Genomic DNA, 55,839 nt, shown 5'->3' with positions numbered 1-55,839 from the left:
GGACAATGTTCGCCCCGTCCGATAGTTCCGCGATCTCGGGGAAAAATCGATGCCGCCGAGGCGCTGGTCTCGGGCTGGGGGCGGGTTGGGCCGGCGGGGCAAGGCGAGCCGGTCGTCGCCGCGCTATACGATCGATCCGGGGAACTGGTTCATGACGAACCGGCTGCGGTCGAAGCCGTGTTGCGCAGCGCCAGCTTCGTCATCACCGACCCGCTGGAGCGGCGTTATCTCTTCAAGGCGCGGTCAACGGCACGACGCGACCGAACGGCCGCTGTCTTGGCCGCCCTGACGGCAGTCGACACCGCCGTAACCTCGTCAACCCTGGTCCTTCTCGCGCCGCTGCCTCGTCAGAGCCTCCTGGAGCTCGAGGGCAAGCACGAGCAGTCGCTCGGGCACCGGTTCGCGCTCGATTTCGTCGAGCAGCAACCGGATGTCTCTCGCGTACGTCGCCGAGGCAGTCGGTTCCTTCATGTGCTTGCCGATATTCTCGCCCATGACGGCCCTAACAATTGTTAATCACATGAGCCTCGCCCCTTGCCGTCGCGATTGCAAGCGAAACATCACCATTTGACAGAGATTTCAAGGTGTTCCGATCTGTCGGCTGGTATCAGGAGAAGGCGCGCCGCGGGTTCTGGATCGGCGGATCGCCCGGTGCCAGAGGGCCGGACCGTCCGTTTCGTCGGAATTGCGACCAAGCCCGCCGCCCAGCAGGCTATGGGGCTTCGGCTCCTCCACAGGCGGATGGGCAGTGGGCGGGGAATCGGAGTGGGCGACTGGGGTGCGGAGGCCGAGCCCGGGCGGGGATGGGCCCATCTCGCGGGGGCGGATCTCCGGGACAGGCAGACGAAGGTATGATGCATTGGCATGCTTCGCTTCCTTCACGATCGTGGCGGCGGCGCGTGTCGGCGCGGAGAAGCTCGCGGCCCTAACCGTCGACGCGGCGGCCTGTTCCAGCCTCGGTTGCGGGACGGGCGCAGGCTATGAGGCAGTCGCCTGTATCCGTCCCGAGCGAGCCGTGGCTGCGCCGGTCATCCGTGTCGACTGGCCGCCGGCCGGCGATCGCTGCGCCCGTAGCGTCTCGCCCGTCTCGTAGCCGGCGCCGAAGGGGCGGGAGAAGGAACATCCGCGCCGCGAAGCCGTTGAGGGAAAGGACCATTTAGCAGGGATCAGCCGAGGAGCAGGCCATGGCCGAGCGCCCGGTCTGGAAGGGCCAGCTGCGTTTGTCGCTCGTCTCCATTCCGGTGGAGATGTATTCGGCGACGAACACGTCGGCGCGCATCTCCTTCCGCCAGATACACAAGCCCTCGGGCAAGCGCGTGCAGTACCAGAAAGTCGTGCCCGGCGTCGGACCGGTGAAGAACGACGATGTCTGGAAGGGCTACGAGGTCGAGGACGACGAATATGTGCTGATCGATCCGGATGAGATCGACGCCATCAGGCTCGAGACGAAGAAGACGCTCGAGCTCGTGCATTTCGTTGATGTCTGCGAGATCCCTCCGCTCTACTTCGACCGTCCGTATTTCCTCGCCCCCACCGACGAACTGGCGGAAGACGCCTTCCGGGTGGTGCGTGACGCGCTCGCGGAGACGCGCAAGGCGGGGCTCGGCCAGCTCGCCATGCGCGGCCGGGAATATCTCGTCGCCGTGCGGCCGTGCGGCAGCGGCCTTTTGGCGGAGACGCTCCACTACGAGGAAGAGATTCGCAAGACCGACGCCTTCTTCTCCTCGATCTCGCGCAAGGCCGCCGAGAAGGACCTGCTCGAGGTCGCCAAGCAGTTGATTGACCGCAAGAGCGGCCCCTTCGACGCGAGCGCCTTCGAGGACCGCTATGCCGAGGCCATCCGGACCCTGATCGACGAGAAGGTCAAGGGGCGCAAGCCGAAGCGCGTGAGGGCCGAGGAGGAGGCCCGGCCGCGCGGCGGCAATGTCGTCGACCTGATGTCGGCCCTCAAGGAGAGCCTCGAGAAATCCGGCACGAAGCCGTCGTCGCCGAAGAAGCGGCCGGCGCAGAAGAAGCCGGCCGGGAAGGCGGCCCCGGCCTCGCGGCGCAAGAAGTCGGCGTGAGGGGCCCATGGCCGAGGTGCGGCATCTGCTCAGGGAATACCGGGAGCGGCGGGATTTCACCAGGACAGCCGAACCCGACGTCACGGCCGAGGCCCGCATCGGCGAGGGGCTGCTCTTCGTCGTGCAGAAACATGCCGCGACGCGCCTCCACTACGATTTCCGCCTCGAATGGCAGGGTGTTCTGAAGAGCTGGGCGGTGACGCGCGGCCCGAGCCTCGACCCTGCCGACAAGCGGCTCGCGGTGCGGACCGAGGACCATCCGCTCGCCTATGGCGACTTCGAGGGCATCATTCCCAAGGGCCAGTACGGCGGCGGCACGGTCATGCTGTGGGACCGCGGCACCTGGGAGCCTGTCGGCGACCCTGACGAGGGCCTGCGCCGCGGCAAGCTGACCTTTCGCCTTCACGGCGAGCGGCTGTCGGGCGAATGGGCCCTCGTGCGCATGGCGCCGAAGCCGGGCGACAAGCGCGAGAACTGGCTGCTGATCAAGCATCAGGAGGAAACCTCCGGCCGGCGCCGCCCGCCGGACATCCTGGCGCGCCATACCCGCAGCGTCGCCTCCGGGCGCACGATGGAGGAAATCGCCGCTGGGGGGCGCACGATCGCCCCCGAGGATGTGGCGCCGGAGCGACGCGCCCGGCGGCCGGCGGCGAAGGCTGCGGAGAAAAAGGCCGGCAAGGGCGGCCGGGGCGGGCATGCGCTGCCGCGCTGGGTGGAGCCGCAGCTCGCCACGCTGGTCGACGCCGCGCCCGAGGGCGGGCAATGGCTGTCGGAGATGAAATACGACGGCTACCGCGCCCTGGTCGCCATCGGCGGCGGCACCTGCCGCGTCTATACCCGCAACGGCAAGGACTGGACCGATCGCTTCCCCGAGGTCGCGCAGGCGGCCGGCCGTCTCGACACGTCAGGCACCCTGATCGATGGCGAGATCGTCGCCTTCGACGAGAAGGGCAAGACCGACTTTTCCACCCTGCAGGCGGCGCTGCAGGAGGGTGGGAGAGGACTGACGTTCTTCGCCTTCGACCTTCTGTGGCTCGACGGCGAGGACGTTCGCGGGCGTCCCCTCACCGAGCGCAAGGACCTGCTGCAGCAGCTCCTCGGCGAGGCCGGGCCGCCGCTCATCTATTCGACGCATGTCGTCGGCAATGCGCCCGAGGTGAACCGGCGGCTGTGCGCGGCCGGGCACGAGGGGATCGTCGCCAAGCGGGCGGAGGACGCCTACCGCTCCGGCCGCGGGCGCAGCTGGCTGAAGGTGAAATGCGGAGCGCGCCAGGAGTTCGTCATCGGCGGCTACAGGCCGAGCGACAAGAAGGGCCGCACCGTCGCCTCGCTGCTGATCGGCGTCAACGAGGGAGGCAAGCTCGTCTACAAAGGACGGGTGGGGGCCTTCGAGGGCGACCATCTGGCGCGGCTGGAGCAGCTCCTCGCCAGCCGCGGCCGCAAGACCTCGCCCTTCGCCGAGCTGCCGCGCGATATCGCTCGACGGGCTCGCTTCGTGCGGCCGGACATCGTCGTCGAAGTCGGCTTTACTGAATTCACGCGCGAAGGCGCCGTCCGCCACGGCGTTCTGAAGGGCATCCGGGAGGACAAGCCGGCGCGCGAGGTGGTGTTGGAGACACCCAGGGGGACGGCCATGCAGGAGCACGAAGCGCGGGATGTCATCGCCGGCATCAGGCTGTCCAACCCGGACAAGGTGCTCTTCGCCGAGCAGGGCGTGACGAAGGCCGATCTGGCGGCCCATTACGAGCGCGTGGCCGGGCGGATCCTGCCCTTCGTCTCGGAACGTCTTCTCAGCCTCGTGCGCTGCCCCGAGGGGGCCGGCACACAGTGCTTCTTCCAGAAGCACGGCAACAAGACCGTGGCCCGCGAGCTCAAGCGCCGCGAGATCACCGAGAGCGACGGCGAGCGCGGCGTCTATCTCTATGTCGACGACCTCGCGGGTCTCGTCGCCGGCGTGCAGATGGGGACGCTCGAATATCACATCTGGGGCTCGCGCATCGATCGCCTCGACCAGCCGGACCGGCTGGTCTTCGATCTCGATCCCGACGAGGGGCTCGACTTCGCCGCCGTGCGCGCCGCCGCCTTCGACCTGCGCGAGCGGCTCGCGACGCTCGGGCTTCAGACCGTGCCGCTGCTGACCGGCGGCAAGGGCATCCATGTCATCGCCCCCCTCGTGCGCCGGGCGGATTGGCCGATGGTCAAGGCCTTCGCCCGCGGCTTCGCCCGACTCATCGCCGGGGAAAATCCGGACCGTTATGTCGCCCAGGCCGCGAAGGCCAAGCGGGCCGGCCGCATCTTCGTCGACTGGCTGCGCAACGAGCGCGGCTCCACCGCCATCGCGCCCTATTCGACGCGGGCGAAGAAGAACGCGCCGGTCGCGACCCCTGTGGGCTGGGACGAGTTGCGGACCATCGACACCGCCCAGGCCTTCACCATTGCCGACATGGAGAAACGCCTGTCGATGCCGGATCCCTGGGCGGGTGAAGCCGAGGGGCGCCAGGCGATCACGAAGACCATGCTCGGGAAGGTGGGTGCCGAGGAGGGCTGAGAAGGTCCGGGCCGCGTCATCGGGCCGGGGACAGTCCGCTTGGGGAGTGGTTGGGGGGCACACGCGCGTCTCCGGGCGCCCTTTCGCAACGGCCCGCAAGCAAGGTGAGTCCCATGAAACGGGCACGACCGACGCAGGTGCTGCCGCCCGAAGCGCCGGGACCGTGGAGCGTCTGCGGCGCTACATCGACCTCGGAAAGACGGGGGACAAGGTGCCCTTTCCCGACCCCGCAGCCGCGCCGCTCGGCACCGACGACGAAGCGGCTCGAACGCCCACCACGGCTGCGGAAGTGCACTCGGAGAGTCGCACGTTGACGCCGCAGCCGCACAGCCGCCGCGCCATCATCGTCGCGGCCGGGATCGCGGGCGCGGCGGTCGTCTTCATCATGCTGTCGCGGCCCTCGGGTGAGGAGCCGCGACAGGCCGTGGGCGGGGCGTGATTGGGTGTCGCTTCAGGCCGGCACCGCCGTACTTCGAGACAGCAGGCGCCGGAAAAAGGGGCCCAGCCGGCGTCCGCTACATCGCAGACCAGGGGAAGGGGATGGGGGCGACGCACCACCGCCGGCTGGACGTCAACCAACGATCGATGACGGGCATTGTTCCGCTCCGCGACTAAAAATCGCATAAAAATTTCTGCGGGTCGCCCGGCGGCAGGCTCTCTGGGCTTCGGAACCTTTCCGGCCCCGTCAAGGTTCGGGGGCATTCACGGTGGCGGCCCGCGACAGCGTGCAGAGCGGGCTGTGCCGGACCTCAAGGAGACCAAGAAGGGTACGGACAATGCCGAGAGAACGATCCCCCTGGTACGGCGACGACCGGGAGTATTTCGAAACCGACGACCTGCGCTATCGCGACCGTGACTACGGGCCGATGAGCGAGGATGAATGGGCGCGGCAGGTGCGCCGCAACAACCCCTACGAGGACTATTACGAGCGCCGCTACGGCCGTGGCTACAACGAATGGCCGCGCCGCGACCCGCGCTATGACCTCGCCCCGACCGGGGCCGGGCGCTATTCGGCCCTTTATGAGAGCACCTACGGCACCGGCGGGCGCCGCCAGCGCCAGCCCTATGGCGGGCGGGAACACTACGCGCGTGACTATCATGCCCGCCGGCCCGAGGAGCGCGACTTCTGGGACAAGGCGAGCGACGAGATCTCGTCCTGGTTCGGCGACGAGGAGGCCGAGAGGCGGCGGCGGCAGGACCAGTACCGCGGTCACGGCCCGAAGGGCTACACCCGCTCGGACGAACGCATCAAGGAGGATGTGAGCGACCGCTTGAGCGACGACCCCTCGCTCGATGCATCGGGCATCGAGGTGAGTGTCGAATCGCATGAGGTGACCCTCTCCGGCGAGGTCTACAGCCGTTACGACAAGCGGCGGGCCGAAGATATCGCCGAGGACGTGTCGGGCGTCACCCATGTCCAGAACAATCTGAGGGTGAACGCCAGAGCGACGGGCCCGGACACGGGCGTGAACACGACCTTCTGACACTTTCCGGATCGGCAGCCCGCCGTCCTGCGCCGGCCGGCTCGCGGCCGGCGCTTTCGTGAGACGCCATGCTCGCCCATGCGCAAACGGCTTCCGTCCTCCCGCCCGATCCGCCTGCGAGCGCGGAGGCCGCCGATCTTCTCTACATCAACGACGGGGAGCCGGGCATCCGGCGCAGGCGCGCCGGGCGCGGCTTCTTTTATGTCGATGCCGCCGGCCGGCGTGTCGAGGACGAGGCGACGATGGCGCGCATCCGTAGCCTCGCCATTCCGCCCGCATGGACCGACGTGTGGATCGCCCCGACGGGCCGCGGCCATATCCAGGCGACGGGGCGGGACCAGCGCGGCCGCAAGCAATATCGCTATCATCCGCTCTGGACAGCCTGCCGCGACGAGGTGAAATACGCGACGCTCGCCGCCTTCGCCCGTGCCCTGCCGCGGATGCGCCGGCGCGTGCGGCGCGACCTCGCGCTGAAGGGGGTGCCGCGCGAGCGGGTGCTGGCCGCGGTGGTGTGGCTGCTCGACCGCGCCATGATCAGGATCGGCAACGAGACCTACCGGCGCCAGAACAAGAGCTTCGGCCTGACCACGCTGCGGGCGCGCCATGTCGCGGTGCGCGGCGCATCGCTGCGCTTCGCCTTCCGCGGCAAGTCCGGCAAGGAATGGAATCTCGGGATCGAGGACCGGCGCATCGCCAAGGTGATCCGCAGCGTCCAGGACCTGCCGGGGCAGCATCTCTTCCAGTATCGCGACGAGGACGGCAGCCGTCGCCCGGTCTCTTCTCAGGATGTGAACGACTACATCCGCGCCGCGAGCGGCGGCGAGCCCTTCAGCTCCAAGCAGTTCCGCACATGGGGCGGTACGGTGCTGGCTGCCCGCCTCCTCTCGGGGACGCCGCTTCCGGTAACGAAACGTGAAAGGGCGCGGAGCCTCAATGGGGTGATCGACGCCGTGGCCGCCCAGCTCGGCAACACGCGGGCGATCTGCCGGCGCTGCTACATCCATCCCGGGCTGATCAGCGCGTGGGAGGACGGCCGGCTCGCCGAGGAACTCGCGAATGCGCGCGCCGGGCTCGGCCGCACACCCGCGGGGTTGGCACGCGACGAGGCGGCGGTCCTCGCCTGGCTCGATCGGCAAGAGGGATAGACGGCCTCAAGCGAGCTACATGAGGAGGGGCCCGCCAACGGCACGACGGGCACGGCAATGCGGTACGCGCGATCACATCCTGCGCGCTGGCTGCCGGCGTTGCCGCTTTCGCGATCACGTGCCACGGCGCCAATGACGTCGGCGTGAAACGAACCTTGCCCCGCCGCAGACGCCGGCTCCATGGGTCGCAGGTGCCGGTACGCCGCTTGCGGCGGAAGCGTCGGCCTCACGACTGGCGGCTTTGAGGGCCAGTCTGCCGGCTGATGGCAATGGCCTCGCCGATGACCTCGGGATCGCCGATATGGTTGATGAGCGCCAGGACCAGGCGGGACCAGGTCTTCAGGCTTTCAGCCTCGCTCAAGCCATCGTGCAGACGCACGAGCCGTTCGTAGATGTCGTCCGGGTTGGACAGGTTGGGGGCGGTGATCAGTTGCGCCATGTCTCTCGTCCCATGTCTGCCGCGCGACCCATGGCGCGGGCGAGTGCTGCTGCGATCTTCGTCGCATCCGGCCGTTTCCAGCGGGCCGCGACATACTGGTCGGGACGCACCAGGCAGGCGGCTCCCTCCTCAAGCGACAGGCGGTCGGCGGCCATCCCGGTGACGGGCACGACCCGCAGCCCGGCTGGTACGTCGCCCCGCCAGCCGCGGGTCAGGAGTACAAAGTCGTCGCCCAGCTGATCTAGCAGCCAGCCGTCGCCGTGGGGGGCGTCCAGCATCGGGCTGCCGGGGGGCACACCGCCTCGCCAGTCGTCCTCGTCCTGGGTCGAGAGCCGGCTTGCGGGATAGCTCACCGGCGTCGACAGCCGGCCGGAGTTCACGAAGGGGCGGGCGAAGGCATGGTCATGCGCCAGTTCCAGCACCGCATCGCGCAGCGCCCGGCTCGCCGTCGATTTCGGCGTCAGGAAATCGGTCGATCGGGTCGAGTTCAGGATGTTCTCGTCCGCCGTGACGGTCGCCTCCTCGTTATAGGTCTCGATCAGTTCCTCGCCGGCCTTGCCGCGCAGGACGAGATCGAGCTTCCAGCCGAGGTTGTCGATATCGGCGAAGCCGCCGTTGCAGCCCCGGGCCCCGAAGGGCGAGACGAGATGGGCTGCGTCGCCGGCGAAGATGGTCCGGCCGTGGACGAAGCGTGCCATGCGGCGGCACTGGAAGGTGTAGACGCTGTACCATTCTCGCTCGAAGGCGACGTCCTCACCGAGCATGGCGCGGATATAGGGCTCCACGTTCTCGGGGCGGATGGCCGCCTCGCGGTCGATGTTCCAGCCGAGCTGGAAGTCGAGCCGCCAGACGTCGTCGGGCTGGCGGTGCATCAGCGCCGACTTGCCGGGGTTGAAGGGCGGATCGAACCAGAACCAGCGCTCGCAAGGCATCTCGCGGTTCTTCATGCGGATGTCGGCGATCAGGAAGTTGTCCTCGAAGGCGCGCCCCTCGAAATCGAGCCCCAGCCGATCGCGCACGGTCGAGCGCGAGCCGTCGCAGGCGATCAGCCATTCCGTCCGGAGCCTGTAGCGACCGTCGGCGGTCGCGATCTCCAGCGCGACACCGTCGTTCGCGGGCTTAACGCCCTCGACCGTGTGGCCCCAGCGGATCTCGACATTGGGCAAGGCGCTGAGCCCGTCGAGCAGATATTCCTCGAGATAGTACTGCTGGAGATTGATGAAGCCGGGACGCTTCTGGTCCTTCACCGGCAGCATGTCGAACTGGTAGACGGGGGTATCGTCCGCGCCCCAGAAGACCTTGCCGACATTCCAGGTCACGCCCTTTTCCACGACCGGGTCGCCCACGCCGAGGCGGTCTAGAATGTCCAGCGAGCGCTTTGAGAAGCAGATCGCTTTCGAGCAATGCGCGATGTAGTCCAGCTTGGTCACGACCGTCACCGGATGGCCGCGGCGGCCGAGGTCGAGCGCCATGGCAAGGCCCACCGGCCCGGCCCCAACGATCACGACGCGGGCGCGATCCTCTGGTGCGGCGGGGGCAGGGGTGGCGCCGATCTTCTTGTACACGGGGATGCCCTGAGCATTCACCATGATGTCCTCCCGACCACCGGTCAGCCCTGCAGCTTGGCCCAGACCTCGCGATCGCGCTCGGCCGTCCAGATGCGCGGATGCTCGATGCCGTCGTATTCGTCCCACAGGCGCTGCACGTCGAAGGGCAGGCAATGTTCGAAGATCGGCCACGAGCCGAATTCGGGCGCGAGGGCGTCGCGGGTGGCCTCGAAGGCTTCCTTCAAACTGCCGCCCGCCTTGTGGACGCGCCCGACGTTCTCGATCATGCCGTTCAGGAACTTGCGGGTCTGTTCGACCGCCGCATCGGTCTCCGCGACGCCGCGCGCCACGGCGCCGCGCCCGCCGATCAGGTTCTCGGCGCGGTAGGCCTTGACGTTGTCGAGCGTCTTGCCGACCCAGTCGAAATGATAGGCATCGCCCGTGTAGAGCGCGGCCTTTGCTTCGACGAGGTCGCCCGCATAGAGCGTGCGCGTCTTATCGTGCCATACGGTGATGTCGCCGCCGGTATGACCGCGGCCCAGGAAGCGCAGCGCGAGCCGGCCGCGCCCGCCGCCGAGCTCGATGTCGTATTCGCTCTCGAAGGTGATCGTCGGCCAGGTCAGGCCAGGCACCTCTTCGGCATTCTTGGCGAGGCGCGGCATGCGGCCGAACTCGCTCTTCCAGTCCTCCTCGCCGCGCTCCGCCACCAGATCGCGGGAGGCGCGGGACATGATGATGTCCTGTGCTTCGAAGGCGCTGGCGCCCAGCACACGCACGGCATGATAGTGGGTGAGGATGAGGTAGCGGACCGGCTTGTCGGTATGCTCGCGCAGGATCTTCAGCCAGTCGCGCGAGGCCGCCGGCGTGGCGCGCGACTCGATGGCGACGACGAAATCCTCCCCCTCGACGGCGCCGACATTGGGATCGCCCTCGGCAGTCAGCGCATAGACGCCGTCGGCGAGAATCTCGAGCGTGTCGGTCTTGCGGGCGGTGTCGGCTGAGGATGCGAACGGCTTGCCCATGGTTGTCTCCTCTTCCATGCTTCCGGCTGGAATGTCTTCGAAATAATTTCTAATGAAACGATCGCGGGCTGTATGTCATTAGGTCTGACGACAGCGACCGGCGCCTTGCGACGGCGAGGGAAGAGAAGGGACCCATGTCTTCGGCCGGCTTGATCGACCCGGACCGCGCCGCGGCCTTGCTCGATACGCGCGATCCGGCGGTGTTTTCGGACCGCCTGCTCGAGGCCGCGCACACGGTCGCCGGGATCGAGGAGCTCTTCGCCTTTCGCGTCGGCGAGGGTGCGCCCGAGACGCTGGCCTTGTCCAGCGAGCTGGCCGAAGCACCCGAGCGGGCGGGGGCCTATGCGCGACGCTTTCATCGCAGCGACCCCGCCGTTTCCGCGCGCCTCGCGGCACGCCAGGGAACCGGCTTCGTCTGCCGCATTCCCGCCGCTGCGATCGCGCTCGGCACCTACCGCAGGCTCTGTTTCGAGCGCCCGCGCTTCTCGGAGAAGATCTGCTTCGGCTGGCGCGCGCCCGCGCACAGCCTCGTGGTGAACTTCTACCTGCGCCGGACAGGGGCCGAGGTGGACATGGCGCAGCTCGGCGCGCTGGCGCAGGTCGCCATCACCGGACTGACGCGCCTGATGCGACAGCGTGCCGAGGGCGCTCCGCTCGTGCAGCAGGTGGAGCGCCGCCTGGCCGAAGCCCATCGCAGGCTGACCCCGCGCGAGCGCGAGGTCTGCGCCCGCACGCTCGCCGGCCGGACGGCGCGTGAGATCGGCGAGGAACTGGGGCTGGGGGTCGGGACGGTGCTGACCTATCGCCAGCGCGCCTATCAGAAGCTCGGCGTATCGAAGGCGAACGATCTGCTCGCCGCCGTCATCGAGTGACGGCGGGCGCGGATCGCCCGGTTTTTCAAGTGGTTGTGCATTTTCGCCCGCTCCATCATTGCCGCTTGTCACCGCGCCTCGGCAAGAGTGTTGTTGCAAATGAAACGAAAAGTGAAGTAGGAGAGTCGCACCACGACGATCTGCCGCCGCGCCGCCGAGGCGTGCCTGCGAGCGCAGACACACCAGGGAGATACGACGCCGATGGCCGGGAAGCCGTTGCGCAGCTGGGTGCCGGCAGCGAATGCGGACGATTGCGATTTTCCCATCCAGAACCTGCCCTATGGCGTGTTTTCCACGCGGGGCGGGGCGCCGCGCTGCGGTGTCGCCATCGGCGACATGATCGTCGATATGGCGGCGTGCGAGGCGCGGGGTCTTGTTGATGCCGGCGGCACCTTTGCGCAGCCGCAGTTGAACGAGTTCATCGCTCTGGGGCGCGGCAAGTGGGACGAGGTGCGCGCCAGGCTGACGGCGCTCCTCGCTGAAGGCGGCGACGAGAGCCTGCCGCTCGTGCCGATGGCGGCAGCGCGGATGCATCTGCCGATCCGGGTGACCGAGTTCACCGATTTCTATGCCTCGAAGAACCACGCCTTCAACGTGGGCGTGCTGTTCCGCGGGCCCGAGAATGCGCTGCCGCCGCAATGGACGCACATGCCGATCGGCTACAACGGGCGGGCGTCCTCGGTCGTGGTCTCGGGCACGCCGATCCGGCGGCCGATGGGACAGGTCAGGGGAGAGGACGGGCCGGTCTGGAGCCGCTGCCGGCGGCTGGACCTCGAGCTGGAGCTCGGCGCCATCGTCGGCGCCGACAGCCGCATGGGCGAGCGTGTCAGCGTCGAGGAGGCCGAGGCGATGATCTTCGGCTATGTGCTGCTGAACGACTGGTCGGCCCGCGACATCCAGGCCTGGGAATACCAGCCCCTCGGCCCGTTCCAGTCGAAGGCGCTCGGGACCACCATCGGCGCATGGGTGGTGACGCGGGCCGCGCTCGAGCCGTTCCGCTGCCAGGGGGCCGAGCGGGTTGCACCGCTGTTGCCCTATCTGCGTGAGGAGCGCCCCGGCTTCTATGACCTCATCGTCGGCTGGACCATGAATGGCCAGGCGATGGGAAGGACGAACTACAACGTCATGTACTATTCGAGCGCCCAGCAACTGGCGCATCACACGGTATCGGGCTGTCCGATGCGGGTGGGCGACCTCATCGGCTCCGGCACGATCTCGGGGCCGACCCTCGGCGAGACAGGGGCGCTGCTGGAGATGACGCAGGGCGGCAAGAACCCTGTCGTTGTCAACGGCGAGGAGCGCACCTTCATTGAGGATGGCGACGAGATCGGGCTCTATGCCTATGCTCGGGGCGATGGCTACCGCATCGGTTTTGGCCCCTGCACGGGGCGCATCCTGCCGGCGCAGGAGTGAGTGCGATGGCGGCCGCACGGGTGCTACTGCACGACTACTGGCGCTCTTCCGCCTCCTTCCGGGTGCGAATCGCCCTCGCGCTCAAGGGCATCGCCTATGAACGCGCACCGGTGGATCTGGTCGCGGGGGTGCAGCATGGTGCAGCGCATCGGGCGCTGAACCCGCAGGGGCTGGTGCCCGTGCTGGAGATCGACGGCCTCCGGCTGACACAGTCGCTGGCGATCCTCGAATATCTCGAGGAGACCCGGCCCGAGCCGCCGCTGCTGCCGCGGGACGCAGGCGCACGCGCGCATGTGCGGGCACTGGCCCTGGCGATCGCTTGCGAGATCCACCCGGTTTCGAACCTTGCCGTGCTGGCGCGGGTGGAGCGGCTGGCAGGGAGCGAGGCCCGGGCAGCCTGGAACCGCGACAACATCGCCGAGGGTCTCGCCGCCTTCGAGCAGATGCTTGACCATCCGGGCTTCGCGGGCCGCTTCTGTCACGGCGAGCAGCCGGGCCTCGCCGACTGCGTGCTCATCCCGCAACTCTACAACGCTGCGCGCTGGGGCGTCGCTTTCGGCCATTTGCCGCGCATCTCGGTCGTGGCGCGCGCCTGCGAGACCGTGCCCGCCTTCGCCGAAGCCCATCCGGACAAATTCGACCCTTCGCGGGAGACGAAGGGCATTCAGGGAGAGAAACCATGAAATCGCTGAAGCTGGCTCTCACCGGGCTTGTCCTGTCGTCGGCACCGCTGATGGCGGAAGAGCTCATCATGTCATCGTGGCTGCCGCCCAAGCACCCCATCGTCGTGAATGCCTTCGAGCCCTGGGCCAAGGAGGTGGAGAAGGTCACCGAGGGCCGCGTGAGCGTGCGGATCATGGGTAAGCCGCTCGGCAGCCCGCCGGCGCATTTCGACATGGCGCGCGACGGCATCGCCGACATCACCTACGGGCTGCATTCCTTTACCGAGGACGACCGCTTCAAGCGCGCCCGCCTGGGGCAGTTCAGTTTCCTCGGCGACGACGCCATCGCCAATTCCAAGGCCTACTGGACGATCTACGGCGGCAAGCTGGATGCGGCGAGCGAGCACAAGGGCACACATCTCCTCGGCCTCTTCATGCACGGCCCCGGCCTGCTGCACAACAACAAGCGCAAGATCGAGAAGCCCGAGGACATGGCCGGCCTGAAGCTGCGTGTGCCGGGCGGCTATGTCGGCGATCTCGTCTCGGCGTTGAAGGCGACACCGCTCTTCATGTCCTCGCCGGAGGTCTACGAGAAGCTGTCGCGCGGCGTGATCGACGGGGTGGCTTTCACCTACGAGGCGATGACGGCGTTCAACCTCGTCGACTACATCAAATATTCCATGACCGTGCCGGGCGGCATCTACAACACCACCTGGTTCTTTGTCATCAACGAAGCCAAGTGGAACGGCCTGTCGGAGAAGGACCGCGCCGCCATCGATGCGATTTCCGGTGAAGCCTTCGCCGAGCGCGTCGGTCGGGCTTGGAACGATGCCGACGTCGTCGCCCAAAAGAAGGTCGGGGACAAGGTTCTCTTCTACAAGGCCAGCCCCGAGGTGGTCGCGGCCCTGCGCGAGGCGGCCGCCAAGCTGGAAAAGGCGTGGGCGGACAGCCTCGGCAACGACTATGACGGCGCCGCCGCCTTGGCCGAGTTCCGCGAGATGACCGGGGTCGGAAGCGAATGAGCCGTTCCGGCCCCATGGCCGACGATCCGCCCCCGGACATGATCCCGGGGCGGAGCCAGCATCGGCAGGCGGGCTGGTACCGTCTGCTCGCAGGCATCGCGGCCCTGCTGATCCTGATGCTGATCGGCGTCACCTGTATCGATGTCGTCGGCCGCTATCTGCTGAACCGGCCCTTCGGCGGTGCCTATGAACTGACGCAGATGCTGCTCGCGGCGCTCGTCTTCATGGCGCTGCCGCTGACAAGTGCCGACGGCGGCCACGTCGAAGTGGACCTTGCGCTGCATCTCGTCCCGCGCGGTTTCCAGCGTCTGCTGGGCCGGCTCGCCGGCCTCGTCTCGGCGGTGGTGCTCGCCTATTTCGCCTGGCGGCTGATTGCAATCGGCATGGATCAGCTGCGCGAGGGCACACGCAGTGCCTCGCTTGCCGTGCCGATGGCACCGCTCGCCTTCCTGGCGGCGGTGAGCTGCGCGGTCTCGGCCCTCGTCATGGTCTTGCGGCGGGAGGAGCCATGACCATTTCCCTGATCGCCTTCGCCATCCTGCTCGTCATGGTCTTCGCTCGCATCCCCATAGCCTTCGCGATGGCCATCGTGGGCGGCGTTGGCTTCGCGCTGCTGCGCGGCTGGGGCCCGGCGGGGGCCATGGTGGGCAACGCGGTCTTCGAGACCGGGCTCAACTATTCGCTGTCCGTGGTGCCGCTGTTCATCTTCATGGGCAACGTGCTGGCCGGATCAGGCATCGCCCAGGGCCTGTTCTCCGCCGCGGACCGGGTCTTCGGGCGGATGCGCGGCGGGCTCGCCATGGCCACGGTCCTGTCCTGCGGCGGCTTTTCGGCGGTGTGCGGATCGTCGCTCGCCACAGCGGCGACGATGTCCAAGGTGACGATGCCGTCGATGCGCCGCTTCGGCTATGCCGACAGCCTGGCGACCGGTGCCATCGCCGCGGGCGGCACGCTCGGCATCCTGATCCCGCCCTCGGTCGTGCTGATCATCTTCGGCCTCCTGACCGAGGCCGATATCGGCAAGCTGTTCCTCGCGGGCATCATCCCCGGTATCGTCGGCATCGTCGGCTACCTGCTCGCCGTGATGGTCGCGGTGCGGCTCAACCCGGAACAGGCGCCGCCGGTGCGCGAGGTGCATCCGATGACGCGGCGCGACGCCGTCAGCGTGGCCGCGGTGCTTGGGCTCTTCGCCTTCATCATGACAGGCATCTATGGCGGGTTCTTCACGCCCATCGAGGCGGCCGGCATGGGCGCTGCCGCCGCTCTGGCGATCGCCTTCGCAACGGGTGGCCTTGCCCGTGCCGCGCTGTGGCGCGCCTTCCTCGACAGCGCCACCGCCTCGGCGATGATCTTCGCCATCATCATCGGCGCCGAGATCTTCAGCAATTTCGTGACCTTTGCGGGCCTGCCCGACAGCCTCTCGACCATGGTCGAAAATCTCGGCCTGTCACCATGGGCGGTGCTTCTCGCAATCGTGCTGATCTACATCGTCCTCGGCTGCTTTCTCGAAAGCCTGTCGATGATCCTGCTGACGGTGCCAGTCTTCTATCCGCTCGTCTCGGAACTCGATTTCGGGCTCGCCATCCTGCAGGATCGGGAAGCGGTCCTCATCTGGTTCGCCATCATTGTCGTCGTGGTGACCGAGATCAGCCTGATCACGCCCCCGATCGGCATGAATGTATTCGTGCTGCGCTCGGTTCTGCCCGACGTGCCGCTACGCACCATCTTCCGCGGGGTCTACGTCTTCTGGATGGCCGACATCGTCCGCCTGGCGCTGATCATCGGCCTGCCGGCGCTGTCGCTCTATCTCGTCACCTGACGCGGGGCAGGGCGGTTGATTTCGGGCAAGGCGCCAAGCATCCCTACCATCCGAACTATCTGTCTCTTCCGGCGGTCCTCATGCGCATCGAGCTCTTCTTTCCCTATCGCCTTGCGGTCGTCGCCGAGGCCTTCTCGCGCCAGCTCGCCGCCGTCTACGGCCGTGAGCACGGGCTCTCCCGGGAGGAATGGCGCCTGCTCTTCCTCCTGGAGGACGCCGGGGTGCTCGATTCGCTACAGCTGTCGCAGCGCACGTCACTCGGAAAGGTGCAGGTCAGTCGCGCGGCTTCGCGGCTCGAAGAGAAGGGGTTGATCACGCGCGAAGTGCTGGGATCGGACCGGCGGTTGCGAAACTATGCCATCACCGATGTGGGGCGGGATCTGTTCCAGCGGGCCTTCGGCGGCGTCGAGGCCCGCGCGCAGGAAATCCTTAACGCCATGTCGGCTCAAGATCGCGCTGCGCTGGAGCGGGGCATCACGGCATTGGACCAGGCGATCGCCGCGGTAACGGAGCCCGAAAAGGGACGCGGTGCCAGTTTCCCGCGCCCGGGGCCATCGCCCCGCAAGGAATGAGGTCAGACGCCTCGCGCGATCAGGCGGTCGAGGGCTCTGTCCAGCCCCGCCGCGTCGGGGCCGAGTTCGGCGAGGAGTTCGGCCTGGAAGGCATCGGCGATACGGCCGAGGCGGCCCATCAGCTCCTGCCCTTTCGGCGTCAGTTCCAGCGCGATCAGCCGCCGGTCTCCTGAGTGACCGGCCTTGCGTACGAGCCCAGCCTGTTGGAGGCGCGATGCGGCCCGGCTGACGATCGACTTGTCGAGATTCACCCGCACATTGATGTCGCGCACGCTGACCGCGCCCGAGCGGTTGAGATGTGCCAGCACCCGCCACTCCGGGATGGTCAGCCCCGCTTCGGCGCCATACAGCGCGGCGAAGCGACGGCTGACCAGGGTCGCGGCGACTGACAGGCGATAGGGCAGAAATCCCTCCAGATCGAACGACATGCGCTGCTCCTCTTTCACCGAATATGAGCGGAAATTTGTTGCGGCGACAACAAAGGGCGGCCCGGTCGGGAGGGGCAGTTGACATCGTTGCAATAGTAACGATAATTCGTTGTAAATGCAACGAGTGTGGATCGCGCTGGGAGAGAAACGATGACGAAGCATGAGTTGCCGCGCGGCATGGTCCGGGCAACGATCACCACCGGCACGCACGAGGGCTACATGCCCGGCTTCGGCAACGACTTCGAGACCGAGGCGCTGCCGGGCGCGCTGCCACAGGGGCAGAACTCGCCGCAGAAATGCAATTACGGGCTTTATGCCGAGCAGCTCTCCGGCACCGCCTTCACCGCGCCGCGCGGCCAGAACGAGCGGACCTGGTGCTATCGCATCCGCCCCTCCGTCCGGCATACCGGCGCCTTCGCCGAGATTTCGGTGCCTTACTGGAAGACCGCGCCGAATATCCTGCCCGGCGTCGTCAGCCTTGGCCAGTATCGCTGGGATCCGGTGCCGCTGCCCGCGGCGGACGAGGACCTGACCTGGATCACCGGGATGCGCACCATGACGACGGCGGGCGACGTGAACACCCAGGTCGGCATGGCGAGCCACATCTATCTCGTCACCCGCTCGATGGAGGACGAATATTTCTTCTCGGCCGACGGCGAGCTCCTGGTGGTGCCCCAGGAGGGCCGGTTGCGCTTCTGTACCGAGCTTGGCGTCATCGATCTCGAGCCCAAGGAGATCGCCATCATCCCGCGCGGTCTCGTCTACCGCGTCGAGGTGCTGGAGGGGCCGGCGCGCGGCTTCATATGCGAGAACTACGGCCAGAAGTTCGACCTGCCGAACCGTGGCCCAATCGGCGCCAACTGCCTGGCGAACCCGCGTGATTTCAAGACGCCCGTGGCGGCCTTCGAGGACCGCGAGGCGCGCTCGCGGGTCATCATCAAGTGGTGCGGGCGCTTCCACGAGACCTGGATCGACCATTCACCGCTCGATGTAGTCGCCTGGCACGGCAACTACTGCCCCTGCAAATACGACCTGCGCACCTACAGCCCGGTCGGCGCCATCCTGTTCGACCATCCGGACCCGTCGATTTTCACGGTACTCACGGCGCCTTCGGGGCAGGAGGGGACGGCCAACATCGACTTCGTGCTGTTCCGCGAGCGCTGGATGGTGGCCGAGCACAGCTTCCGCCCGCCCTGGTATCACAAGAACATCATGTCCGAGCTGATGGGCAACATCTACGGCATCTACGACGCCAAGCCCCAGGGCTTCGCGCCGGGCGGCATGAGTCTGCACAACTGCATGCTGCCGCACGGGCCGGATCGCAACGCGTTCGAGGGGGCCACCAATGCCGAATTGAAGCCCGAGAAGCTGGACGAGACCATGAGCTTCATGTTCGAGACCCGCTTTCCGCAGCATCTGACGGAATTCGCCGCGAAGGAGGCCCCGATGCAGCAGGACTACATCGAGGTCTGGCAGCAGCTCGAGAAGAAGTTCGACGGCACGCCAGGCGTGAAGTGACGGCGAGCGGATCACTCTACTCTCGTCGCCGCCAATGATCTCTTGAAGCCGGGATCAACACCCGGCGCCGAGCCGAAAGACGTGCGCCGGGGCGGGGCTCAGTTCAGGTGACGGTTGAACCAGTCGATGGTGCGTTCCCACGCCAGCTTGGCCGCCGCTTCGTCGTAGCGTGGTGTCGAATCGTTGTGGAATCCGTGGTTCGTGCCCGGATAGACATGTGCCTCATAGATCTTGCCGTGCTGCTTGAGCGCCGCCTCGTAGGCCGGCCAGCCGGCGTTGACATTGTCGTCGTGCTCGGCGAAGTGCAGCAGGAGCGGCGCCTTGATCCTGGGTACATCCTCCACCGGCGCCTGCCGCCCATAGAAGGGGACCGCCGCCGCGAGTTCTGGATAGGCCACGGCGGCCGCATTCGACACGCCGCCTCCGTAGCAGAAGCCGACGATGCCGATCTTGCCGGTGGTCAGTTCATGGTCGTCCAGAAATTCGATCGCCGCGAAGAAGTCGTTCATCAGCTTCGTCGGGTCGACCTGACGTTGCAGTTCGCGCCCCTTCTCGTCGTTGCCGGGATAGCCGCCGACTGACGTCAGCCCATCGGGCGCGAGCGCCACGAACCCCGCCTTGGCCAGCCGGCGGGCAACATCCTCGATATAGGGATTGAGGCCGCGATTCTCGTGTACCACGACCACCCCCGGCACTGGGCCCGTGGCCTTTGACGGCCGCACCAGATAGCCGCGTACCTCTCCGTGCCCGTTGGGGGAGGGATAGGTGATATATTCCGCGACGATGTCGGGATCGGTGAAGGCCACCTGCTGGGCCAGGGCATAGTCCGGGCTGAGCATGGCAAGAAGCGTCGCGGCCGTCATTCCCCCGACCGCAAACTTGCCCGCCCTGTCGAGGAATTCGCGCTTGGTGATCCGCCCGTGAGCATAGAAGTCGTAGAGCTCGAGCAGTTCCTGCGGAAAGTCTTTGGCTGTCAGTCTCACCGTCGTGCCTCCCTGAAATTGCCGGCGCATGATAGAGCGTTCCGGACAAGCGGGAGGTCACGCTTGCGCTATCGTCACGGCTGCCCACCGGCATGAAGGCCTGCGATGATAGAAGGCCGGCGAAATGAGCGGCAGCAGTGTCACCGGCGTCAAGGCCGCGGAAGCTCATGGGCCGTGACCGCGGGCCCTCCGTCCTGACGGGACGCGCCCGGCGATCCCGCGGTCAGACGATGCCGCCGCCGCCCGACGCGACGGCCGGGCGCTGTTCAGCCACCTTGCGGCGATAGCCGCTCGCTCGATAGGCGGCGATCGGATCGATGGCGCCGCCGGTCCTCAACCGTGCCTGGGCCAGGATAGGCTCGACATCGGTGCGGAAGGCGGCCTTCAGCGTCTCGGACGCCATGAGCGCGTCGTTGTCCTCCTGGAATGTATCAAGCGCCGCCCGGTCGACGATCAGCGCCTGGGCATAAGCGCGCCGGATCTCATTGGCGCTGCGCATCAGACTTTCCACCGGATCGGTGACATTGTGCGACTGGTCGATCATATGCGCCGGGGCGAAGCCTTCGGCGCGCCGCTCCTCCGCATCGACCAACTCGTTGAAGACGAGGAAGAGCCGGAACGGGTCGATGGATCCGGTGTCGAGGTCGTCGTCGCCATATTTCGAATCGTTGAAGTGGAAACCACCCAGCTTCCCGAACTGGATGAGGCGGGCGACGATCATCTCGATGTTGACGTTCGGCGCATGGTGGCCGAGGTCGACGAGGCAGAAGGCCTTCTCCCCGAGCTCGGTGGCGATGAGATAGTTGGTGCCCCAGTCCTGCACGACCGTCGAATAGAAGGCCGGCTCGTACATCTTGTGTTCGGTGAACAGACGCCAGTTCGCGGGCAGATGCTGATAGATGGCTTTCATGGAATCGAGATAGCGCTCGAAGCTCCGGGTGAAATGCGACTGGCCCGGGAAGTTCGACCCGTCGCCGATCCACACCGTCAGAGCCTTGGAGCCGAGCGCACGGCCGATTTCGATGCATTCGATGTTGTGTTCGACCGCCTGCCGGCGTGTCGCCGCGTCGGTGTGGCTGAGGGAGCCGAGCTTGTAGCTCTTCTCCTGTCCCGGCGCGTCGGAGAAGGTATTGGAATTTATGGCGTCGAAGCCGAGTCCAAGGGCATCCGCATGGGCCTTGAGGCGGCGCAGATCGTCTACCTTGTCCCACGGGATGTGCAGGGAGACCGTGGGCGTGGCACGGGTCAGCTGATGAATGACGGCGCAGTCGTCGAGCTTGTCGAAGATGTCATGCGGCTCGCCCGGAGCGGGAAAACGTGCAAAGCGCGTGCCGCCCGTGCCGACGCCCCAGGAGGGCACGGCGACGTGGAAGCTGGCGACCTTCTGCGTGATGACCTCGATGTCGATGCCGTCGCGGTCGAGCTTCTCGCCGAGCGTCGCGTAATCGGCGTTCAGCGCAGCGGCGCGTCTGTCGTTGTCGGCGGCGACCACGTCGGCCGCGATGCGCTGTTCCGTCATGATGTCCTCCCGCGTGCCTTTGGTGTCTTAAAGGGTGGCAACTTGGCCAGATCGCCGCCACTCCCTGTCCGCCCAGGCAGGGAGAAGGAGTTACGGCGTCTGCGTTTTGGGGCTAACGCTCCCAACCGTTTTCTCACCGCGTGAATGAGGTCGCGTTGCCCGCATCCACGTTGATGATGTTGCCGGTCGACTTCGCCGAGGCGTCCGAGGCGAGGAAGTAGATCGCCTCGGCGATATCCTCGGGAAAGACGTTGAGCTTCAGGAGCGAGCGCTTGCGATAGTGCTCCTCCAGTTCATCCACGGCGAGGTTGGAGGAGGCGGCGCGCTGCTCGCGCCATTCGCCCGACCAGATCTTGGAGCCGCGCAGCACCGCATCCGGATTGACCGTATTGACCCGGATGCCGGCTTCGGCCCCTTCCAGCGCCAGGCAGCGGGCAAGGTGGATCTCGGCCGCCTTCGCCGTGCAATAGGCCGCAGCATTGGGCGAGGAGGCGAGGCCGTTCTTCGACGAGACGAAGACGACGGTGCCGCCGAGCCCCTGGCGGCGGAAGAGGCGGAAGGCTTCACGCGAGACGAGGAAATAGCCCGTCGCGAGGATGTCGATGTTGCGGTTCCACATGGCAAGGTCCGTCTCCTCCACCGGGGCGGAGGAGGCGATGCCGGCATTGGAAACGAGGATGTCGACGCCACCGAATTCGATGCAGGCGCTGCGGAAGGCGGCGATCACCTCGTCCTCGCGGGTGACGTCCAGCGTCACGCCGCGCACGGCATCGCGACTGAAGCGGCCGGCAAACTCCTCGACCGTCGCATTCAGAGCTGCCGCGTCGATGTCCGCGAGCACGATCGAGGCCCCTTCGCTGGCGAGGCGCGCCGCTGTGGCGCGGCCGATGCCGCCCGCGCCGCCGGTGATGAAGGCGACACGGCCGGCGAGGCTCCTGGGCTTGGGCATGCGCTGGAGCTTCGCTTCCTCCAGCAGCCAGTATTCGATGTCGAAGGCCTCCTGCTCCGGCAGGCCCCGGTATTCGGACACGGCCGAGGCGCCGCACATCACATTGATGGCGTTGACGTAGAACTCGCCGGCGATGCGGGCGGTCGCCTTGTCGCGCGCGAAGGACAGCATGCCGACGCCGGGCACGAGGAAGATCACCGGGTTGGGATCGCGCATCTTCGGGCTGTCCGGCCGCCGGCAGCCCTCGTAATAGCGCGTGTAGTCGACACGATAGGCGTCGAGTGCCTCGTCGAGCCCGGCGACGACGGCGTCGAGGTCGGGCGCCCGGGGGTCGAAATCGAGCACCAGCGGGCGAATCTTGGTGCGCAGGAAATGGTCCGGACAGCTGGTGCCGAGTGCGGCAAGCGGCTTCAGGGCGGCGGAGTTGACGAAATCGAGCACCGCCTGCTGATCGTCGAAATGGCCGAGCTTGCGCTCCACCTTGCCGATGCGCCCGCGGATCTCGGGCATCAGCCGCGCCGCGATCGCCCGTCGCTCGGCCGGCGGCAGGCTCGTCGTAACCGCGCCGCCGAAGGCGGGCCGGTCTGCCGTCCTCTCGGCGAACCAGGCGATGGCCTTGTTGATGACGCTGAGCGTCAGTTCGTAGACGTCCTTCGCCGTGTCCGCCCAGGTGAAGAGGCCGTGGCTTTCGAGCACGACACCCTTGGCGCGCGGGTTGGCGCGGGCGAAGGCTTCGAGATCGAGGCCGAGCTGGAAGCCTGGGCGCCGCCACGGCAACCAGCCAATCTCGTCGCCGAAGATTTCCCGCGTCAGGACGCGCGAGTCCTTCGATGCGGCGATGGCGATGATCGCGTCCGGGTGCATGTGGTCGACGTGCCGATAGGGCAGGAAGCCGTGCAGCGGCGTGTCGATGGAGGCGGCGCGCGGGTTGAGGTTGAAGGTGGCGTGCGGCAGGAGGCCGACCATGCGGTCCTCGTCCTCGATGCCTCTGTAGAGGCTCTTCAGCGCCGTGAGCTTGTCGAGATAAAGCGTGGCGAAGCCATCGCGCTTCATGGTGCCGACGTCGCCGCCGGACCCCTTGACCCACAGTACCTCGACCTTTTCGCCCGTCAGCGGGTCCGTCTCCATCACCTTGGCCGAGGTGTTGCCGCCGCCGTAGTTGGTGATCCGCTTGTCAGCGCCGAGCAGGTTGGAGCGGTAGAGCAGCAGCCCCGGCTCGTCGAGGCCGGCCGCCGCGCTATCGTCCCAGAGATTGTCCAGCAGCTTCGTTTTCGGTGCGATGTCCACGGGGGTCCCTCGTGCCTTCTCGGGGATGGGCGAACGGCCTCAGAATTCGGGCGGAAGCATCGACAGGCCCTCCGGCCTTGTCAACCAGATTTGATCATAAACAATCATTATCAATCATATTGCAATGCAACAAGATCGATTGTGATTGACGATGGCTCGAAAATGGTCAAGCCTTGCCTCCGGCTTGCGCGAAGCTGAATGGTCTTCGACCGTTCTCATCCCTCTTTCCGCGCAGATCCATGAGGCACCATGCACGAACGTGAGAGGCACCGGATCATTCTGAGCGCGGTTCAGGAGAAGCCGGTGGCGACCATTCAGGATCTCGTCGAGCTCACCTCCGCTTCGGAGGCAACGATCCGCCGCGACATCGCGGCGCTGCATGTGCAGGGCCGCTTGAGGCGGGTGCGCGGCGGGGCGGAGGCGCTCAATCCGGCGCATATCGGCAGCCTCGCTGCCAAGCCCTTCCGCGTGTCCGAGGGCGAGCACCTGGCGCAGAAGCGGGCGATTGCCCGCGAGGCCGTGGCCCTGTGCACGGACGGCGACCCCATCATCCTCAATGGCGGCACCACCACCTTCCAGATGGTGCATTATCTGACGAGCCGGCGCCTGCAGGTCTTCACCAATTCCTTCGCTATCGCGGAGCATCTGGTGAAGCACTCGAAGAACCAGGTGACCTTGCCGGGCGGGGCGATCTACCGCGACCAGAGCATCATCCTGTCGCCCTTCGACAATGACGTGACGCGCAACTTCTACGCCCGGCGCATGTTCATGGGCGCGCAGGGCGTCGGGCCAATCGGCGTGATGGAGCGGGACGCGCTCATCATCCAGGCGGAGCAGAAGCTGATCAACCAGGCGGACGAGCTGGTGCTGATGGTCGATTCGAGCAAGTTCTCGCGCCGCTCCAGTCTCATTCTTTGCCCGCTCGAGCGCGTCTCGACGCTGATCACAGACGACGGCATCCCGGATGCCGCCCGCGCCATGATCGAGGATGCGGGCATCAGGCTCATCGTCGCCGCAACGACGGCGGCGGAACAGGCGGTGGAACCCTCGTCGGCGGCGTGACGCCGGCGAAACAACAAGAGCCAATTGGGAGGAAAACGATGAAATTGTTCGCCAGACTCGCCCTCGGCACGGCGCTCGGGCTCGCCCTCGTCACGGGTGCGGCCAGCGCCGAGACGGTCAAGATCGGCCTCGTGGTCAAGTCCCTCGGCAACGGCTTCTTCGAGGCCGCCAACAAGGGCGCGCAGGAAGCGGCCAAGGAGCTCGGCGACGTCGAGGTGATCTACACCGGGCCGACGAGCACGACGGCCGAGGGCCAGATCGAGGTGATCAATGCCCTCATCGCCCAGAAGGTCGATGCCATCGCCGTCTCGGCCAACGACCCCGACGCGGTCGTGCCGGCGCTGAAGAAGGCGATGCAGCGCGGCATCAAGGTCATCTCCTGGGATTCGGCGGTCGGCAAGGACGGGCGCATCCTGCACCTCAATCCGTCCTCCAACGAGCTCATCGGCAACATGTGCCTGAAGCTCGCCGCCGCGCACCTGCCGGACGGCAAGGGCGACTTCGCCATTCTCTCGGCCACCACCACCTCGACGAACCAGAACACCTGGATCGCCGAGATGAAGAAGCAGCTGCCGAAATATCCGGGCCTCAACCTCGTCACCACGGTCTATGGCGACGACCTCGCCGACAAGAGCTACCGCGAGGCGCAGGGCCTCCTCTCCACCCATCCCAACGTCAAGGTCATCGTCGCCCCGACGACGGTCGGCGTGCTCGCCGCCTCGCAGGCGGTGAAGGATGCGGGCAAGATCGGCGAGGTCTTCGTCACCGGCCTCGGCCTGCCGTCGGAGATGGCGGGCGCTGTGCATTCCGGCGCGACGAAGGAATTCGCCATCTGGAACCCGATCGACCTCGGCTATTCGGCGACGCAGATCGCCTACCGCCTCGTGAAGAAGGAGAGCGACGGCAAGCCAGGCTCCGAGATCGACGCCGGCCGCATGGGCAAGATCAAGATCGGCGCCGACGGCGAGGCCGCCATGGCCGATCCCTTCGTCTACGACAAGAGCAACGTCGACGAGTTCGCCAAGATCTTCTGATCGGGCGGGGCTGAGGCTCCGGCGGCCGAAGCCGTAGCCGGCCGGAGCCCTCTCCCCGCACGCGGGGAGAGGGAGCTAGCCACCGGCGCTCCATTTGCTCCTCTGATCACGCATTACGCGGCAGGACTGTCCATGTCGGTCGTTGAAGCGGTCGCCGAGCCGGCCCATCCCCTCCTGGAGATGCGTGGCATCTCGAAGTCCTTCCCGGGCGTCAAGGCGCTCGACGGGGTCGATGTCGCTCTTTACGCCGGCACCGTCACCGCGCTCATCGGGGAGAACGGCGCCGGCAAGTCGACGCTGGTCAAGGTTCTCACCGGCATCTACCAGCCGGACGCCGGCGACATTCTCGTCGACGGGGCGCCGGTCCGTTTTGCCGATGCCCAGGCGGCGATGCGCGCGGGCATCACCGCCATCCACCAGGAGACGGTGCTGTTCGACGAACTGACGGTGGCCGAGAACATCTTTCTCGGCCATGCGCCGAAGTCACGCCTCGGCCTCGTCGACTGGGCGGCGATGCGGGCGCGCGCCGGGGCGCTGCTGCACTCCATTGATGCGCCGATCAGCCCCTATGCGCGGCTGAAGGATCTTTCCATTGCCCAGCGCCATCTCGTCGCCATCGCGCGGGCGCTCTCCGTCGAGGCGCGTGTCGTCATCATGGACGAGCCGACGGCGGCGCTCTCCCACAAGGAGGTGGAGGACCTCTTCCGCATCATCGAGCGGCTGAAGGGGCAGGGAAAGGCGATCCTCTTCATCAGCCACAAGTTCGAGGAGATCTATGAGATCGCGGAGCGCTTCGTGGTCTTCCGCGACGGCCGCTCGGTCGGGGCAGGGCGTCTCGCCGAGACGGGGCAGGACGAGATCGTGCGCATGATGGTCGGCCGTTCGGTCGAGCACGTCTTCCCGAAGGCGGAGGTCGCCATCGGCGGGCCGGTGCTCGAGGTTGCCGGCTATTCGCACCCCACCGAATTCGCCGACATCTCCTTCACGCTGAGGCGCGGCGAGATCCTCGGCCTCTACGGCCTCGTCGGCGCCGGGCGCTCCGAGTTCTGCCAGGCGCTGTTCGGCATCACCCGCCCGAGCGCCGGGCGCCTCGCGCTGGAGGGCAGGGCGCTCACCGTCCGCTCGCCGCAGGATGCGATCGCCGCCGGCATTGTCTACGTGCCGGAGGAGCGCGGGCGGCACGGGGCCGTGCTGCCGATGCCGATCTTCCAGAACGTCTCCATGGCCGTGCTCGGCCGGACGACGCGGGCGGGCTTCCTGCGCCTCGCCGAGGAATTCGCGCTCGCCCGCCGCTATGCCGAGCGGCTCGACCTGCGCGCGGCGGCGCTGTCCGTGCCGGTCGGCACGCTGTCGGGTGGCAACCAGCAGAAGGTCGTCATCGCCAAATGGCTGGCGACATTGCCGAAGGTCATCATCCTCGACGAGCCGACGAAGGGCATTGACATCGGCTCCAAGGCCGCCGTGCACGCCTTCATGAGCGAGCTCGCGGCCGAGGGCCTGTCGGTGATCATGGTCTCGTCGGAACTGCCCGAGATCCTCGGCATGTCGGACCGGGTGATAGTGATGCGCGAGGGCCGCCTGACGGGCATCTGGGAGCGCGACGGGCTCGACGCCGAGACCCTGGTGCGCGCGGCAACGGGTAATGCGTGAGGGCGAGACAGCCATGATCCCAAAGCACCGGCCGGTACCTCTCAGGCGTCATGCCCGCGCTCGTCGCGGGCATCCACGGCTCGCCGGGCCACGCGACATCAACGGCGTGGACGGCCGCGACACGCGCGGCCATGACGAGAGCCGCAGCTTGAGAAGGATAAACGAAGGCACGGCATGATGATGAGCCGCATCCTGAAATACCGGGAGCTTCTGCTGGGGGCGGTCATCCTGGCCCTTATCGCCGCCTTCAGCCTGCGCGCGCCCGGCTTCGCGTCGCCGAGAAACCTCGCCGGCATCTTCAACGACACCTCGATCCTCATCATCCTGGCGCTCGGCCAGATGGCAGTGATCCTGACGAAGTCGATCGACCTCTCGGTCGCGGCCAATCTTGCCTTCACGGGCATGGCGGTGGCGATGCTGAACGCTGCCTATCCCGGCATCCCGCTGCCGCTGCTGATCGCGGCTGCGATGGCCATCGGCGCCGTGCTCGGAGCCGTCAACGGCTTCATGGTGTGGATCATCGGCATTCCCCCGATCGTCGCCACGCTGGGAACGCTCACCATCTACCGTGGCCTTGCGTTCGTCCTCTCCGGGGGGGCGTGGGTCAACCAGACGCAGATGACGAGCGCCTTTCTCGACACGCCGCGCATTCTGCTCCTTGGCCTGCCGCTCAACGGCTGGACAGCGCTGCTCGTCATCGCCGTCATTGCCGTCGTCTTCATGCGCACGGGCTTCGGCCGCGCGCTCTACGCCTCGGGCGGCAACCCGACGGCGGCGCTCTATGCCGGCATCGACGTGGGGCGCACGCGCTTCTTCGCCTTCGTCCTGTCGGGGACGCTTGCCGGGCTCTGCGGCTACCTGTGGGTGGCGCGCTATGCCGTCGCCTATGTCGACATCGCCGCCGGCTTCGAGCTCGACACGGTGGCGGCCTGCGTCATCGGCGGCATCTCGACGCTCGGGGGCATCGGCTCCGTGGCCGGGGCGGTGCTCGGGGCGCTCTTCCTCGGCGTCATCAAGAACGCACTGCCGGTGATCGACATCTCGCCCTTCTGGCAGATGGCCATCTCCGGCCTCGTCATCATCATCGCCGTGCTCTTCAACGCCCGGCAGGAGCGGCGCAAGGGACGGCTCATCCTGCGCGATGCGGCCCGCAGTCCCGCGCCTGCCGCAGCGGAGGGAGCCGCCGCATGAGCACCATGCCTCTCGACAAGCCAACCGTGCGACGCATTCCCGACAAGCTGTCGACGCCCACCGCGCGCCTTCTCGGCAGCTGGGAGAGCCTGCTCGCGGCCGTGGCCATCGCGATCTTCTTCGCCAATTCGCTGGCGTCGCCGCATTTTCTCGATCCTTGGAACCTGTCGGACGCCACCTACAACTTCACCGAGAAGGCGATGATCGCCTTCGCGATGACGCTGCTCATCATCTCCGGCGAGATCGACCTGTCGGTTGCCGCCATCATCGCGCTCGCCTCGACCGCGATGGGGGCGGCGGCACAGATGGGCTTCGGCGCGCCGGCGCTCGTGGGCATCGGGCTCGGCGCCGGGCTCCTGTGCGGGGCTTTCAACGGCCTGCTGGTGGCACGCATCGGCCTGCCGTCGATCGTCGTCACCATCGGCACCATGAGCCTCTTCCGCGGCATTGCGCAGATCGTGCTGGGCGACAAGGCCTATGGCGGCTATCCGGCCGACTTCGCCTGGTTCGGCCAAGGCTACATGTCCGATCTCTCGTGGTGGCCGTCATGGCACGCCTTCGAGGTGGTGACCTTCGAGATGGTCGCCTTCCTCGTCTTCGCGCTCCTCTTCGGCGTCCTGCTGCACATGACCGCCTTCGGCCGGCGCATCTATGCCATAGGCAACAACGCCTTTGCTGCGGAGTTCTCCGGCATCCCGGTCAGGCGCACCAAGTTCGTCCTCTTCCTTCTGACGGGCCTCATGAGCGGGGTCGCGGCCGTGTGCCTCACCTCACGCCTCGGCTCGACGCGCCATTCGATCGCGGCAGGCTGGGAGCTCGAGATCATCACCATGACGGTGCTCGGCGGCGTCAGCATCCTCGGCGGCTCCGGCAGCATCGGCGGCGTCGTGCTCGCGGCCATCGTCATGGGGCTCGTCACCTTTGGCCTCGGGCTGCTCAACGTGCCCGGCATCGTCATGTCGATCTTCACGGGCCTTCTGCTCATCCTCGTGATCGCGCTGCCCATCGTCGTCCGCCGCCTCAGGGCTTCGTCATGACCGGAAAAGAGAAATACGCCTTCAAGATGCAGCTCAACCCGGGCATGGAGGCGGAATACCGCCGCCGGCACGACGCCATCTGGCCGGAGCTGCTGGCGCTCCTGAAGGAAGCTGGCATCGAGGACTATTCCATCCACCTCGACCCGGAGACGAACATCCTCTTCGGCGTGCTGTGGCGGCGGGAGGACCATGGCATGGACGACCTGCCGAACCACCCCGTGATGCAGCGCTGGTGGGCCCACATGGCCGACCTCATGGTGACGAACCCCGACCATTCGCCGGTGGCGAAGCCCCTCGTCACCGTCTTTCACATGGCCTGATCCATGTACGTTGCAGTGCTCGACGTCGGCAAAACGAACGTCAAGGCGGTCGTGGTCGACACGGCGACCGGCAGTGAACTTGCGGCGCGCACCCGGCCCAACCGGGTGCTGACGGAAGGGCCCTATCCCCATTTCGATGTCGAGGGCATCTTCGCCTTCTTCATCGAGGCGCTGCGGGAGCTCTACGCCACGCTCGGCTTCGCGGCGATCTCGCTCACCGCTCACGGAGCCTGCGGCGCGCTCTTGAGCGACGAAGGCTTGGCGCTGCCGGTGCTCGACTACGAACATCGCTATCCGGCCGAGATCGAGGCGGCCTATGACGCGATCCGGCCGCCCTTTGCCGAAACCTTCTCGCCGCGCCTGCCGGGCGGGCTCAACCTCGGCGCCCAGCTCCACTACCTGAAATCCGCTTTTCCCGAGGCCTTCGCCCGAGTGCGCAGCATCGTCACTTGGCCGCAATACTGGGGCTGGCGGCTGACGGGTGTCGCCGCCTGCGACGTCACCTCGCTCGGCTGCCACACGGACCTGTGGCGGCCGCATGAAGGGCGCTTGTCGTCACTCGTCGAGCGGCTCGGCATCGCCGGCCGGCTCGCGCCCGTGCGGCGGCCGTCGGACGTCCTCGGCCCGGTCGCGGCCGACATCGCGCGGCAGATCGGTCTCGATCGGCCGGTGCCGGTCCATTGCGGCATTCACGATTCCAATGCATCGCTGCTGCCGCATCTCGGCCGCGAGCCGCCGTTCGCTGTTGTCTCGACGGGGACCTGGGTCGTGACCTTCGCCGTCGGCGGCGATCTCGCCCGGCTCGATCCGGCGCGCGACACGCTGGCCAATGTCGATGCCTTCGGCCGCGCCGTGCCATCGGCCCGTTTCATGGGCGGGCGCGAATTCGAGATCCTGACCGGCGGAAGCGGGCAGGGGACGTCCGCCGCCCTGGCGCGCGTCATCGGCGAGCCCATCCTCGTCATGCCCGGAGTGGTGCCAGACTGCGGGCCGTTCCCACGGACAGACGGCCGGCCCACCGCGTCCCTGCAGGGTCTCGACGCGGACGAGGCTCATGTGGCCGCCTCGCTGTATACGGCCATGATGACGAAGACCTGCCTCGATCTGACCGGTGCCGCCGGACCGGTCATCGTGGAGGGGCCGTTTGCCCGCAACCGCCTCTTCTGCGAGGCGCTGGCCGAGGCGGCGGGCCGTCCCGTCATGCCGATGGCGGGAGCGACGGGCACGAGCGTGGGCGCAGCGCTGCTGGCGACAGGCGCGCCGACGACGCCACCGGTGCCCGAAGCCGTCGTCGCGCCCGGCTCGCTGCCGGCGGGGTTTGCATCCTATCGAGCCGAGTGGGAGCAGGCGGCGCAGGCACGATAGATGAGCCTCTCGGCTACTCCTCGAAGCGACCCGTGTTGTCCCGGTCGCGCTCATATCGTCTCTTGAGCGGAAATGGGGGCAGCCAGGACTTGCGGCGGATGATCCAGCTTTCGTAGGTCGGCGTCAGCTGGTCGGAGGCATCGAGCGATCCGAGGTTCACTTCGACTTCATCACCGGTGCGCGCGAAAACGGACGAGCCACAGCGGGGGCAGAAGAACCGCCCGGCATAGTCCCGTGTTTCGCCGTCGATCGTCACGGCATCTTGAGGGAATATGGCGGACGCGTGGAAAAGCGCCCCGTGATGCTTGCGGCAGTCAAGGCAGTGGCAAAGGCCGACGCGGTAGGGGCGCCCTGATGCCACAATTCGGACATTGCCGCACAGACAACCGCCGGTGAACCGGTCCATGCCGTGTCTCCTTCAGATCGAACGGCTCGTCTGTCTACAACGAGCGCGGTCAGCCGTCGATGAAGAGCCTTCCATCCGGGACGAGGATACGATTTGCGCGGAATGGCCGCCGTCCTTCACGTCTCGACATTGCTCAGGCTGCGCGAGGGATAGCGCAGCGACACGTCGAACGGGTTGAGGCCGGCGGCCAGCGTGGCCGCCTCCGCCTGCAGGATGTGCACCACGCTCGGCAGGCGCTGCGGCCCGAGCCGCTCGGCGAGCGTGCCGACGCTGAGCGCCGCCACGGGCCGGCCCTGGGCGTCGATGACCGGCACGCCGACGCCCGCCATGCCGGGGATGAGGCCGGTGTTGAGATTGACCCAGCCCTGGCGCCGCGCCTCGGCGAGCGCCGTCCTGAGTCCCGCCTCGTCGAGAAAGCCGCGGTCGAGAAGGCGGGGGACGTTGAAGCGGATCACCTCCTCCTGCTCCGCCTCCGGCAGATGGGCGAGAATGGCGAGGCTGCCCTGGCCGAGGCCGAGCGGCACCCGCCCGCCGATATCGCCGGTGAACGAACGGATGGGGAAGGGGCCCTCCACCCTGTCGAGGCAGACGGCATCATAGCCGTGCCGAACCAGGAGGAAGATCGTGTCGCTCAAGGTGGCGGCGAGGCGCAGCAACACCGGCCGGGCGAGGTCGCGGATGCCGCTGCCCTGCCCGGCCTTCGCCGCCAAGACGAAGAAGTCGAGCGACAGGCGATAGCGCTTGCCGCCCGCCGCCTGCTCGACGAAGCCCTCCGCCATCAGGTCCTGCAGCGCCCGGTGCGCCGTCGGCTGGCTGCAGCGGGCCGCCTCGGCGATGTCCTTCAGCCGCATCCCGTCGGCATCGCTGGTGGCGACGATGCGCAGCAGACCGAGCGCGCGGCGGAGGCTGGAGGTGGTCGGCGCGTCTTCCATCATTCGCATAATGAAAAAAGCAAAGGAAAAGAATGGCAAAAATTTCATATATCAGAATTATGTCAAGATAAATTCATATGAATGAAATTTGGCATTGACCAGGCTCTGCCGCATGCCGCCTCCTTGTGGCAGCGTGACGGTGTGAGGCAGGGCGGGGCATGGGTTTCCTGACGCTCGAAGGAGTGAGCAAGGTCTACGGCGGGCTCGCCGCCGTGCGCGACGTCGATCTGGCGGTGGCCAGGGGCGAATTCGTCTCGCTGCTCGGGCCTTCCGGCTGCGGCAAGACGACGACCCTGCAGATGATCGCCGGGCTGGTGGAGCCGACGGCCGGGCGCATCGGCCTCGACGGGCGCGACATTACCCGCGAGAAGCCGAACCGCCGCGGCCTCGGCGTCGTCTTCCAGAGTTACGCGCTCTTTCCGCACATGACGGTGGCTGAAAACGTCGCCTTCGGCCTCGAGATGCGCAAGGTGCCGCGCGCCGAGCGCGACAGGCGCGTCGCCGAGATGCTCGCGCTCGTCCACCTCGCCAATCTGGCGGAGCGCTATCCGCGCCAGCTCTCCGGCGGCCAGCGCCAGCGCGTCGCCATCGCGCGCGCCCTCGTCATCGCCCCGCCCGTGCTGCTGCTCGACGAGCCCTTGTCCAACCTTGACGCCAAGCTGCGCGAGGAAATGCAGTTCGAGCTGCGGCGCATCCAGCGCAGCGTCGGCACCACCACCATCATGGTGACGCACGACCAGGCCGAGGCCTTGTCCATCAGCGACCGGGTCGTGGTGATGGAAGCCGGGCGCATGACGCAGATCGACGCGCCCTATCGTCTCTACGAGCAGCCGGCGACGGCTTTCATCTCGACCTTCGTCGGCAAGATGAACCGGCTTGCCGGGGTCTGGGGTGACGGCGGCGTGGCGGTCGCCGGCACGGTGCTGGCCAGTGCGCCGGCCGATGTCGCCGCCGGGACGGCGGTGACGGCCTGGATCCGCCCCGAAAAGCTCCACCTGCGCCCTATGGGCGAGGGGCGCCTCGCCGGGCGGGTGGCGAGCCGTTTCTTCCTCGGCGGGCACTGGCTCCTCACGGTCGGGACCGAGGCCGGCGACATTCTGGTCTCGGTACCGAACACGGGCGAGGAGCCGGCGCGCGAGGGCGAGCCGATCGGTCTCGACTGGGAGCCGGCCAGCCTGCGCGTCGAAGCCGGCGCCGGGGCCGCCGCATGAACCGGTCGGTCGCCACGCCCCTGATGCTCGCGTCGCCTGGCGCGGTGCTGTTCGCTGGGCTCGTCATTGTCCCGCTCGTGCTGACGCTGATCCTGTCCTTCCTCGCCTATGACCACGGCACCGGCATCAAGGACAGCTGGACGCTGGCGCATTACATGCACGTGCTGTCCGACAGCTACTATCTCGGCATCTTCTGGCGCACGCTGCGGCTCGCGGCGCTGACGACGCTGATCTGCGCCCTCATCGGCGCACCGGAGGCCTATATCCTCTCGCGCATGCGGAGCCCGTGGCGCTCCGTCTTCCTGCTCGTCATCATCGGGCCATTGCTCGTGTCGGTTGTCGTGCGGGCTTTCGGCTGGAGCATGCTGCTCGGCTCCACCGGCCTCGTGAACGCGGCGCTCGCCGCCGTCGGCCTCGGCCCGGTGCGGCTGCTCTATACCGAGACGGCGATCGTCATCGCCCTCGTCCACGTCATGCTGCCGTTCATGGTCATCCCTGTGTGGACGGCGCTGCAGAAGCTCGACCCCATGGTCGAGGCGGCGGCCTGGACGCTGGGGGCCTCGCGCTTCTCCGCCCTGCGCCGCGTGGTCATGCCGCAGGTGTCCATGGGGCTTCTCTCCGGCAGCCTCATCGTCTTCGGCCTGTCGGCGAGCGCCTTCGCCATTCCGGGCCTGCTCGGCGGACGGCGGCTCAAGATGGCGGCGACGCTCGTCTATGACGAATACATGCACGAGCTCAACTGGCCGCTGGGTGCCGCCATCGCCATCCTCGTGCTCGTTGCCAACCTCGTCATCATGCTCGCCTACAACAGGGCCGTCGAAGCGCGCGCCCGCCGCATGCTCGGGTGAGGCCATGCAGAAGAACGGCCCCGTCGCGCTCCTCTTTCACGCCCTCGTCGTCGCCTTCGTCCTGGCGCCGCTCGTCGTCATCTGCCTCGTGGCGTTCACGCCCGAGAACACGCTGACGATGCCGACCACCGCGTTCTCGCTGCGCTGGTTCCGGGCCGTGTTCGAGCATCCCGATTTCGTCACCGCCTTCGGCAACTCGCTGTGGCTCGCCACGATTGCCGCCAGCATCTCCGTCGCGATCGCGGTGCCGGCGGGCCTCGCCATCGACCGCTACCGCTTTCCCGGCCGCGATGCGCTCAATGGGCTTTTTCTCTCGCCGCTCATCATCCCGCACCTCGTGCTCGGCGTCGCCTTCCTGAGGCTCTTCGCCCTCATCGGCGCCACCGGCTCCTTCGCCTGGCTCGTGCTGAGCCACGTCATCATCGTCACGCCCTATGTGCTGCGCCTCGTGCTCGCGGCGCTGTCAGGGCTCGACCGCAGCGCCGAGCAGGCGGCGATGACGCTGGGCGCCTCGCGTTTCACGGTTTTCCGGCGCGTCACCGCGCCGATGATCCTGCCCGGCATCAGCGGCGGCTGGCTCATCGCCTTCATCAACAGCTTCGACGAACTGACGATGTCGATCTTCGTGACCTCGCCCGCCACCGTGACCCTGCCGGTGCGCATGTACATGTACGCCACCGAATCCCTCGACCCGATGATGGCCGCGGTCTCGGCGCTGATGATCGCGCTCACCGCCCTCGCCATGCTGGCGCTCGACCGCGTCTTCGGTCTCGACAAGATCCTCGTCGGCGAGAAGTGAGGCGCGGCATGTCCCTCTTTCACCGCATCGCCCGCAGCGACCATGCGCCGGTCCGGTTCCTGCTCGACGGCGTGCCCTGCGAGGGCCGCGAGGGCGACACCCTGCTCACCGCCATCCTGACCCACGCCGACAAGGTGCGCGTCAGCGACTTCTCCGGCGCGCCGCGGGCCGGCTTCTGCCAGATAGGCGTCTGCCAGGATTGCTGGGTGACGCTGGCGGACGGAGAGCGCGTGCGCGCCTGCACGACGCCGCTTACGGCCGGCATGTCTGTCGTGACGGGAGCTGCCGCATGAGCCGCCCGCAGCCGCTCGTCGTCGGTGCCGGTCCCGCCGGCGTGCGCGCCGCCGAGACGCTCGTGAAGGCGGGCCTTCGCCCGCTCGTCGTCGACGAGGCGCCTGCCTGTGGCGGCCAGATCTATCGCCGTCCGCTCGTGAAGGACGAACGCGATGCACGCGCGCTCTACGGGTCGGAAGCCGGCAAGGCGCAGCGCCTGCACGGCGCCGTCGCCGCTCTGGCGGACCGGATCGATCACTGGCCTCGCGCGCTCGTCTGGAACCTGCGCGACGGCCGCGCCGATATCGCCGTCGCCGGCGAGAGCCGTGCGGTCGCCTACGATGGGCTCATCCTCGCCACGGGCGCGAGCGACCGCGTGCTGCCGGTCCCAGGCTGGACTCTGCCCGGAGTCTTCACCCTCGGCGGGGCGCAGGTCGCCCTGAAGGCGCAGGGCTGCGCCATCGGCCAGCGCGTCGTTTTCGCCGGCTCCGGGCCGCTGCTCTATCTCGTCGCCTGGCAGTACATGAAGGCAGGCGTCAAGGTGGTCGCGGTGCTCGATGCCGCGCCGCTCGCGGCCAAGCGCCACCTGCTGCGGGGACTGGCGCTCGCGCCCAATATCGTCCTGCGCGGCATGCGCTTTGCCGCCGAACTGCGACTCAACGGCGTCATGCTGCGCCATGGCATCTGCGATCTCGCCTTCGAGGGGGAGGGCAGGGTGGCCGGCGTGCGCTGGCGTGAGGGGAGGCGTGAACGGCACCTCTTCTGCGATGGCGCCGGCTATGGCCTGTCGCTCCGGTCGGAGACGCAACTCGCCGATCTTGCCGGATGCGCCTTCGCGTTCAACCAGCGCGACCGAGCCTTCCTGCCGCAACGGGACCCGTCCGGCCGCACCAGTGTCCGCGGCGTCTATCTCGCCGGCGACGGCGCCGGCATTGCCGGGGCGGATGCGGCGGAGCTCGCCGGCGAGCGGGCGGCGCTCGCGCTCCTCGAGGACCGCGGCCTGCCGCATGCGCCGGAGCGGGCGGCGGACCTGGAACGAAAGCTCGCCCGGATCGGCCGTTTCCGCGACGTGCTGGAGGCTGCCTTCCCCTTTCCCGCCCAATGGGCGGCGCGCGTGAAGGACGAAACCCTCGTCTGCCGCTGCGAGGAGGTGAGCGCCGGCGCCCTGCGCAACGCAGTGCGCGACTTTTCGCTCGACGAGATCAACCGCCTCAAGGCCGTCAGCCGCATCGGCATGGGCCGTTGCCAGGGCCGCTTCTGCGGCGCGGCGGCGGCCGAACTTCTCGCTGTCGAGACAGGACGCGGCGTCGAGGCTGTCGGCCGGCTCAGAAACCAGCCGCCGGTCAAGCCGGTGCCGCTCACGCTGATGCCGCGGGAGGCCGCGGAATGAGCACGCGCCTTCACGTCGATGTCGCCGTGATCGGCGGCGGGCTCGTCGGCAGTTCGGCGGCTCTGGCCCTCAGCCAAACGGGCATGAGCGTGGCGCTGCTCGACCGGCGTTACTGCGGCGCGCAGGCGAGCGGGGTCAACTACGGCGGCGTGCGGCGGCAGGGCCGGCCGCCCGAGCAGTTGCCGCTGTCCCAGCGTGCCCATGCCGTCTGGCCACGGCTCAAGGCCCTCATCGGCATCGACGGCGAGTTTCTGCGCTCGGGCCATCTCAAGCTCGCAATGAGCGAGGCCGACATGGCGTCGCTCGAAGCCTATGCGGCGAAGGTCGCCGACTGCGGCCTCGACCTCGAACTTCTCGGCCACAACGAGTTGCACCGGCGCTTTCCGTGGCTCGGCGACGCGGTCGGCGGCTCCTTCTGCGCGGGGGACGGTCATGCCAATCCACGCCTCGTGGCGACCGGCTTTGCCGCCGCCGCCCGCCGCTCCGGCGTCCACGTTCTCGAGAATACTCCCGTCACGAGCGTTGCCCGCAATGGCGCGGGCTTTGCGCTGGAGGCGGGGGAGGGGCTGAAGCTCACGGCCGGCACCGTCATCAACAGCGCCGGCGCCTGGGCTGATCGTTTCGCGGCCGAGTTTGGCGAGCCGGTGCCGCTCCGGCGCATCTATCCGTCCATGGTGGTGACGGAGCCGCTCGCGCCGGTGCTCACTGTCAACATTGGCATGGAGGGCGGCGGCATCTACGCCCGGCAGGTCGAGCGCGGCAACTGCATCGTCGGCGGCGAGCGGGCCGAGGCGCTGGCGGATGCGGACTTCTCGCGCCCCCGTTCGGATGGGGCGCTCGCCATCATGAGCCGTGCCGCCGCGCTCTTTCCCGGCCTTGCGAAGGCCCAGGCCATCCGCTTCTGGAGCGGCACCGAGGCCGAGATGCCGGACAGGAACCCGGTCATCGGCCCGAGCCTGACGACGCCGGGCCTCATCCACGCCTTCGGCTTCTCCGGTGCCGGCTTCCAGATCGCACCGGGCGTCGGCGAGGTGCTGGCGGAGCTCGTCCGCGACGGCCGGACCACCACGCCGATCGAGGCCTTTTCCATCGCCCGCTTCGTGGCGGGCGCATCGACCGACCGCACCACCCTCGGCTCGGGTGCGGGGAAGGAGCAAGAGCCGCAAAGAAGGGGAGCCTGACAGTGATGACGAACCGCACCATCCTCTTGGCCGGGGCCGCGGCCCTCGCGCTTTGCTACGCCACAGCCGTTTCGGCGGAGACGAAGACGCTCTACGTCGGCATGAACGGCGGCAATTTCGAGCGCACCTATACCCAGGCCGTCTTCCCGGATTTCGAGAAGGCCAACGACGTCAAGATCGTCGTCGTGCCGGGCACCTCGTCCGACATCCTTGCCAAGGCGACGGCGGCCAAGGACAAGCCGCAGATGCACGTCATGTTTCTCGACGACGGCGTCATGGTGCGGGCCATCGGGGCAGGGCTGTGCGAGAAGCTGAAGCCGAGCCCGGAGCTCGACGAAATCCTGCCCAACGCGCGGCTCAAGGGCGACATGGCGGCCGGCGTCGACCTCGGCATGACGGGCCTTGCCTACAACAAGAAGCTGTTCGACGAGAACGGCTGGACGGCGCCGACCTCGTGGATGGACCTCGCCGACCCGAAGTTTCAGGGCAAGGTCGTCTTCCAGTCCGCCGCCGCCTCGTCCTTCGGCCTGCACGCGTTCCTCATGTTCAACCGCATCCAGGGCGGCAGCGAGGACAACGTCGAGCCCGGCTTCGAGAAGTTCCGCGACACCATTGGCAAGAACGTCATCGAATTCATCCCCAATTCGTCGAAGATCTCGGAGATGGTGCAGACCGGCGAAGCCGCCATCTTCCCGCTGACGCCGACCTCCGTCGCGACGCTGAAGGACAAGGGCATCCCCGTCGAATACGCCCAGCCGAAGGAAGGCTCGGTGGTACTGATGGTGGCCGAATGCGTCATTGCCGGCAATTCGGAGCCCGAGCTCGCCCAGAAGCTCGCCGCCTATCTCTTGTCGGCCGAGGCCCAGTCGAACGCGCTCGCCGCCGGCAATATCGTGCCATCGAACCCGAAGGCGAAGGCGCGCACGCCAGAGGCGGAGAAGAAGCTCGAGGTCTTCCACGGCTACATGAAGACCGCCGTGACGCTCGACTGGGACGTGATCAACGCCAAGCGGCCGGAGTGGAATAGCCGCTGGAACAAGACGATCGAGCAGTAGGGCACGCTGCCGCCCGCTCCATCGAGGGGTGTTGCTGGTGACATGCCCGCGCGCGTGGCGGGCATGTCGGTCCGTCACGCCGGTCCGCGCCGGTGGCGATGTACAGCGTCGAAAATCGCATAAGGAAGATTATGGAACTTATTAGAACGAGCCGAGGTCTCTGTCGGTGGTATAGCGCTATCTCCCATCCCGGGCGGCCGGCGATCGCGTCGTCTTCATTTTTTCCCTTTGGTTGAAAGTCCATCTCGTTGCACCGCGGTGCCCCAGGGCTAGACTTGGCTTAAAGCTCGGTCATGCGGCAGCGCATGTTTTGGTTGTGATCCTGGAGGTTGTGATGGGCGGTTCCGGCCAGATGGCGAATGGATATATCGCATGCGGCAAGCTCCGGGTCGCTGCACCGCTTCATGCCTTCATCGCCGAGGAAGCGCTGGTGGGCACGGGCATCGCGCCCGCCGATTTCTGGCAGAGACTGGAATCGATCATCGCAACCTTCGCGCCGCAAAATCGGGCGCTGCTGGCGAAACGGGACGCACTACAGGCGCAGATCGACGCGTGGCACCGCAGCCGCGCCGGTGCCCCACACGAAGCCGCGGTCTATGAGCTGTTCTTGAAGGAAATCGGATACATCGTTGATGATGAAGGAGATTTCTCCGTAGGAACCACGGGCGCCGATCCGGAGATCGCCGAGCTCGCCGGGCCGCAGCTCGTCGTGCCGGTGATGAACGCGCGCTATGCGCTCAACGCCGCCAATGCCCGCTGGGGCAGCCTCTATGATGCGCTCTACGGCACCGATGGGCTTGACGGCACGAAGCCACCGCCGGGCCCTTACGATCCGGCGCGCGGCGTCAGAGTCATCGCTTTCGGCCGACGGGTGCTAGACCAGCACGTGCCGCTGGCTTCCGGCTCGCATGCTGAAGCCCGGCGCTACGCTGTCGATGGTGCCACGCTCACCGTGCAGCTTGCGGACGGCAGCACCACGGGTCTTGCAGATGCAGCGCAATTCGTCGGCTTTGCCGGGGGGCACGGAGCCCCGGAGGCGCTCGTCTTCACAAAGCACGGCCTTCACCTTGTCGTACATTTCGACCGCGGCCACCCAATAGGCGGCACCGACGCGGCCGGCATCAGCGATATCGAGCTCGAGGCGGCGCTGTCGACCATCATGGACTGCGAGGATTCCGTCGCGGCCGTGGACGCGGAGGACAAGGTCGCCGTTTATCGCAACTGGCTCGGCCTGATGCGCGGTGATCTTGTCGAGACCTTTGTGAAAGGCGGCCGCACCGTGACGCGCCGCCTGGCGGCGGATCGGCTCTACAAGCGCCCGGATGGCGGGGAACTGCGCCTCAAGGGGCGCAGCCTGATGCTCGTGCGCAATGTCGGCCACCTGATGACGACGGATGCGGTGCTGGACGACAACGGCGGCGAGATCCCAGAATGCATCCTCGACGGCATGGTGACCGCGGCCATCGCCCTGCACGACATCGGCCCGGCTGGCCGGAGGGCGAATTCGGCCAAGGGCCAGATGTACATCGTCAAGCCCAAGATGCATGGGCCCGAGGAGGTTGCCTTCGCCGATGCACTCTTCGCTGCCTTCGAGGATGCCCTGGGCCTTGCGCGCAACACGCTCAAGATGGGTGTGATGGATGAGGAGCGCCGCACGAGCGTCAACCTCAAGGCTGCGATCCGCGCCGCCAGAGATCGCATCTGCTTCATCAACACGGGCTTCCTCGACCGCACGGGTGACGAGATTCATACCTCCATGGAGGCGGGTCCCATGGTCCGCAAGGCGGACATGAAAGCATCCACCTGGATCAAGGCGTATGAGGACGGCAATGTCGATATCGGCCTTGCCGTCGGTCTCGACGGCCACGGCCAGATCGGCAAGGGCATGTGGGCCATGCCCGACCTGATGCACGCCATGCTCGAGCAAAAGCTCAGCCATCCGCTCGCCGGCGCGACCACCGCCTGGGTGCCCTCGCCCACAGCGGCGACCCTGCACGCGCTCCACTATCTGGCGGTCGATGTCGCCGCCCGGCAGGCGGAGATCCGCAAGCGTCCCCAAGCCCGGCGGTCGGATCTCCTCACGCTGCCCCTGGTCGACCGCGTGAACTGGTCGCCGGAGGAAATCGCAGAGGAGGTCGACACGAACGTCCAGAGCCTTCTCGGCTACGTGGTGCGCTGGGTGGATCAGGGGGTCGGTTGCTCCAAGGTACCGGACATTCACGACGTCGGCCTGATGGAGGACCGCGCCACGCTGCGCATCTCGGCGCAGCATCTCGCCAACTGGCTGCGCCACGGCATTGTCTCGCGCGATCACGTAATGGAGGCCTTGAAGCGGCTCGCGGCGGTCGTCGACCGTCAGAATGCTGGCGATCCCGCCTATCGACCGATGGCACCCGATTTCGAGGCTTCGCTGGCCTTCCAGGCGGCTTGCGCTCTCGTCTTCGAGGGAACGCGCCAGCCGAACGGCTATACCGAGCCACTGCTTCACCGCTTCCGCCGCCTGCGCAAGGAGAAGGACCGGGCCTGAGCGATCCCCTCACCCCGCCTGCCCGGGCTACCGGGCGGGTGCGGCCGGAACCGCATGGCGGTGCGCGGCGTTGCTTCCCATATGACCAGTGAGGTCTTTTGGCACTGCGTCGAAACCGAAGGAGCCAAGCATGGGCGATCCGCGCAAGACCCGCAATGAGCAGGAGCGCGACAAGGCTGAGAAGAAGCAGCATCAGGACGAACTGCTGGACGAGGCGCTGGAGGAATCGTTCCCCGCCAGCGATCCGCCATCACAGACCCAGCCTACGCCGAAGCACAAAAAAGAAAATAAAGACAGATAGTTGCGGATCGAATTTAATCAGAAACCGTAATCGTCATGCCGTCATAGGCCGGCTCGACGTGGGCCGGCACTTGCCGGCTCAGGGTGGCGTAGTCGAGATCGGTGTGCAGGTTGGTCAGCACGGCACGCCGCGGCGCCACCTCGTCGATCAGCGCCAGCGCCTCCGCGAGGCTGAAATGGCTCGGGTGCGGCGTGTAGCGCAGCGCGTCGATGATCAGCACGTCGAGGCCGCGCAGCAGCGCCTTCGCCTCCTCCGGCATGGCGCTGACGTCGCTCGCATAGGCGAGCCCGCCGAAGCGGAAGCCGAGCGCGTCGATATTCCCGTGTACCATGCGAAAGGGCAAGGCAGCGAGCGTGCCGCCCGGCCCGTTGATGTGCACCTCGCGCCCGCTTGTGAGGCGATGCTCGACGAGGATGGGCGGATAGTCGCTGCCGGGCGGCGTGATGAAGCAATAGCCGAACCGGGTGCGCACCTGCGCGCTGGTGCGCTCGTCGAGATAGACGTCGATGCAGCGGCGCATCGTCAGGACGAGCGGCCGCAGGTCGTCGATGCCGTGGGTATGGTCGGCGTGCTCGTGCGTGAAGAGGACGGCATCGAGGTGGCGCACGTCGCTGTCGAGCAGTTGCTCGCGCAGGTCGGGCGACGTGTCGACGAGCACCGTCGTCGCCGCGTCCCTCGCTTCGCGCCGCTTCTCGACCAAGATCGAGCAGCGGCGGCGCCTGTTGCGCGGCTCGGCAGGGTCGCAGGCTCCCCATCCCATGCCGACGCGTGGCACCCCGCCGGATGATCCGCAACCGAGAATGGTCACGGTCAGCGTCATGCGGCGCTTTCCCCGGCCCCCTGGCCGAGATCGGCTTTGGTGAAGAGGCGCCGGAAGTTGTCGGTGGTGATCGCGGCCATCTCGGCCGCCGTCACGCCGTGCACCTCGGCCAGCACTTTGGCCGTATGCACAACGAAGGCGGGCTCGTTGCGCTTGCCGCGATTGGGAACGGGGGCGAGATAGGGCGCATCCGTCTCGACGAGCAGCCGCTCGCGCGGCACGCGCGCCGCGATGTCGCGCAGCTCCTGCGAGCCCTTGAAGGTCAGGATGCCGGAGAAGGAGACATGGAGCCCGAGCTCGACGCCGACGCGGGCAAGCTCCGGCCCGGACGAGAAGCAGTGCAGGATGGCCTGGAACGCGCCCTTCCCCATCTCGTCCTCGAGAATGGCGATCATGTCGTCGTCGGCGGCTCGCGCATGGATGACGAGCGGCAGGCCCGTCTCCCGCGCCGCAGCGATATGGGTGCGGAACACCGCCTGCTGCACGTCCCGAGGGCTGCGATCGTAGTGGTAGTCGAGCCCCGCCTCGCCGATGGCGATGCAGCGCGGGTGGCGCGACAACGCAACGAGCTCGGCCGCCGTGACGTCAGGCTCCTCGCCAGCATTGTGCGGATGGGTCCCGACCGTGCAGGAGACGCCCGCAAAACGCTCGGCAAGGGCCGCGTAGGCGGGAAACTGCCCGACGCGCGTCGAGATGGTGACGAGATGGCCGACACCGGCCGCACGCGCCCGCGCCACCACGGCATCGAGCTCGCTGGCGAAATCCGGGAAGTCGAGGTGGCAGTGACTGTCGACCAGCATCAGGCCTTCGCCTCCTGCGGCTCCTCCTCCACGAAACGCGGGAAGATGGGCGCGGGGGCCGGCAGCACGCTGCCCGCGACAAGGCGACCGGCGGGGCCGAGCGCGTCGAACCGACGCCGATCTTCGTCGACGGCGAGAAGGTCGAGCAGGCGCGCGGCGGCGGTCGGCGTGACGGGCTGCGCGAGGATGGCGACGTTGCGCAGCACCTCCGCCGTCACGTAGAGCACGGTCGCCATGCGGGTGGGATCGCTCTTGCGCAGCGCCCAGGGTTCCTGGCCGGCGAAATAGCGATTCGCCTCGCTCACCACCGCCCAGACGTCGGCGAGAACGGTATGCAGGGCATAGTTCTGCATCGCCGCCCGCGCCCTGGCGAGAAGTCCGTCCGCCGCGCCGAGCAGCGCCTCGTCCGCGGCGGTGAAGGCGCCGGGTTCGGGCACCCTGCCGGCGCAGTTCTTGGCGATCATCGACAGGGAACGCTGGGCGAGATTGCCGAGGTCGTTGGCGAGATCCGCGTTGATGCGGTTGACGATGGCCTCATGGCTGTAGTTGCCGTCCTGGCCGAACGGCACCTCGCGCAGGAAGAAGTAGCGCAGCTGGTCCACGCCATAGGTGCCGGCAAGCGCGAAGGGGTCGATGACATTGCCGACCGACTTCGACATCTTCTCGCCGCGGTTGAACAGGAAGCCGTGGCCGAAGACGCGCTTCGGCACAGGCAGCCCGGCCGACATGAGGAAGGCAGGCCAGTAGACAGCGTGGAAGCGCACGATATCCTTGCCGATGATGTGCACGTCCGCCGGCCAGTAGCGCCAGCGCGGCGAGCCCTCGGTGTCGGGATAGCCGAGCCCGGTGATGTAGTTGGTGAGCGCGTCGACCCACACATACATGACGTGGCCGGGCGCATCCGGCACCGGCACGCCCCAGGTCAGCGTCGTGCGCGAGATCGAGAGGTCCTGGAGCCCGCCCCTGACGAAGCTCATCACCTCGTTGCGCCGACCCTCCGGGCCGATGAAGTCGGGATTGCTCTCGTAGAGCGCGAGCAGCCGGTCCTGATAGGCCGAGAGGCGGAAGAAATAGGTCTTCTCCTCCGTCCATTCCACCGGCGTGCCTTGCGGGCCGAGGCGCACGCCGTCGGCGTTCAGCGTGGTCTCGCTCTCGTCGTAGAAGGCCTCGTCGCGGACCGAGTACCAGCCCGCGTAGGTGTCGAGATAGATGTCGCCGGCATCCGCCATGCGCTTCCACAGTGCCTGCGAGGCCACGTAATGGGCAGGTTCCGTCGTGCGGATGAAACGGTCGCGCGCGACGGCGAGCGTATCGCACATCTTCTCGAAGAGCGCTGTGTTGCGGTCGGACAGTTCGCGCGGGCCGATGCCTTCCTTCGCCGCCGTCTGCGTCATCTTGAGGCCGTGCTCATCGACGCCGGTCATGAAGAAGACGTCGTAGCCATCGAGCCGCTTGAAGCGGGCGATGGCGTCGGCCGCCACCGCCTCGTAGGCGTGGCCGATGTGCGGCGCGCCATTCGGATAGGAGATGGCGGTCGTGATGTAGAAGGTCTCGGGATGGCCCATGCCCAATCGTGTCCGAATGTCGCTGGCTCAGGCGGCTTCGCCGTGACGGAGGGCGCCTGCCAGGTCGCTGAATATCGACAGAACCAGGGGGCGGCGGTCGAGATGGAACACCTGCGCTTCACGCGCCGCACCGCGGCTCTTCTCCCACACCTCGACCAAGGGCGCAAGGCGAGCTGCACCTTCCCCCGCCCGGGCATGAATGGTCTGCGTGACGAACATGTCGATGGTCGCCATGAGGGCCGCAAACGCCTCCTCGCCGTCCCTGCCTGCGCAGGTCTCGGCAAGACCGAGCACCTCGCCCATATCGAACGCCGGCAGGCGGGCGAGCATGGTCCGCACCCGCTCGATGACGGCGATGCGCTCCTCGTCGAGGAGGTCGAGCGCGCCTTGCACCGAGCCCTGTGCCAGGGCGGCCGCGCGCGCCCTGAGGCCGGGCTCGATCGCATCCCAGGGCGCCCCGAGTCCCTCGACCACCCGCTCGATCTCGTCCGGCAGCAGCTCTCCGAGCGCCAGCTTGCGGCAGCGCGAGCGGATCGTGGCCATGACGCGGCCGGGGTTGTGCGTGACGATGAGGAAGATCGAGCGCGGCGGCGGCTCCTCCACGACCTTGAGCAGCGCGTTGGCGCTGGCGATATTGAGGTCCTCGGCGCTGTCGACGATGCAGATGCGATAGCCCCCCGCCCCCGCGGTGGAGCCGAAGACGGCAAGGGCGCGGCGCACGGACTCGATAGCGATGACGCTGGACGGGCCTTTCTTGTCGGTGCCCGGCGTCCGCCGCAGGACGACGAGGTCGGGATGCGACAGGGCCGCGACCTTGCGCGCCACCGGATGGTCCGGCGCGACGGCGAGGTCCCGCACCGCAGGCGCCACGGCGGGATCGGGATTGGCGAGCAGGAAACGCGCCGCCCTATAGGCGAAGGTTGCCTTGCCGATGCCGCGCGGCCCGCCGATGAGCCAGGCATGGTGCAGGCGGCCGGCCCGCCAGGCGTCGAGAAAAGCGCGCTCGGCCTCGCCATGGCCAACGAGATCGAAATGCTTGCGCGGGTGCGGCGTGAGGCCGTAGCGGTCCGGCTCGGCGCCTTCTTGCTGCGTGGACACCGGTTCACGCGCCATCATCCGCCTCCCCGACCGGGGCCCCGAGAAGCCGGGCTTCCACATGTGACCAGATGTCGGCCGCGACGGCGTCGGCCTCGCGGCTCGCGTCGATGACGACGCAGCGCGCCGGCTCCTCCTGTGCTATCGTGAGGAAGGCGGCGCGAAGCGCTTGATGAAAGCCAATGTCCTCCGCCTCGAAGCGGTCTGTGGCCTCGCTGAGCGCCTGCCGGCGCGCATCGGCCCGTGCGAGGCCTAATTCAGGGGGTAGATCGAGAATGAACGTCAGGTCCGGCCGCGTGGGACCGACAACGACCTCCTCGAGGCGGGCGAGGAAGGTCGGATCGAGATCGCCCAGCGCGCCCTGATAGGCGCGGGTCGAATCGCAGAAGCGGTCGCACAGCACCCATTGCCCGCGCGCCAGTGCCGGGCGGATGGTCGTCTCAAGGTGGTCGTTGCGGGCGGCCGAGAAAAGGATGGCTTCCGCCGCCGGTCCGAGCGCCTTGGCCTTGCCGGCGAGCAGGAAGTCGCGAATGCGCTCGGCCCGCGGCGCGCCGCCCGGCTCCCGTGTCGCGATGGCGTCGATGCCGTGTTGCGACAGGCGGCTGCGCAGGCGCTCCACCTGGGTGGACTTGCCCGCCCCCTCGCCGCCTTCGAAGGTGATGAACCGGCCCCGCGACCGCGTTTCTCCCGGCAAGACGGCCTCTTACAATAGCTTGCTCAGCGCATCGCGAATGGCGCCGGTGCTGAGTTCAAACAGCGCGTCGAAGGCGCGCTGCGACAGGCTGCCCGACTCTACCGCCTCGCCTGTGTATAGCGGGACGACGAGCGCGTCGACATCATCGCGCGTGACGCGCAGGTGGCCGACCTCCATCCCCGCGGCGACCGGCGCCCGCAACGGACCGCGATAGACGACCTTCACGTCGAGGCGGTCGCTCGTGCCGCGCGGCACCAGCACGCGCACCGCTTCTCGGGCGAGGAGCGGGACGCGGCCCTTCGCGCCCCCGTAGACCTGGGCCTCGTCGATCACCTCGCCGGACCTGAAGAGCTCGCGGGTCTCGAAATTGTTGAAGCCCCAGTCGATCAGTTTGCGCCCCTCGTTGGCCCGCTCGCGCGCGTTGGGCAGGCCGTTGAGCACGACGACCAGCCGCTGGCCGTCGCGCACCGCCGAACCGACCAGTCCGTAACCGGATTCCGCGAGATTGCCTGTCTTCAGCCCGTCCGCACCGATATCCATGGCGAGCAGCGGATTGCGGTTCTGCTGACGGATCTTGTTCCAGGTGAATTCCCGCTCGCCGAATATGGCGTAAAGATCGGGGAAATTCTCGACGAGGTAGAGCGAGAGTTGAGCAAGATCGCGCGCCGTCGTCCGCTGCTCGGGGTCGGCATAGCCGGTCGCGTTGCGAAACGTGCTGTTTCGCAGCCCGATCGCCCTCGCCCGCTCGTTCATGAGGCGGGCAAAGTTCTCCTCGGTGCCGGCGATGCCCTCTGCCAGCGCAATGGCCGCGTCGTTGCCGGACTGGACAATGAGCCCGCGCAGCAGATCGGCGACCGAGACGCGGCTGTTGACGATGGCGAACATGGTCGAGCCGCCCGACGGCGCACCTCCGCGTCGCCAGGCGTTCTCGGACACGATGAATGTGTCCTCGAGCGACAGCCGGCCGGCTTTGATCTCCTCGAAGACCACCGCTGCGGTCATGATCTTGACGAGGCTGGCCGGGACCATCGGTGCATCCGGCGCCTTGGCGAACAGGATGCCGCGCGTGCGCGCATCCATCAGGATGGCGAAATCGGCTGCGGTCTGGAAAGTCTGCGCCGTGGCTGCTCCCGCTGCGACGGCGAGCCACGCAAAGGCCGCGAGGCCGGCAAACAGACGCCGGCAAATGCACCGGCCGCGACCCGATACGGACAACGAAACCGACATCGCTCCCCCATATGGAGGGGGAATGTGCGATGCCGGCGCCGCAAAATCAACGGATGCGGCGAAGCTGCCCTCAGTTGGCCGCCGTTCCCTTGCGGAACGACACGAAGCGCTGCTCCTTGACGAGCGCGAACGGGGTCTCCGCCGCGAAGCGGGCGTTGGCGTTCTGCGGCGCCGCGTAGAAGAGGCTGGCGACGACGGGCTTGCCGGCGGGCGGCACGGCCACCGCCACCGGCACGCCGGCGTTGGGGATGGTGTTGAGGTCGATGAGGTCGTCGATGGTGGCGACCTCCGCCCGCTGGAGGTGAACCGCCGGCGCAGGCGGCGCGGAAGCCACCGCAACGCCTTGCTGACCGAAATCGGGCCGTGGCACGGGCATCGGAATGGCGCGGCTTGCGGCGGTGGCGACCGGCGCTGGCGCGGCCGCAGCAGGCGCATAAGCCATGCTCGGCGCGGCAACCGGGGGCGCCGGCTGGGCCGGTTCGGCCGAGGCGACCATGACAGGAGTCGCCACAGGCGCCGTCGGGGCACCGCCGACGGCCGGCCGGCCATCGATCTGCAGGGTGGCGAGCAGTTTGCGGTCGTCGCTGCCGCGCAGCGAGGCCCGACCCACGTATTCGACCTTCACCTGAGCCGTGCCCGCACGCCGGAAGTCGAGCGCATCGGCGACGCTGCGCGAGACGTCGATGATGCGGCCGCCGTGGAACGGGCCGCGATCGTTGACGCGCACCACCATCGATCGGTTGTTTGCAAGGTTGGTGACGCGCACGTAGCTCGGCAGAGGCAGCGTGGGATGGGCGGCGGCGATCGAGTGTTTGTCGAACACCTCGCCATTCGCTGTCAGACGACCGTGGAAGTCGGCGCCGTACCAGGAGGCCGTGCCGGTGGCCGTGTATTTCTCGTTAAGCTTCGGGACATAGGTCTTGCCGGCCACCTGGTAGGGCTTGCCGGTGTGATCACGTCCACCGCCCTTGGGGACCGGCTTGCCGTCGGCGACGACACGCGGACTGGGGGCGACGCCGTATTTCGGGTCGATCTTGGCAGAGCTCACCTTCTGCGTCGCGCTGCTGCAGTTGGCGAGGCCGAGCGCCAAGACCACGATGCCAGCGCTCTGCAGCGCGAAGCGGAGGGGCGACCGCCCCGTGTCGAAGCTTTCGGATCTGGAAAATGCCGATGAGATGGACGGGGAAACGTTCGCTTTGGGGGCGCCAAGCTCAGTTGTCGCACGATCCATCTGCTGCATCGGCTCGTTCCGTTCTTGCCTGTCGGTGGCCGCACGCTGCCGTCGGAAGGGCGCGACCGATGCGCCGGACCTTGGACTTGAACACCACCGAAGTGTCGCTGTAATCCGATGAATGGAGCGTTAAGGCCTCACATCCGACAAAGCAAGCTTGCAATGCGAAAGTGCAACCCACATTCCGAAGGCGAAACGAGCCTTCGGAATGCGACGAAATTGCGGCGCCTCTGCCCCATTGTCGTCGTGTCGTGCGTTGCAGGGTGTCGTGCCGGCCGCGTCGTTCAGCAGTAAAGCTGTCGTGTAGCGACTGTCTGATCGACTATAGCCTCGTCATCCGTCTTGGGCATCGGCGAACCGGGAGACCTCATGAAGACCATCGTGACCATCGCCGAACTCGAGGCCATCTATGGACAGCCCGGCGAGACGTCGACCGTCAAAGTGACCGATTATGTCACGCCCCATTATGCCGCCTTCATCGAGGCATCGCCCTTTGTCGCCCTTGCGACGGTCGGTCCGGAGGGGCTCGATTGTTCGCCGCGCGGCGACGGCCGCGGCTTCGTGCGCCTCCACGATCCGCGCACCCTCATGCTGCCGGACCGGCACGGCAACAACCGCATCGATTCCCTGCGCAACATCGTGCGCGACCCGCGCGTGGCCCTGCTCTTCCTCATTCCCGGTGCCGGCAACACGCTGCGCGTCAATGGCCATGCCCGGCTGACAGTGGACGAAACTCTGCGCGCTTCCTTCGCCGTCGAAGGAAAGCAGCCGCGGACGGTCGTCGTCATCGAGGTGCGCGAGGTCTATTTCCAGTGCGCCCGCGCCATCATCCGCGCCGGCCTGTGGGATCCGTCCAGGCACGTGGCGCCGGACGCGCTGCCAACGCCGGGCGCCATCCTCGCCGCCCTGTCGCAGGACCGTGTCGGCGGTGATGAATACGACAAGGCCTGGCCGGAGCGGGCCAGACAATCGATGTGGTGAGAAGGCTCAGACCGCGGTGCCGTGCAGGTCGTAGGCGTCCGAGCGCTCGACCTTCACGGTGACGATGTCGCCGACGCGCAGCGGACGGCGCGAGGCGACGTAGACATTGCCGTCGATCTCCGGCGCATCCCACTTGGAGCGCCCCTTGGCGACCGTTGGTCCCGCCTCGTCGATGATGACGGGAATGCGCCGGCCGATGCGGCCCTTCAGGCGCTGGGCGCTGACCTTGGCCTGGGCCTGCATGAAGCGGTGCCAACGCTCTTCCTTGACCTCGTCCGGCACCGGCGCGGCGATCTCGTTGGCGGGCGCGCCCGTCACCGGCTCGTAGCGGAAGCAGCCGACCCGGTCGAGCTTGGCCTCCTGCAGCCATTCGAGCAGGAAGTCGAAATCCTCGTCCGTCTCGCCCGGGAAGCCGACGATGAAGGTCGAGCGGATGGCAAGGTCCGGGCACTCCTCGCGCCAGCGGCGGATACGGTCGAGCGTCTTCTCCTGATGTGCCGGACGGCGCATGTTTCGCAGCACCGCCGGGGCGGCGTGCTGGAAAGGAATGTCGAGGTAGGGGAGCACTTTGCCTTCCGCCATGAGGCCGACGACCTCGTCGACATGCGGATAGGGATAGACATAGTGCAGTCGCACCCAGACGCCGAGTTCGCCGAGGGCCGCCGAAAGGTCGAGGAAACGCGCCCTCACCTCTCTGCCGCCATGGGTGCTCGGCGCATATTTGAGATCGAGGCCATAGGCGCTCGTGTCCTGCGAAATGACGAGCAGTTCCTTCACGCCGGCCTTCACCAGGCGCTCGGCCTCTCGCAGCACATCCGCGGCCGGGCGGCTGACGAGATCGCCGCGCAGCTTCGGGATGATGCAGAAGGTGCAGCGGTTGTTGCAGCCTTCGGAGATCTTCAGATAGGCGTAGTGGCGCGGCGTGAACTTGATGCCCTGCTCGGGGACGAGATCGATAAACGGATCATGCGCCGGCGGCACAGCCTCGTGCACCGCATCGACCACGGTCTCATATTGCTGCGGCCCGGTGATGGCGAGGACATCGGGGAACTGATCGCGGATCTGGCCCGGCTCGGCGCCCATGCAGCCCGTGACGATGACCTTGCCGTTCTTGGCCATGGCCTCGCCGATGGCGCCGAGCGATTCCGCTTTGGCCGAATCGAGGAAACCGCAGGTGTTGACGATGACGACATCCGCGCCCTCGTGCGTCTTCGTCAGTTCATAGCCCTCGGCCCTGAGGCGCGTGACGATGCGCTCGGAATCGACGAGCGCCTTCGGGCAGCCGAGGGAAACGAAACTGATCTTGGGAGCGTGCTCGCCCATGCCTGTCGCCACCGCTTGAGCGCCGGCATCGCGACGAGAGCCGCGGGCGACGCATCATGTCCTTGATAATGATCGTATTCTCGGATCGCGGGCCGGGCCTTCGCCACCCTGAAACGGCTCCAGCCAAAATCCGGGGCCTCGATTGGCACGGAAAGGGCGCCGACGCAACGGTCTTGATGCCGCAAGGTTTCACAAGAGAAGCCCGGCAGTACCTGACTGCCGGGCTCAAGGCTTCGGGAGGAGCCTGCCAAGACCGCGTGGAAGAAGACTACATCGGCCCGTTGCCGAAGCAGCCAGCCAGACGAAGGCCTCATCACGTGCAATATTCATAACAGATTCGCGCCGCTCTTGCCTCACGAAAATACCGCATCCGAAAGACAGCTTCCTCGCAACGCCCGCGTGCACTGCGCGGCGCCTCAGGATCGATTCAATTTTATTCTTCTGCGACCTGCTACGACGCCCAGTTGTGCTGGAAATCGGCATAAAGGGTCAGGCCGCCGCAGGCAAAGATCGTCTGGCCCGTGATGTAGCGGGCCTCCTCCGAGGCGAGAAAGGCGAAGACGGGCGCCATATCATCGGCATCAGCGGCGAAACCCATGGGGATGTGACTTTCGACCGCCGCTCGCGACGCCGGATCCTCGACCCAGCCCCTGTTCAGCTCGGTCGCCGTGGCGCCCGGTCCGACGGCATTGACGCGGATCCCCCGGGCAGCGAACTCCAGCGCCAGCGTCCGCGTCAGGTTGGCGAGCCCGCCCTTGCTGATGGAATAGGCGAGATAGCCGGGCTTGGGGATGATCTCGTGCACGCTCGTCGTGTTGATGATCGCGCCGGGAGCCTTGCGCGCGAGGAGATGACGCGCCACGGCGCGGGCGCAATTGGCCGCGCCGACGAGGTTGACCGCGAGGATGCGCGCGAGCCGTTCATCCTCGAAGGCGTCCCCCGGCGTCGGCGCCTGGATGCCGGCATTGTTGACGAGGATGTCGACATGCCCCCAGGCGGAGACCGCCTCCTCGACCATCGCGTCGACCGCGCGCGGCAGGGATACGTCCGCTGCGAGTGCCAGATGCGGCCGCTCGCCGTGCCCGGCATCCGTCGCAGCGGTCCGCACCGCCGCCAGCGCTGCTGCCATCGCGTCGGCATCCGCCAGGTCGTTGACGGCGACCGTCGCTCCCTCGGCGGCGAAGCGGCGCGCGACGGCGAGGCCAATGCCCCGCGCGCCGCCTGTCACGATGGCCGTGCGCCCTTCGAGACGCTGCGGATTGAGAGCGTGAAAGGTCATGATGCGTCAGGTCCTGGCGTCAGAACGCGTGCGACTCGCCGGGCCGGGAAGCGCCCCTCGTGTTGAGGTAGACCGCGTAGAGCGACGTCGTTCCGCAGATGAAGAGGCGGTTACGCTTAGGACCGCCGAAGCAGACATTGGCCACCACCTCCGGTACCCGGATCTTGCCGATAAGCGAGCCGTCGGGGTCAAAGCAATGGACGCCGTCGCCGGCGCTCGTCCATACATTGCCGTGCACGTCGATGCGCAGGCCGTCGAAGAGGCCGTGGCTACAGGTGGCGAAGATCTCTCCGCCGCTGAGCCCCCCACCCGCGCCAACGTTGAAGCGGCGGATGTGACGCGGACCGTCGTCGACGTGGGTCGCGCCGGTGTCGACCACATAGAGCAACTGCTCATCCGGCGAGAAGGCGATGCCGTTGGGCTTTACGAAATCTGTTGCCACGGCAGCGATCGTGCCGTCCGCCGGATCGAAGCGATAGACGTATGATGCGCCGATCTCGGATGGTGCCGCATCGCCCTCGTAGTCGGAATCGATGCCGTAGGTCGGGTCCGTGAACCAGATCGTGCCGTCCGATTTCACGACCACATCGTTCGGCGAGTTGAGCCGCTTGCCCTCGAAACGGTCGACCAGGATCCGCACGGAGCCGTCCGGCTCGGTGCGCGAGATGCAGCGTCCCTGATGCTCGCAGGAAACGAGGCGCCCTTCCCTGTCCACCGTATGGCCGTTGGTGTTTCGGGCCGGTTGGCGGAAGACGGAGACGGACCCGTCCGTCTCGTCCCAGCGCATGATGCGGTTGTTGGGAATATCCGACCAGATGAGATAGCGCCCCGCCGGGAAATAGGCCGGCCCCTCGGCCCAGCGGCATCCTGTATAGAGCTTTTCGAGATGGACATTGCCGAAGACGAGGCGCAAGAAGCGCGGGTCGATCACCTCGAAATCATTGCTCAGCATGGGCATTTTCTCCCGATCGCCATTGTTTTCGAGAAGGCGCGCCCGGCCCGCCATCGGCTCAGACGATCGGCGCACGGGACGCAAGAGGCGTGAACGAGGCGAGATTGGGAGACTTGCCGGCGGAATGCAAGGCCGGCTCCGGACCGCTCCGTCCGGCAGAACTTGGAGGCAGGAGCGGCCGGAGATGAGCTGCTAGCTGTCGAGGATCCCCTCAAAGCCGCCAAAGATCATACGCTTGCCGTCGAAAGGCATCTGCTCGCCCATGGCGCGCATGCGCGGATCCGTCATGATCTTCTCATTGGCGGCGTCGCGCGCCGCCCGCGTGGGATATTCCACCCAGCTGAAGACCACGACCTCGTTGTCCTTGGCCTGCACGGCCCGGCGGAAATCGGTGACCTTGCCCGCCGGCACGTCGTCGCCCCAGCATTCGACGACACGGGTGGCGCCGAGCTCCTTGAACAGCACCGCCGCCTCCGCGGCATGTTTGCGGTAGATTTCCTTGTTCTCGGCCGGCACGGCCGCAACGAATCCTTCCACATAAGGCATCGCGATGTCCTCCTTCGTGGCAGCGCTGACCATCCGGCCCGCAGCGTACCAATAAATCAGTTGATATCAACATAATCTGGCGTTGTCAAAGTCAGGGACGTGGGCGGCGCATTGTCGGGCGCGATGCCCGCCGTTACCCTCCTTGCAGCATGCCGACGCTCCGGGTTTTCGATGCGCCCGGTTCCGTGCCGGCGCCGGCGGCAGCCTCCCACCAGTCGCCGAGGGCATCGATCAGCGGCACGAGCCTCTCCCCCGCGGGCGTGAGGTCATATTCGACGCGCAGGGGATAGCCGTCGAACTCCGTGCGCTTGACGATGCCGGCCGCCTCGAGCTTGCGCAGTTCGAACGACAGCATCTTGTGCGAGATCGTGGGGTTGTCCCTGCGCAGGTCGCTGAAACGCTTCGTGCCATCCTTCAGGTAGTAGATCAGGAGGGTCGGCCAGCGCCCGCTGAGCACCTGCATCACCTCCTCGATGGGGCAACGGGAGACAAGATCCTTCATCGGCGCCTCGTGGTTGCAAAAAAGTGCGTAATTTACACGGCTCACTGGTCGAGTAGGGTCCGGGCTCGCTGCGCAGCGTGATCACGAGAAATCACGGGAGATCGATCTTGGAGCCGATCCTACTTTACGGCTTCCCCTCGGGAAGCTCCATGGGACTTGTCGCGGCGCTCGAATGGCTGGGCAAGCCCTACCGGCTGTGCCGGGTGGACATGCTCGGCGACATGCGCGAGCCGTCGTACGCCCGGCTCAATCCGCGCCATGAGACCCCGGTCTTCATCACGGACAAGGGTGAGTTGCTGACGGAGACCATGGCCATCGCCGCCTGGCTCGAGGCGCGGGATAGCGACCGGCGCATCAGCTTCGCCCCCCTGTCGCGTGAGGCGGACCGGATGCACCAGCTGATGGCCTTCGTGAACACGGGCTTTACCGGCGCCTTCTCGCCGCTGTGGGCCGCCCTCGAGATGGAAGATCCCGACCCCGCCGTGCAGACGGCGCTGCGCGACTTCGGCCGCCGCGCCGTCATCGAGCGCCACGACAAGCTGGAAGGCATGATCGGGCAGGGCCCGTTCCTCGTCGGTGAGCGGCCGAGCCTCGCGGACGCCGTCCTCGTCGGCGTCGCCCGCTGGCTCGACTTTCACGAAGTCGCCGACCGCGGACGCTGGCCGAAGCTGTCCGCCCTGCGCGAGCGGCTGGAAGGCGATCCCGCCGTCATCCACGCCACGAAGCTGGAGAATGGCGAAGCCTCATCCGGCACGGGCGCCCTCCTCGGCCACATGCCGCTTGACGAGGTGATCGAGAGGTTCGGCGTGTAGGCCAGCGCGCAGCCCGGGAAAAGGCGGCGCCCTGTCTACGGCCCGGTCCTGCCCGCGATCGGGCACGCCATTCCTTGCCCGCCAGCCGGAAAAGCGGCGGGTTTTTTTAGGTACCATGTTTCAGGGAAGATAAGATGA

General features: G+C 67.2%; 53 protein-coding genes. 31 read left to right on the top strand and 22 right to left on the bottom strand.

The window, feature by feature from the left end:
* Positions 1-315: 315 nt before the first annotated feature.
* Positions 316-495, bottom strand: coding sequence for a hypothetical protein (locus BOQ54_RS10355; protein WP_071923850.1), 180 nt, complete (start codon positions 493-495; stop codon positions 316-318).
* A 689-nt stretch (positions 496-1,184) separates the two neighbouring features.
* Between BOQ54_RS10355 and BOQ54_RS10340 the strand changes: the two genes are divergently transcribed.
* The 5 genes from BOQ54_RS10340 to BOQ54_RS10320 all read left to right on the top strand — a co-directional run bounded on the left by BOQ54_RS10340 (position 1,185) and on the right by BOQ54_RS10320 (position 7,240).
* Positions 1,185-2,063: a Ku protein gene (locus tag BOQ54_RS10340; RefSeq protein ID WP_071923849.1), complete on the top strand. Its 879-nt coding sequence runs from the start codon at positions 1,185-1,187 to the stop codon at positions 2,061-2,063.
* Positions 2,064-2,070: 7 nt separating this feature from the next.
* Positions 2,071-4,611 (top strand): DNA ligase D, encoded by a 2,541-nt coding sequence (ligD, locus tag BOQ54_RS10335; protein ID WP_071923848.1) that lies wholly within the window; start codon positions 2,071-2,073, stop codon positions 4,609-4,611.
* A 163-nt stretch (positions 4,612-4,774) separates the two neighbouring features.
* Positions 4,775-5,050: a hypothetical protein gene (locus BOQ54_RS10330; RefSeq protein ID WP_071923847.1), complete on the top strand. Its 276-nt coding sequence runs from the start codon at positions 4,775-4,777 to the stop codon at positions 5,048-5,050.
* A gap of 337 nt (positions 5,051-5,387) precedes the next feature.
* Positions 5,388-6,095 carry a BON domain-containing protein gene (locus BOQ54_RS10325; RefSeq protein WP_083585954.1) on the top strand — a complete coding sequence of 236 codons (708 nt, stop codon included), beginning with the start codon at positions 5,388-5,390 and terminating at the stop codon, positions 6,093-6,095.
* Positions 6,096-6,163: 68 nt separating this feature from the next.
* Positions 6,164-7,240 carry a DNA topoisomerase IB gene (locus BOQ54_RS10320; protein WP_071923846.1) on the top strand — a complete coding sequence of 359 codons (1,077 nt, stop codon included), beginning with the start codon at positions 6,164-6,166 and terminating at the stop codon, positions 7,238-7,240.
* A gap of 226 nt (positions 7,241-7,466) precedes the next feature.
* Here the strand turns inward: BOQ54_RS10320 and BOQ54_RS10315 are convergent, their stop codons facing one another.
* From BOQ54_RS10315 to BOQ54_RS10305, 3 genes are read right to left on the bottom strand one after another with little or no spacing between them, the layout of a single operon-like run.
* Positions 7,467-7,679, bottom strand: coding sequence for a DUF2783 domain-containing protein (locus tag BOQ54_RS10315; protein ID WP_055458158.1), 213 nt, complete (start codon positions 7,677-7,679; stop codon positions 7,467-7,469).
* Positions 7,667-9,268, bottom strand: coding sequence for an FAD-dependent oxidoreductase (locus BOQ54_RS10310; RefSeq protein WP_071923845.1), 1,602 nt, complete (start codon positions 9,266-9,268; stop codon positions 7,667-7,669). Before BOQ54_RS10310 ends, BOQ54_RS10315 begins: the two co-directional genes overlap by 13 nt.
* Positions 9,269-9,288: 20 nt before the next feature.
* Positions 9,289-10,248 carry an MBL fold metallo-hydrolase gene (locus BOQ54_RS10305; RefSeq protein WP_055458474.1) on the bottom strand — a complete coding sequence of 320 codons (960 nt, stop codon included), beginning with the start codon at positions 10,246-10,248 and terminating at the stop codon, positions 9,289-9,291.
* 134 nt (positions 10,249-10,382) lie between these two features.
* On the opposite strand from BOQ54_RS10305, the gene BOQ54_RS10300 reads away from it, so the two are divergent.
* From BOQ54_RS10300 to BOQ54_RS10270, 7 genes are all read left to right on the top strand, one after another.
* Complete coding sequence (locus tag BOQ54_RS10300) at positions 10,383-11,120, top strand: LuxR C-terminal-related transcriptional regulator (protein ID WP_055458160.1); 738 nt, start codon at positions 10,383-10,385, stop codon at positions 11,118-11,120.
* A gap of 201 nt (positions 11,121-11,321) precedes the next feature.
* Entirely contained in the window at positions 11,322-12,533 is a 1,212-nt protein-coding gene (gene fahA, locus BOQ54_RS10295) for a fumarylacetoacetase (RefSeq protein WP_071923844.1), read from the top strand.
* Between the two features lie 5 nt (positions 12,534-12,538).
* Complete coding sequence (maiA, locus tag BOQ54_RS10290) at positions 12,539-13,216, top strand: maleylacetoacetate isomerase (protein WP_071923843.1); 678 nt, start codon at positions 12,539-12,541, stop codon at positions 13,214-13,216.
* Entirely contained in the window at positions 13,213-14,217 is a 1,005-nt protein-coding gene (locus BOQ54_RS10285; protein WP_063185033.1) for a TRAP transporter substrate-binding protein, read from the top strand. Before maiA ends, BOQ54_RS10285 begins: the two co-directional genes overlap by 4 nt.
* Entirely contained in the window at positions 14,214-14,729 is a 516-nt protein-coding gene (locus BOQ54_RS10280) for a TRAP transporter small permease (protein ID WP_245282524.1), read from the top strand. The genes BOQ54_RS10285 and BOQ54_RS10280 overlap by 4 nt, the downstream gene beginning before the upstream one ends.
* Entirely contained in the window at positions 14,726-16,036 is a 1,311-nt protein-coding gene (locus BOQ54_RS10275) for a TRAP transporter large permease (protein ID WP_071923842.1), read from the top strand. Before BOQ54_RS10280 ends, BOQ54_RS10275 begins: the two co-directional genes overlap by 4 nt.
* Before the next feature lie 80 nt (positions 16,037-16,116).
* Positions 16,117-16,608, top strand: a complete 492-nt coding sequence (locus BOQ54_RS10270) for a MarR family winged helix-turn-helix transcriptional regulator (RefSeq protein ID WP_055458166.1) — start codon at positions 16,117-16,119, stop codon at positions 16,606-16,608.
* Between the two features lie 2 nt (positions 16,609-16,610).
* Here BOQ54_RS10270 and BOQ54_RS10265 read toward each other — a convergent pair whose 3' ends face one another.
* A complete protein-coding gene (locus BOQ54_RS10265) occupies positions 16,611-17,036 on the bottom strand; it encodes a MarR family winged helix-turn-helix transcriptional regulator (protein ID WP_063185026.1) in 426 nt (141 codons plus the stop codon).
* A gap of 150 nt (positions 17,037-17,186) precedes the next feature.
* Here BOQ54_RS10265 and hmgA point away from each other — a divergent pair, with 150 nt between their 5' ends.
* On the top strand, positions 17,187-18,554 hold the full coding sequence (gene hmgA, locus BOQ54_RS10260; RefSeq protein WP_071923841.1) for a homogentisate 1,2-dioxygenase: 1,368 nt from the start codon (positions 17,187-17,189) through the stop codon (positions 18,552-18,554).
* A 98-nt stretch (positions 18,555-18,652) separates the two neighbouring features.
* On the opposite strand, the gene yghX is transcribed toward hmgA, so the two are convergent.
* From yghX to BOQ54_RS10245, 3 genes are all read right to left on the bottom strand, one after another.
* The gene (gene yghX / locus BOQ54_RS10255) at positions 18,653-19,567 is read right to left on the bottom strand and encodes a YghX family hydrolase (RefSeq protein WP_055458169.1); all 915 of its coding nucleotides are present in this window, start codon (positions 19,565-19,567) and stop codon (positions 18,653-18,655) included.
* A gap of 193 nt (positions 19,568-19,760) precedes the next feature.
* On the bottom strand, positions 19,761-21,056 hold the full coding sequence (gene rhaI, locus BOQ54_RS10250; protein WP_071923840.1) for an L-rhamnose catabolism isomerase: 1,296 nt from the start codon (positions 21,054-21,056) through the stop codon (positions 19,761-19,763).
* Positions 21,057-21,189: 133 nt separating this feature from the next.
* Positions 21,190-23,286, bottom strand: coding sequence for a bifunctional rhamnulose-1-phosphate aldolase/short-chain dehydrogenase (locus BOQ54_RS10245; protein WP_071924465.1), 2,097 nt, complete (start codon positions 23,284-23,286; stop codon positions 21,190-21,192).
* A gap of 255 nt (positions 23,287-23,541) precedes the next feature.
* On the opposite strand from BOQ54_RS10245, the gene BOQ54_RS10240 reads away from it, so the two are divergent.
* From BOQ54_RS10240 to BOQ54_RS10210, 7 genes are all read left to right on the top strand, one after another.
* The gene (locus BOQ54_RS10240) at positions 23,542-24,354 is read left to right on the top strand and encodes a DeoR/GlpR family DNA-binding transcription regulator (protein ID WP_019404178.1); all 813 of its coding nucleotides are present in this window, start codon (positions 23,542-23,544) and stop codon (positions 24,352-24,354) included.
* Between the two features lie 38 nt (positions 24,355-24,392).
* The gene (rhaS, locus tag BOQ54_RS10235; RefSeq protein WP_063185014.1) at positions 24,393-25,388 is read left to right on the top strand and encodes a rhamnose ABC transporter substrate-binding protein; all 996 of its coding nucleotides are present in this window, start codon (positions 24,393-24,395) and stop codon (positions 25,386-25,388) included.
* Between the two features lie 132 nt (positions 25,389-25,520).
* Entirely contained in the window at positions 25,521-27,038 is a 1,518-nt protein-coding gene (locus BOQ54_RS10230) for a sugar ABC transporter ATP-binding protein (RefSeq protein WP_071923839.1), read from the top strand.
* 180 nt (positions 27,039-27,218) lie between these two features.
* Positions 27,219-28,229, top strand: coding sequence for an ABC transporter permease (locus tag BOQ54_RS10225; protein ID WP_071924464.1), 1,011 nt, complete (start codon positions 27,219-27,221; stop codon positions 28,227-28,229).
* Complete coding sequence (locus tag BOQ54_RS10220) at positions 28,226-29,266, top strand: ABC transporter permease (protein WP_055458173.1); 1,041 nt, start codon at positions 28,226-28,228, stop codon at positions 29,264-29,266. The genes BOQ54_RS10225 and BOQ54_RS10220 overlap by 4 nt, the downstream gene beginning before the upstream one ends.
* Positions 29,263-29,586 carry an L-rhamnose mutarotase gene (gene rhaM, locus BOQ54_RS10215; RefSeq protein ID WP_055458174.1) on the top strand — a complete coding sequence of 108 codons (324 nt, stop codon included), beginning with the start codon at positions 29,263-29,265 and terminating at the stop codon, positions 29,584-29,586. The genes BOQ54_RS10220 and rhaM overlap by 4 nt, the downstream gene beginning before the upstream one ends.
* 3 nt (positions 29,587-29,589) lie before the next feature.
* Positions 29,590-30,951, top strand: a complete 1,362-nt coding sequence (locus BOQ54_RS10210; protein ID WP_071923838.1) for an FGGY-family carbohydrate kinase — start codon at positions 29,590-29,592, stop codon at positions 30,949-30,951.
* A 13-nt stretch (positions 30,952-30,964) separates the two neighbouring features.
* Here BOQ54_RS10210 and BOQ54_RS10205 read toward each other — a convergent pair whose 3' ends face one another.
* The gene (locus BOQ54_RS10205) at positions 30,965-31,357 is read right to left on the bottom strand and encodes a GFA family protein (protein ID WP_071923837.1); all 393 of its coding nucleotides are present in this window, start codon (positions 31,355-31,357) and stop codon (positions 30,965-30,967) included.
* 116 nt (positions 31,358-31,473) lie between these two features.
* Positions 31,474-32,292 (bottom strand): IclR family transcriptional regulator, encoded by an 819-nt coding sequence (locus tag BOQ54_RS10200; protein WP_055458476.1) that lies wholly within the window; start codon positions 32,290-32,292, stop codon positions 31,474-31,476.
* A 155-nt stretch (positions 32,293-32,447) separates the two neighbouring features.
* Here BOQ54_RS10200 and BOQ54_RS10195 point away from each other — a divergent pair, with 155 nt between their 5' ends.
* From BOQ54_RS10195 to BOQ54_RS20050, 9 genes are all read left to right on the top strand, one after another.
* Positions 32,448-33,500, top strand: coding sequence for an ABC transporter ATP-binding protein (locus tag BOQ54_RS10195; RefSeq protein ID WP_055458177.1), 1,053 nt, complete (start codon positions 32,448-32,450; stop codon positions 33,498-33,500).
* Positions 33,497-34,348 carry an ABC transporter permease gene (locus BOQ54_RS10190; protein ID WP_055458178.1) on the top strand — a complete coding sequence of 284 codons (852 nt, stop codon included), beginning with the start codon at positions 33,497-33,499 and terminating at the stop codon, positions 34,346-34,348. The genes BOQ54_RS10195 and BOQ54_RS10190 overlap by 4 nt, the downstream gene beginning before the upstream one ends.
* A gap of 4 nt (positions 34,349-34,352) precedes the next feature.
* Positions 34,353-35,147 (top strand): ABC transporter permease, encoded by a 795-nt coding sequence (locus tag BOQ54_RS10185; RefSeq protein WP_071923836.1) that lies wholly within the window; start codon positions 34,353-34,355, stop codon positions 35,145-35,147.
* A gap of 8 nt (positions 35,148-35,155) precedes the next feature.
* A complete protein-coding gene (locus tag BOQ54_RS10180) occupies positions 35,156-35,440 on the top strand; it encodes a (2Fe-2S)-binding protein (protein WP_071923835.1) in 285 nt (94 codons plus the stop codon).
* Complete coding sequence (locus BOQ54_RS10175; RefSeq protein ID WP_071923834.1) at positions 35,437-36,810, top strand: NAD(P)/FAD-dependent oxidoreductase; 1,374 nt, start codon at positions 35,437-35,439, stop codon at positions 36,808-36,810. The genes BOQ54_RS10180 and BOQ54_RS10175 overlap by 4 nt, the downstream gene beginning before the upstream one ends.
* On the top strand, positions 36,807-37,991 hold the full coding sequence (locus BOQ54_RS10170; protein WP_071923833.1) for an NAD(P)/FAD-dependent oxidoreductase: 1,185 nt from the start codon (positions 36,807-36,809) through the stop codon (positions 37,989-37,991). Before BOQ54_RS10175 ends, BOQ54_RS10170 begins: the two co-directional genes overlap by 4 nt.
* Before the next feature lie 5 nt (positions 37,992-37,996).
* Positions 37,997-39,046: an ABC transporter substrate-binding protein gene (locus BOQ54_RS10165; RefSeq protein WP_071923832.1), complete on the top strand. Its 1,050-nt coding sequence runs from the start codon at positions 37,997-37,999 to the stop codon at positions 39,044-39,046.
* Positions 39,047-39,380: 334 nt separating this feature from the next.
* The gene (locus BOQ54_RS10160; protein ID WP_071923831.1) at positions 39,381-41,573 is read left to right on the top strand and encodes a malate synthase G; all 2,193 of its coding nucleotides are present in this window, start codon (positions 39,381-39,383) and stop codon (positions 41,571-41,573) included.
* A gap of 130 nt (positions 41,574-41,703) precedes the next feature.
* The gene (locus tag BOQ54_RS20050; protein WP_019404776.1) at positions 41,704-41,874 is read left to right on the top strand and encodes a hypothetical protein; all 171 of its coding nucleotides are present in this window, start codon (positions 41,704-41,706) and stop codon (positions 41,872-41,874) included.
* Between the two features lie 13 nt (positions 41,875-41,887).
* Here the strand turns inward: BOQ54_RS20050 and BOQ54_RS10155 are convergent, their stop codons facing one another.
* The 7 genes from BOQ54_RS10155 to BOQ54_RS10125 form a co-directional block, all read right to left on the bottom strand.
* Positions 41,888-42,694 (bottom strand): MBL fold metallo-hydrolase, encoded by an 807-nt coding sequence (locus BOQ54_RS10155; RefSeq protein ID WP_071923830.1) that lies wholly within the window; start codon positions 42,692-42,694, stop codon positions 41,888-41,890.
* On the bottom strand, positions 42,691-43,494 hold the full coding sequence (locus tag BOQ54_RS10150) for a TatD family hydrolase (RefSeq protein ID WP_071923829.1): 804 nt from the start codon (positions 43,492-43,494) through the stop codon (positions 42,691-42,693). Before BOQ54_RS10150 ends, BOQ54_RS10155 begins: the two co-directional genes overlap by 4 nt.
* The gene (gene metG / locus BOQ54_RS10145; protein ID WP_071923828.1) at positions 43,494-45,059 is read right to left on the bottom strand and encodes a methionine--tRNA ligase; all 1,566 of its coding nucleotides are present in this window, start codon (positions 45,057-45,059) and stop codon (positions 43,494-43,496) included. Before metG ends, BOQ54_RS10150 begins: the two co-directional genes overlap by 1 nt.
* Positions 45,060-45,086: 27 nt before the next feature.
* Entirely contained in the window at positions 45,087-46,172 is a 1,086-nt protein-coding gene (locus tag BOQ54_RS10140; protein ID WP_082464702.1) for a DNA polymerase III subunit delta', read from the bottom strand.
* On the bottom strand, positions 46,162-46,848 hold the full coding sequence (gene tmk / locus BOQ54_RS10135; RefSeq protein WP_071923827.1) for a dTMP kinase: 687 nt from the start codon (positions 46,846-46,848) through the stop codon (positions 46,162-46,164). The genes BOQ54_RS10140 and tmk overlap by 11 nt, the downstream gene beginning before the upstream one ends.
* Positions 46,849-46,857: 9 nt before the next feature.
* On the bottom strand, positions 46,858-48,075 hold the full coding sequence (locus BOQ54_RS10130; RefSeq protein WP_055458188.1) for a D-alanyl-D-alanine carboxypeptidase family protein: 1,218 nt from the start codon (positions 48,073-48,075) through the stop codon (positions 46,858-46,860).
* Positions 48,076-48,145: 70 nt separating this feature from the next.
* On the bottom strand, positions 48,146-49,171 hold the full coding sequence (locus BOQ54_RS10125) for a septal ring lytic transglycosylase RlpA family protein (protein WP_348626509.1): 1,026 nt from the start codon (positions 49,169-49,171) through the stop codon (positions 48,146-48,148).
* A gap of 504 nt (positions 49,172-49,675) precedes the next feature.
* Here BOQ54_RS10125 and BOQ54_RS10120 point away from each other — a divergent pair.
* A complete protein-coding gene (locus BOQ54_RS10120) occupies positions 49,676-50,287 on the top strand; it encodes a pyridoxamine 5'-phosphate oxidase family protein (RefSeq protein ID WP_055458190.1) in 612 nt (203 codons plus the stop codon).
* 6 nt (positions 50,288-50,293) lie between these two features.
* Here the strand turns inward: BOQ54_RS10120 and rimO are convergent, their stop codons facing one another.
* From rimO to BOQ54_RS10095, 5 genes are all read right to left on the bottom strand, one after another.
* Positions 50,294-51,610 carry a 30S ribosomal protein S12 methylthiotransferase RimO gene (gene rimO, locus BOQ54_RS10115; protein WP_071923825.1) on the bottom strand — a complete coding sequence of 439 codons (1,317 nt, stop codon included), beginning with the start codon at positions 51,608-51,610 and terminating at the stop codon, positions 50,294-50,296.
* A 451-nt stretch (positions 51,611-52,061) separates the two neighbouring features.
* The gene (locus BOQ54_RS10110) at positions 52,062-52,889 is read right to left on the bottom strand and encodes a glucose 1-dehydrogenase (RefSeq protein ID WP_071923824.1); all 828 of its coding nucleotides are present in this window, start codon (positions 52,887-52,889) and stop codon (positions 52,062-52,064) included.
* A 19-nt stretch (positions 52,890-52,908) separates the two neighbouring features.
* The gene (locus BOQ54_RS10105; RefSeq protein WP_063185288.1) at positions 52,909-53,841 is read right to left on the bottom strand and encodes an SMP-30/gluconolactonase/LRE family protein; all 933 of its coding nucleotides are present in this window, start codon (positions 53,839-53,841) and stop codon (positions 52,909-52,911) included.
* A 192-nt stretch (positions 53,842-54,033) separates the two neighbouring features.
* Positions 54,034-54,387, bottom strand: coding sequence for a DUF1428 domain-containing protein (locus tag BOQ54_RS10100; RefSeq protein ID WP_055458480.1), 354 nt, complete (start codon positions 54,385-54,387; stop codon positions 54,034-54,036).
* A 133-nt stretch (positions 54,388-54,520) separates the two neighbouring features.
* The gene (locus tag BOQ54_RS10095; protein WP_055458193.1) at positions 54,521-54,889 is read right to left on the bottom strand and encodes a winged helix-turn-helix transcriptional regulator; all 369 of its coding nucleotides are present in this window, start codon (positions 54,887-54,889) and stop codon (positions 54,521-54,523) included.
* 107 nt (positions 54,890-54,996) lie between these two features.
* Here BOQ54_RS10095 and BOQ54_RS10090 point away from each other — a divergent pair, with 107 nt between their 5' ends.
* Positions 54,997-55,701 carry a glutathione S-transferase family protein gene (locus BOQ54_RS10090; RefSeq protein WP_071923823.1) on the top strand — a complete coding sequence of 235 codons (705 nt, stop codon included), beginning with the start codon at positions 54,997-54,999 and terminating at the stop codon, positions 55,699-55,701.
* Positions 55,702-55,839: the final 138 nt, after the last annotated feature.

The sequence above is a fragment of the Chelatococcus daeguensis genome, assembly GCF_001887265.1.
Taxonomy (GTDB): Bacteria; Pseudomonadota; Alphaproteobacteria; order Rhizobiales; family Beijerinckiaceae; genus Chelatococcus_A; species Chelatococcus_A sambhunathii.
This window is presented reverse-complemented; position numbering and strand designations above follow the sequence as displayed.

Coding starts and splice junctions, on each gene's coding strand:
- BOQ54_RS10230 (WP_071923839.1), top strand. CDS start 25,521: ATGTCGGTCGTTGAAGCGGTCGCCGAGCCGGCCCATCCCCTCCTGGAG.
- BOQ54_RS10325 (WP_083585954.1), top strand. CDS start 5,388: ATGCCGAGAGAACGATCCCCCTGGTACGGCGACGACCGGGAGTATTTC.
- fahA (WP_071923844.1), top strand. CDS start 11,322: ATGGCCGGGAAGCCGTTGCGCAGCTGGGTGCCGGCAGCGAATGCGGAC.
- rhaI (WP_071923840.1), bottom strand. CDS start 21,056: ATGACGGAACAGCGCATCGCGGCCGACGTGGTCGCCGCCGACAACGAC.
- BOQ54_RS10155 (WP_071923830.1), bottom strand. CDS start 42,694: ATGACGCTGACCGTGACCATTCTCGGTTGCGGATCATCCGGCGGGGTG.
- BOQ54_RS10165 (WP_071923832.1), top strand. CDS start 37,997: ATGACGAACCGCACCATCCTCTTGGCCGGGGCCGCGGCCCTCGCGCTT.
- BOQ54_RS10105 (WP_063185288.1), bottom strand. CDS start 53,841: ATGCTGAGCAATGATTTCGAGGTGATCGACCCGCGCTTCTTGCGCCTC.
- BOQ54_RS10240 (WP_019404178.1), top strand. CDS start 23,542: ATGCACGAACGTGAGAGGCACCGGATCATTCTGAGCGCGGTTCAGGAG.
- BOQ54_RS10140 (WP_082464702.1), bottom strand. CDS start 46,172: ATGGCGCGTGAACCGGTGTCCACGCAGCAAGAAGGCGCCGAGCCGGAC.
- BOQ54_RS10160 (WP_071923831.1), top strand. CDS start 39,381: ATGGGCGGTTCCGGCCAGATGGCGAATGGATATATCGCATGCGGCAAG.
- BOQ54_RS10095 (WP_055458193.1), bottom strand. CDS start 54,889: ATGAAGGATCTTGTCTCCCGTTGCCCCATCGAGGAGGTGATGCAGGTG.
- BOQ54_RS10195 (WP_055458177.1), top strand. CDS start 32,448: ATGGGTTTCCTGACGCTCGAAGGAGTGAGCAAGGTCTACGGCGGGCTC.
- BOQ54_RS10320 (WP_071923846.1), top strand. CDS start 6,164: ATGCTCGCCCATGCGCAAACGGCTTCCGTCCTCCCGCCCGATCCGCCT.
- BOQ54_RS10210 (WP_071923838.1), top strand. CDS start 29,590: ATGTACGTTGCAGTGCTCGACGTCGGCAAAACGAACGTCAAGGCGGTC.
- rimO (WP_071923825.1), bottom strand. CDS start 51,610: ATGGGCGAGCACGCTCCCAAGATCAGTTTCGTTTCCCTCGGCTGCCCG.
- BOQ54_RS10170 (WP_071923833.1), top strand. CDS start 36,807: ATGAGCACGCGCCTTCACGTCGATGTCGCCGTGATCGGCGGCGGGCTC.
- BOQ54_RS20050 (WP_019404776.1), top strand. CDS start 41,704: ATGGGCGATCCGCGCAAGACCCGCAATGAGCAGGAGCGCGACAAGGCT.
- BOQ54_RS10200 (WP_055458476.1), bottom strand. CDS start 32,292: ATGATGGAAGACGCGCCGACCACCTCCAGCCTCCGCCGCGCGCTCGGT.
- BOQ54_RS10315 (WP_055458158.1), bottom strand. CDS start 7,679: ATGGCGCAACTGATCACCGCCCCCAACCTGTCCAACCCGGACGACATC.
- BOQ54_RS10205 (WP_071923837.1), bottom strand. CDS start 31,357: ATGGACCGGTTCACCGGCGGTTGTCTGTGCGGCAATGTCCGAATTGTG.
- ligD (WP_071923848.1), top strand. CDS start 2,071: ATGGCCGAGGTGCGGCATCTGCTCAGGGAATACCGGGAGCGGCGGGAT.
- BOQ54_RS10310 (WP_071923845.1), bottom strand. CDS start 9,268: ATGGTGAATGCTCAGGGCATCCCCGTGTACAAGAAGATCGGCGCCACC.
- BOQ54_RS10275 (WP_071923842.1), top strand. CDS start 14,726: ATGACCATTTCCCTGATCGCCTTCGCCATCCTGCTCGTCATGGTCTTC.
- BOQ54_RS10265 (WP_063185026.1), bottom strand. CDS start 17,036: ATGTCGTTCGATCTGGAGGGATTTCTGCCCTATCGCCTGTCAGTCGCC.
- BOQ54_RS10120 (WP_055458190.1), top strand. CDS start 49,676: ATGAAGACCATCGTGACCATCGCCGAACTCGAGGCCATCTATGGACAG.
- BOQ54_RS10100 (WP_055458480.1), bottom strand. CDS start 54,387: ATGCCTTATGTGGAAGGATTCGTTGCGGCCGTGCCGGCCGAGAACAAG.
- BOQ54_RS10305 (WP_055458474.1), bottom strand. CDS start 10,248: ATGGGCAAGCCGTTCGCATCCTCAGCCGACACCGCCCGCAAGACCGAC.
- metG (WP_071923828.1), bottom strand. CDS start 45,059: ATGGGCCATCCCGAGACCTTCTACATCACGACCGCCATCTCCTATCCG.
- BOQ54_RS10150 (WP_071923829.1), bottom strand. CDS start 43,494: ATGCTGGTCGACAGTCACTGCCACCTCGACTTCCCGGATTTCGCCAGC.
- BOQ54_RS10175 (WP_071923834.1), top strand. CDS start 35,437: ATGAGCCGCCCGCAGCCGCTCGTCGTCGGTGCCGGTCCCGCCGGCGTG.
- BOQ54_RS10300 (WP_055458160.1), top strand. CDS start 10,383: ATGTCTTCGGCCGGCTTGATCGACCCGGACCGCGCCGCGGCCTTGCTC.
- maiA (WP_071923843.1), top strand. CDS start 12,539: ATGGCGGCCGCACGGGTGCTACTGCACGACTACTGGCGCTCTTCCGCC.
- BOQ54_RS10225 (WP_071924464.1), top strand. CDS start 27,219: ATGAGCCGCATCCTGAAATACCGGGAGCTTCTGCTGGGGGCGGTCATC.
- BOQ54_RS10130 (WP_055458188.1), bottom strand. CDS start 48,075: ATGTCGGTTTCGTTGTCCGTATCGGGTCGCGGCCGGTGCATTTGCCGG.
- BOQ54_RS10280 (WP_245282524.1), top strand. CDS start 14,214: ATGAGCCGTTCCGGCCCCATGGCCGACGATCCGCCCCCGGACATGATC.
- hmgA (WP_071923841.1), top strand. CDS start 17,187: ATGACGAAGCATGAGTTGCCGCGCGGCATGGTCCGGGCAACGATCACC.
- BOQ54_RS10270 (WP_055458166.1), top strand. CDS start 16,117: ATGCGCATCGAGCTCTTCTTTCCCTATCGCCTTGCGGTCGTCGCCGAG.
- rhaS (WP_063185014.1), top strand. CDS start 24,393: ATGAAATTGTTCGCCAGACTCGCCCTCGGCACGGCGCTCGGGCTCGCC.
- yghX (WP_055458169.1), bottom strand. CDS start 19,567: ATGCGCCGGCAATTTCAGGGAGGCACGACGGTGAGACTGACAGCCAAA.
- BOQ54_RS10355 (WP_071923850.1), bottom strand. CDS start 495: ATGGGCGAGAATATCGGCAAGCACATGAAGGAACCGACTGCCTCGGCG.
- BOQ54_RS10180 (WP_071923835.1), top strand. CDS start 35,156: ATGTCCCTCTTTCACCGCATCGCCCGCAGCGACCATGCGCCGGTCCGG.
- BOQ54_RS10285 (WP_063185033.1), top strand. CDS start 13,213: ATGAAATCGCTGAAGCTGGCTCTCACCGGGCTTGTCCTGTCGTCGGCA.
- BOQ54_RS10220 (WP_055458173.1), top strand. CDS start 28,226: ATGAGCACCATGCCTCTCGACAAGCCAACCGTGCGACGCATTCCCGAC.
- BOQ54_RS10185 (WP_071923836.1), top strand. CDS start 34,353: ATGCAGAAGAACGGCCCCGTCGCGCTCCTCTTTCACGCCCTCGTCGTC.
- BOQ54_RS10110 (WP_071923824.1), bottom strand. CDS start 52,889: ATGACCTTTCACGCTCTCAATCCGCAGCGTCTCGAAGGGCGCACGGCC.
- BOQ54_RS10190 (WP_055458178.1), top strand. CDS start 33,497: ATGAACCGGTCGGTCGCCACGCCCCTGATGCTCGCGTCGCCTGGCGCG.
- rhaM (WP_055458174.1), top strand. CDS start 29,263: ATGACCGGAAAAGAGAAATACGCCTTCAAGATGCAGCTCAACCCGGGC.
- BOQ54_RS10340 (WP_071923849.1), top strand. CDS start 1,185: ATGGCCGAGCGCCCGGTCTGGAAGGGCCAGCTGCGTTTGTCGCTCGTC.